Here is a 57,671-nt window from a genome sequence, read left to right as displayed (position 1 = left end):
GTGTCATCTCTCGCAGTGCTCGCGCCGGTGCCTCTGGCACCCACGGCACGAGAAGGTCGCGCAAATTACGATCTGCCACCTGTACCCTCTTTCTGATTAATTACAAAATCGTTTTTATCTCCCGTAGGGAGCGCATCCGGTTCAACATTCATGGTGCGCAGAACGCCCCCCATGATTGCCCCGAAGACTGGCGCTGACACGGCACCACCATAATACTTACCCGCCTGCGGATCGTTTATCACCACTACCAGCGCAAAACGCGGGTTACTGGCGGGAGCGACACCGGCGGTATAAGCAATGTATTTGTTGATATAACGGCCATCGGGGCCGACTTTTTTTGCCGTTCCCGTTTTAATGGCAATACGATAGCCTTTGATTGCAGCCTTCACACCGCCCCCACCCGGCAGGGCGACACTTTCCATCATGTGTACCACTGTACGCACGGTTGCCTCAGAGAACACGCGTTCCCCTGGTACCGGAGGGTCAACTTTCGTAATGGAAAGCGGCCGATAAATACCGAAACTGCCAATGGTTGCGTAGACTCGCGCTAACTGTAACGGTGTTACCATTAGCCCGTAGCCGAAAGAAAAGGTGGCCCTCTCTATGTCAGACCACCGTTGTTTTGTTGGAAATAAGCCACTGCGTTCTCCGACCAACCCCAAATTGGTCGATTTCCCCAGCCCAAAACGTGAGTAAGTATCTACTAACGCTGAGGACGGCATCGCTAACGCCAGCCGGGATACACCAACGTTACTCGACTTCTGCAGAATCCCCGTTACGGTCAGTTCGCTGTAACGGCCAACATCTTTAATTTCATGACCATTGATGTAGTAAGGAACCGTGTTAAGCACACTGTTTTCCTGTACTACGCCTCGTTGTAAGGCTGTCATCACCACCATGGGTTTTACCGTTGACCCAGGCTCAAAAACGTCAGTAATCGTGCGGTTACGCATGACATCTTTGGGTGTACCAGTCAGGTTGTTCGGGTTATAGGATGGACTGTTTGCCATTGCCAAAACTTCACCTGTGTTGACATCCACCAGTACCGCGCTACCTGATTCAGCTTTATTGAACGCGACAGCATTATTCAGTTCACGATAAACCAGTGCCTGCAGGCGCTCATCAATGCTTAAAGCCAGGTTATGAGCGGCCTGGCTGTCAGTAGATGAAATGTCTTCAATCACGCGACCATAGCGGTCTTTACGCACCACGCGCTCGCCTGGCTGCCCGGTAAGCCATTTATCGAAGCTTTTTTCAATCCCTTCAATGCCCTGGCTGTCAATGTTCGTGAAACCTATTAAGTGAGCAGTCACTTCGCCCGAGGGATAATAACGGCGGGATTCTTCCCGCAGATGAATGCCTGGAAGTTTCAACTTTTTGATGTAGTCGGCAATATCGGGGTTGACCTGACGGGCCAGATAAATAAAACGGCCTCGGGGGTTTGCGTTAACCCGCGAAGCCATTTGGTCGAGCGGCATTTTTAATGCATCAGCAAGCGCTTTCCAGCGTGAATCCAGAGTAACACCACCCGCGTCATGTAACTCTTTCGGATCTGCCCAAATCGCTTTTACTGGCACACTGACTGCCAGCGGGCGGCCTTCGCGGTCTGTGATCATGCCACGAGACGTGGAGACTTCCTGTACACGCAGGGAACGCATGTCCCCCTGGCGCACCAACATATCGGGATTGACCACCTGTAACCACGCTACACGACCTAACAGAAAAGCGAGAGCCAGCAGAATGCAGCCACAAAGCAACGCAAAACGCCAACTTACAAAGTTGGCTTGTTCTTCCTGACGTTTCGATTTAAGCGATTTATTCGCTGCCTTCATCGTTGCTGGTCCTTTATTGCTGCACTACGATATTTTCTTGTGAAGGATCAACATGCTGCATTTTAAGCTTATCAGTTGCGATACGCTCAACACGGCTGTGATCAGCGAGTGCGTTCTCTTCCAGGATGAGATTTCGCCATTCTATATCCAGCGCATCACGTTCAACCACCAGTTGCTCGCGTTGCGCAGTCAGTAAACGGGTATAGTGCACAGTAGTAACGACCATCACCGCCGACACCACAATCGCGACAAACAAAATCAGCGGCAGTTTCCCAAAGCGCAGAATATCTCCGCCGATGATTCCCGGCAGAGAGTGACGCTCATTACCGCCAAGCGTCGTCATTTTGCTTAAGGTCTCTGTCACGCGATTAATCATTCGCGCTCCTTTGAGCAATACGCAGTACAGAGCTGCGAGCCCGCGGGTTGTCAGCCACTTCATTCTCTCCTGGCATTAGTTTTCCTAACGCTTTAAGTTGCCTGCCGCCCAAAGCACGCAGTTGCGCTTCAGTCATTGGCAACCCTGCTGGTACTTGCGGCCCACGGCTTTGCTCACGCATAAACCGTTTAACCAGCCTGTCTTCAAGTGAATGGAAACTAATCACAGATAAGCGCCCAGCTGGCGCTAAAACCGTTACGGCACCTTTCAATGCTTGTTCTATTTCTTCGAGTTCACTATTTACCCAAATGCGCACGGCCTGAAACGTCCGGGTAGCTGGATGTTTAAATTTGTCTTTCACCGGTGTTGCCGCAGCAACGACTTCAGCCAACTCTTTAGTACGTGTCATCGGCGCTTCTTTATTGCGCTCAACAATTGCTCTGGCAATACGCTTTGCAAAGCGCTCTTCGCCATAGGTTTTCAGTACCCAGGCAATATCCTGTTCTTCTGCGCCCAGCAGCCATTCAGCCGCCGACTGGCCTCGCGTTGGATCCATACGCATATCCAGTGGCCCGTCGCGCATAAACGAAAACCCCCTCTCAGGGTCATCAAGTTGTGGAGAAGATACGCCAAGATCAAGCAGGATCCCGTCTATTTTACCGGTAAGCCCCAGTTCTTCGACATAATCAGCAAGGTGAGAAAACGGGCCATGAACAATGGAAAAGCGTTCGTCATTGATCTGGCTGGCGGCTGCGATCGCCTGAGGATCCCGGTCGATAGCCAGCAACCGTCCTTCTGCCCCTAACTTAGACAGAATAAGACGAGAGTGCCCTCCGCGGCCGAAGGTGCCATCAATGTAGATGCCATCCTGACGAATGTTTAACCCATTTACCGCTTCGTCAAGCAGCACTGTTGTGTGTTTATAACTTTCCATCATTTAGAGAGACAAATCCTGCAGTCTTTCGGACAATGTGCCTGACGAAGACCGCTCAGCGTCAATGTCCTCCTTAACTTGTTGATACCAGGTTGCTTCATCCCACAGTTCAAACTTATTGAACTGCCCAACCAGCATCACTTCTTTTGTGAGCCCGGCATGCTGGCGCAGTACCGGCGCTAACAGTAATCTTCCTGCACTATCCATCTGGCATTCACTGGCGTGCCCCAACAGTAAGCGTTGCACCCGCCTTTCGTCAGGATTCATACCGGACAAACGCGCCAGTTTCTGCTCAATAACTTCCCATTCAGGCAGGGTATAGAGCAGCAGACATGGGTTATGGATATCAATGGTGCAAACCATCTGCCCTGTAGCCAGTTCGAGCAGTTTTTCGCGATAGCGGGTCGGGACGGATAATCGCCCTTTGCTATCGAGATTAACTACCGTCGCACCACGGAACATATCGAGTTGCCCCTTAAATTACCTTTTTCACCACTTTGTTCCACAAATTCCCACCACAAGGAGTTTACGGAGCAGAGGAAAAGCTTGTCAAGCCAGCACCAGTGCCGACCAGACGAAACATTTCGCCAAAAACAGTGAATAAAGAGGATATGGAGTAAAAGGCTGTAACGGTGACACGAAATAACGTTATGAATATTTGTAAAAAAAGTGATGAATATACATGCAGAACGTTAACACCAACAAATACAACCAAATTGCAAATAAACTATTCAGTTTGCGACCTGGGCGGCATTTTACGGCAAACAGAGGGAGGTTAACAGCAGGAGTTAAGTGGTACAGGATAAAAAAACATCCCCCTGAAACAGCATAAAAATGCTGATGGAATAATCCTATACATTCAGCGAGCAAAACAGCTGTAACAAATTAATACAATATCAATATTCGGATTGTTCCAAATCGGGCTGGAAAAATGAATAACAAAAAGCAGAACTAAGAGTTTTCTTATAATAACAGCAGCCAGGTATGGCTGCTGTTATTTTGATTAGTAGCGGCTAAGGCTGCCGCGGCGATAGAGATTACGGCGAATACGCGTTAAACCCGGCTTGGGCTTACGTGGTTCATCCAGACTCGCCAGCACCAACTCCAACACACGCTCAGCCACATCACGATGGCGCTGTGCAACAGCCAGTACCGGGCATTGCAGAAAATCCAGTAGTTCGTTATCGCCAAATGTGGCAATTGCGAGATCTGAAGGGAGCTTTCCTTCACGGCGCAACGTCACATCCATCACGCCCTGCAGGAGCGCAAATGAAGTCGTGAACAACGCTTCCGGCATGTCATGGGTTTCCAGCCATTTTTCAAATAGTTGTGCGGCATTATCGCGCTCATAGCTATCAGCATACAGGAAATCGACCTGGCGAGAGTCATCCGCCCATGCAATACGAAACCCTTGTTCGCGCAAGAAGCTGACAGAGAGTTCCGGTAGAGCGCCCAGATAAAGCACTTTATTGGCCGGAAACTTACGTAATTCACGCGCCAGCATTTCGGCATCATCCTGATCGGCACCGACAACGCTGGTGAAGTGTTCTCTATCCAGAGCTCTGTCCAGGGCCACAATAGGGAAATCGCTGTTTACCCAACGCTGGTAAAAAGGGTGTTCTGGCGGTAAAGAGGTTGAAACGATAATGGCATCAACTTGCCGTTGCAGTAAGTGCTCAATACAACGCATTTCGTTATCAGGTTGATCTTCTGAGCAAGCGATAAGTAATTGATAACCACGCTGACGCGCCTGGCGTTCAAGATAATTGGCAATGCGCGTATAACTGGTATTTTCCAGGTCAGGAATCACCAGGCCAATAGAACGAGTTCGCCCCGCCCGCAAACCTGCCGCAACCGCATTAGGGTGGTAATTATATTCCCTGACCACTGCCATCACTTTCTCAACGGTTTTTTCGCTCACCCGATACTGACGAGCCTTACCATTGATGACATAGCTTGCAGTGGTACGCGACACACCCGCAAGGCGTGCAATTTCGTCCAGTTTCACTCTTGCCCCTTAACGATTTAGATACTTCAACACCCTGAAACCTGAATAACATGGGTGATACCTCACCACCAGCAATCCGCACAGAACAACCGAACCGGCATCAGTGAGTGTACTTGCCAGACAGCCTGATACGGCAATATCACACCGAATTCAGGGTTATAGATTAATCCTGTTAAGGTTGCGCGCACAATAATAACACCTTTAATTGTTTTTCTGGCTCACATTACTGTGTTAAAAAAAAGAAAAACCCGGCACTTGCGCCGGGTTACAGTGACAATACCAGCCACTTAGCGCATGATTTTATCACCGCGCGATAAGCCCACTACACCGGAGCGCACAACCTCAACGATTTTTGCCACATCACGAATAGTGGCAAGGAATGCGTCCAGCTTATCACTGGTACCGGCAAGCTGGACGGTGTACAACGACGGCGTGACATCAATAATTTGCCCACGAAAGATTTCTGTACTGCGCTTCACCTCTTCGCGCCCGTAGCCTGTCGCCTGCACTTTCACCAGCATAATTTCTCGTTCAACGCATGGCCCCTGGCTCAATTCGTTGACCCGCAAAACATCGATAAGTTTGTGCAATTGCTTTTCAATTTGCTCAAGAACTTTTTCATCACCAACCGTTTGAATGGTCATGCGTGACAATGTCGGGTCTTCTGTTGGCGCGACCGTCAGGCTTTCGATGTTATAGCCACGTTGGGAAAATAACCCAATAACGCGCGACAGTGCGCCGGATTCATTTTCAAGTAATACCGATATGATGCGGCGCATAATCAGGTTCTCTCCGTTTTGCTCAACCACATTTCATCCATGCCACCACCGCGGATCTGCATTGGGTAAACGTGTTCTGTTCCATCGACGGAAACATCGACAAAGACTAACCGGCCTTGTTGTACATGCTCCAGAGCCACCTGAAGTTGACTGGTCAGTTCTTCGGGTTTGGTTATCTGAATACCAATATGTCCATAAGCTTCTGCCAGACGAACAAAGTCAGGCAAAGATGCCATATAAGACTGGGAATGGCGGCCCGAATAAATCATATCCTGCCACTGTTTAACCATACCCAGAAAGCGGTTGTTCAGGTTGACTACCAATACCGGCAAATTGTATTGCAGCGCAGTAGACAGCTCCTGAATATTCATCTGGATGCTGCCATCCCCCGTAATACACACTACGGTTTCATCAGGCAAAGCCATCTTCACCCCCAGGGCAGCGGGTAAACCAAACCCCATAGTTCCCAGCCCACCGGAGTTAATCCAGCGACGTGGTTTATCGAAGGTGTAATACAAAGCGGCAAACATCTGGTGCTGACCAACGTCAGAGGTGACATACGCCTCTCCCCGGGTCAGTTGGTAAACAGCTTCAATCACCGCCTGTGGTTTGATGGCATCGCTGGCTTTGTCATATTCCAGGCAGTGTCTCGCCCGCCAGAGTTCAATCTGCTGCCACCAGTCACGGATATCGTCCAGTGGCTGACTTTGCTTTTCCGCCCCGCTCAGTTCAATCATTTGTTGCAGAACAACTTTCGCATCACCAACAATAGGGATATCTGCTGGTACTGTTTTTGAAATAGAGGCCGGGTCAATATCAATATGCAACACGGTGGCATTAGGGCAATACTTTTCCAGGTTGTTGGTGGTTCGGTCATCAAAACGCACCCCAACCGCGAAAATCACATCAGCATTATGCATTGTCATATTAGCTTCATAGGTACCATGCATACCCAACATACCCAACGCCTGGCGATGCGTGCCCGGAAATGCCCCCAGCCCCATCAAAGATGAAACAACCGGCACATTTAAGTTTTCAGCCAGGGTTTTAATTTCGTCAGAGCAACCCGCGGTGATCGCGCCACCGCCGATATAAAAGACCGGTTTTTTCGCCGCTAACAGCGTATGCAGAGCACGCTTGATCTGCCCTTTGTGCCCCTGGGTTGTTGGGTTATAGGAACGCATACTGACGCTGTCCGGCCACACATAAGGCAACTTTTTAGCCGGATTAAGAATATCTTTCGGTAAATCCACTACCACTGGACCGGGGCGACCAGAGGCGGCCAGCCAGAATGCTTTTTTCAGAATCCCAGGAATATCTTCTGTTTGTTTAACCAGGAAGCTGTGTTTGACTACAGGGCGAGAGATCCCCACCATATCGCATTCCTGAAAGGCATCGTAACCTATTAGTGAGCTCGCTACCTGACCAGAAAGCACCACTAAAGGGATAGAATCCATGTATGCGGTGGCAATACCTGTAATTGCATTTGTCGCACCAGGTCCGGAAGTGACCAGAACCACCCCCACCTCGCCTGTCGCTCTCGCCAGACCATCAGCCATGTGTACCGCAGCCTGCTCATGGCGAACCAGTACATGCTCAATTCCACCAACGGTATGCAGTGCATCATAGATATCCAACACTGCTCCACCAGGGTAGCCAAATACTTGCTTCACGCCCTGATCGATAAGCGATCGGACAAGCATCTCGGCTCCAGACAACATCTCCATGGTTTGCCTCCAGGCTGTGGTTAACGCCACGACGCCAGAATTCATTTCTGTTCGTCATTGGGTGCAGCACACTGCACCTATAAAAATTATTATCAGACTTTCTAAAATAACTGGAGAAAATTGAGCAGGCAAATACCCATTCATCATCGAACCCGCAACCCAACATTGATAATTCACCATAAAGTAACGCACCAATGGTTTATTACTCTATCCATAAGCTGGCGTTATGAGTAATTATGTTAACAATAGAATGATAAAAAAAATGTTAACGCAGCGGGTGATTTAGCACGATAAAAGCAAAGCACAGTAATACTCTTCTTTCTTATTTCAGGGTTTTTGGCAAATTCTGGTTAATGTATCCAGCATCCAGCGGAACCCTGGATCATCCAGATTAGTTGTGTAACCTGTTAAATAACAAGCGCGTTTTTTTACCGGTAAAGGAAGTGTTAAGTGAATTACCTCTGGACCGTTATGCCAGCGCCGGGTAATCCAGGTTGGCATAATAGCAACCAGATTCGTTCGGGACACCACCTCAAGCAGGCTAAACAGGCACTGACCCTGGTGGACAATTGCACTGCGTTTGAGCGGCGTGTCATACCAAATAGCACTGAAGGAACCGCTATTTTTTAAAGAGACCACAGCGTGCCTTGCGCGATAAAAAGCGGATTCCGTCATCAACGATAAATTCTGGCCCCATGTCTTCTTTGCCACACAAACCATTTCATCCTCAAATAACAACTGGTTAAAAATGTTTTCCCCTGTGACGGGTTCGTAACTAATCGTGAAATCAACATGGTTGCCGTCCTGGGTATAGCTGCTTTCGCTGGAGCGAACATTCAACCGAATACCGGGAGCATGATGACAAATGTACTGATAAATCTTTGTGAAAAACAAAGTGTCGAGTGGGCTTTGCAGCACCAAAGTAAATGTCCGTGAACTTTTAAAAGGCTCGAAATGCGCTGGGGGAAATACGTTATGAATCAAAAAGAGTGCCTGGCGAAACTCAGCCTCCAGTTGGAAAGCCCTGAGGGTGGGCTCAATCCCCCGCCCCTGGCGCACAAACAATGGGTCACCAAAGGTCTTCTTCAGCTTTGAGATTGCATTACTCACCGCAGGTTGCGACATTCCTAAAACCTGCGCTGCTTTGGTAATATTGCGGCGTTGCATAACAGCCGAAAAAATGGGAATTAAATTCAGATCAAGCTTATCTTTTAACCGAATATTAATATCTTCCTCGGACCGTCGCTTAATGATAATTTTTTCTGGCATTGTTCACTCCATGAATTAATGTTTACGCTTTATGACAAAAGCCGGACCATCATCTGTCTCCCTCTGACTGTGCCCCGTTTCCTTCATTCATTAACATTACTCAACAGCACAGGCATGTTGTTCGCCGGGTGACTAATCATTTATCACCGAACAAATTGCACGAAATTCCCGTGCATTAAACCACCAGGAAAAAATATAAACTATCATGAGAAACGTGACTTTTAGCACAACCATATACAACATCAGGTAAAAAGCAGAATTATCACCCAGGAAATTCCTTAATACCTTTCATCAATCAAGCGTTCTTCTGAGACAAAAAGTTGACATGGCGTTTTATATCGGTTACCACTTAATGCATTCGATTACGGAGGTTTGATCACATGACACGTTTCGCTCGTCTACTAGTTCTACTACTTCTCGCAGATACTGTGCGCGGTAGACTGGTGGGCGCTGCTTAAGGTTAATCAAGCCCCATAAGAAACTAAACCCGCGCCAATGCGCGGGTTTTTTTATATCCGGCGTAATGGCGAAATAAATCAGACAGGATGGAATCAATGAACCAGCAAGTCGTTATTTTCGATACAACTTTACGTGACGGTGAACAGGCGTTACAGGCCAGTCTGAGTGTAAAAGAAAAGCTGCAAATCGCCTTCGCTCTGGAGCGTATGGGCATCGATGTAATGGAAGTTGGTTTTCCCGTTTCTTCACCGGGTGATTTTGAGTCAGTTCAGACCATTGCCCGTAGCATCAAAAACAGCAGAGTATGTGGTCTGGCTCGCTGTGTTGAAAAAGATATTGATGTTGCGGCAGAAGCGCTGAAAGTGGCAGAGGCCTTCCGTATTCACACGTTCATTGCCACTTCGCCAATGCATATCGCTACCAAGCTGCGCAGCACTCTGGATGAAGTGATTGAACGCGCGGTATATATGGTCAAACGGGCGCGTAATTATACCGATGACGTGGAATTTTCTTGTGAAGATGCCGGACGTACCCCAATTGACGACCTGGCGCGCGTTGTAGAAGCGGCCATCAACGCCGGAGCCCGCACGATTAATATTCCTGATACCGTTGGCTACACGCTGCCCCATGAATTCGGCAATATCATCAGCTCACTGTACGAGCGCGTACCAAATATTGATAAAGCGATTATTTCCGTACATACCCATGACGACCTGGGCCTGGCCGTAGGTAATGCAATGGCCGCTGTCCATGCGGGAGCCCGTCAGGTTGAAGGCACCATTAATGGTATTGGTGAACGTGCCGGTAACTGTGCGCTGGAAGAAGTCATTATGGCTATCAAAGTACGCCAAAAAATGCTCGACCTGCACACCAACATTAACCATCAGGAAATCTGGCGTACCAGCCAGACCGTCAGCCAGCTGTGTAACATGCCAGTTCCAGCGAATAAAGCAGTGGTTGGCGCAAATGCTTTCGCGCACTCTTCCGGCATCCACCAGGATGGTGTATTGAAGAACCGCGAAAACTACGAAATCATGACGCCAGAATCCATTGGCCTGAACCAAATCCAGTTAAACCTGACTTCACGCTCAGGGCGTGCGGCAGTAAAACACCGCATGGAAGAAATGGGTTACAAGGAAACAGATTACAACCTGGATAACCTGTACTCCGCCTTCCTGAAACTGGCAGATAAAAAAGGCCAGGTATTTGATTACGACCTGGAAGCGCTGGCATTTATCAATAAACAACAAGAAGAGCCCGAACACTTCCGTCTGGATTACTTTAGTGTCCAGTCTGGCTCCCGTGTGATGGCTACCGCTTCGGTCAAATTATTTTGTGGTGAAGAAGAAAAAGCAGAAGCCGCGACAGGTAACGGTCCGGTCGATGCCGTCTACCAGGCAATCAACCGCATTTCTGAATACGACATTGAACTGGTGAAATATCAGTTAAGTGCCAAAGGTCAGGGTAAAGACGCGCTGGGCCAGGTAGATATTGTCGTTAACCATAATGGCCGTCGTTTCCACGGTGTGGGCCTCGCGACAGATATTGTCGAATCTTCTGCCAAAGCGATGGTTCATGTGCTGAACAGCATCTGGCGCGCCGGTGAAGTCGAAAAAGAATTGCAACGCAAAGCACAAAATAAAGAACACAACCAGGAAACCATGTGACATGTCAAAGAATCATCATATTGCAGTTTTACCCGGAGATGGTATTGGCCCTGAGGTCATGGCTCAGGCAATGAAGGTACTGGAAGCTGTCCGCCATCGTTTTGATTTACAGATTACCACCAGTGAATATGATGTCGGCGGCGCGGCGATTGACCGCCACGGCACCCCGCTCCCTACAGCAACAATTGAAGGTTGCGAACAGGCTGATGCTGTTTTATTTGGTTCAGTTGGTGGGCCGAAATGGGAACATCTGCCCCCTGCGGAACAACCTGAACGTGGCGCATTATTGCCCTTACGTAAACACTTCAAATTATTCAGCAACCTGCGTCCGGCTAAATTATACGCCGGGCTGGAAAGTTTTTGTCCGCTGCGTGAAGACATTGCGCAAAAAGGCTTTGATATCCTGTGTGTGCGTGAACTAACTGGCGGCATCTACTTTGGTCAGCCAAAAGGCCGTGAAGGTAGCGGTGTTCATGAAAAAGCATTTGATACCGAAGTGTATTATCGCTTTGAAATTGAGCGCATTGCCCGTATTGCTTTTGAATCTGCACGCAAACGCCGCGGTATTGTCACCTCTATTGATAAGGCTAACGTGCTGCAAACCTCAGTCATGTGGCGTGAAATCGTGACTGAAATTGCACAGTCTTACCCGGATGTGAAGCTGTCGCATATGTATATCGATAACGCCACCATGCAGTTAATCAAAGACCCGGCACAATTCGATGTATTGCTGTGCTCAAACCTGTTTGGCGACATTCTGTCTGACGAGTGTGCCATGATAACCGGGTCTATGGGTATGCTGCCTTCCGCCAGTCTGAATGAAGAAGGATTTGGTTTATACGAACCCGCAGGGGGTTCTGCGCCTGACATCGCTGGCAAAAATATCGCCAACCCAATTGCTCAGATCCTCTCGTTGTCATTACTGCTCCGCTACAGCCTGGATGCAAATGATGCAGCAACAGCAATTGAAAATGCGGTCAATCGTGTTCTGGAAGAAGGTTTCCGCACAGCAGACCTGGCACGGGATACTATTGCGCTGGGTACCGATGAAATGGGCGATAAAATTGCCCACTATGTAGCCCAGGGGGTGTAATCATGGCAAAAACGTTATATCAAAAGTTATTCGATGCACACATCGTTTACGAAGCCCAGGGTGAAACCCCATTACTGTATATTGACCGTCACCTGGTGCATGAAGTCACGTCACCACAAGCTTTTGATGGTCTGCGCGCCCATGGGCGCCAGGTGCGCCAGCCGGGTAAGACATTTGCCACGATGGATCACAACGTCTCCACTCAAACTAAAGACATCAACGCCAGTGGCGAAATGGCCCGCATTCAGATGCAGGAGTTGATGAAAAACTGTAAAGAGTTTGGCGTGGAACTGTACGACCTGAATCATGCATTCCAGGGGATTGTCCATGTTATGGGCCCAGAGCAAGGGATTACACTGCCCGGGATGACGATTGTTTGCGGCGATTCCCACACAGCTACCCACGGCGCATTTGGTGCACTGGCGTTTGGTATTGGTACCTCAGAAGTTGAGCATGTTCTGGCGACACAAACGCTGAAACAAGGCCGCGCCAAAACCATGAAAATTGAAGTAACCGGCCAGGCGGCTCCAGGTATTACCGCGAAAGATATTGTTCTGGCGATTATTGGCAAAACTGGCAGTGCTGGTGGCACCGGTCACGTTGTTGAATTTTGTGGCGCAGCCATTGAAGCCTTAAGCATGGAAGGCCGTATGACACTGTGTAACATGGCGATTGAAATGGGTGCCAAAGCCGGGCTGGTTGCGCCGGATGACACCACCTTCAATTATGTTAAAGGCCGCCAGTTTGCTCCCACAGAAAAAGACTGGGATGCCGCAGTAGCCTGGTGGCGCACCCTGAAAACCGACGACGGTGCGCAATTTGACACCATAGTGACCCTGGATGCAGCGGAAATCGCACCTCAGGTTACCTGGGGTACCAACCCAGGTCAGGTCATTTCTATTACCGATAACATCCCGGCGCCAGAAAGCTTTTCTGACCCGGTCGAGCGAGCGTCCGCCGAAAAAGCGCTGGCTTATATGGGGCTGAAGTCTGGCATACCTCTGACTGAAGTCGCTATTGATAAAGTCTTTATCGGCTCATGCACTAATTCACGTATCGAAGACCTGCGCGCTGCCGCAGCAGTTGCACAAGGCCATAAAGTGGCTCCGGGTGTGGTTGCCATGGTTGTGCCAGGCTCTGGCCCGGTTAAAGCGCAGGCTGAAGCCGAAGGTCTGGACAAAATCTTCCTTGAAGCCGGTTTTGAATGGCGCTTACCTGGCTGCTCAATGTGCCTGGCAATGAACAATGACCGCCTGAATCCCGGCGAACGTTGTGCATCCACCAGTAACCGTAACTTTGAAGGTCGCCAGGGACGCGGTGGGCGTACTCACCTGGTTAGCCCGGCAATGGCTGCAGCGGCAGCCATTGCCGGTCACTTTGCTGATATCCGCACACTGAAATAAGGGGAAAACCATGGCTGAGAAATTTGTTTGTCACACAGGCATTGTGGTCCCGTTAGACGCGGCAAATGTCGATACCGATGCAATTATTCCCAAACAATTTTTGCAGAAGGTAACCCGCACCGGCTTTGGTGCACACCTGTTTAATGACTGGCGCTTTCTGGATGATAAAGGCCAGGAGCCCAACCCGGACTTTGTGCTGAACAAACCGGTTTATAAGGGCGCGTCTATTCTGCTGGCTCGTGAGAACTTTGGTTGCGGCTCGTCCCGTGAACATGCGCCCTGGGCACTGACCGATTACGGCTTCAAAGTTGTTATTGCCCCGAGCTTCGCCGATATCTTTTATGGCAACTCATTCAACAACCAACTGTTGCCCGTTGCCCTGAGTGAGCAGGATGTCGATACCCTGTTCACCATGGTGCAGGAAAACCCGGGCATGACATTCACAGTGGATTTGGAAGCGCAAACTGTTCAGGCGGGTGATAAAACCTGGTCATTCAGCATTGATGGTTTCCGCCGTCATTGCATGCTGAACGGGCTGGACAGCATTGGCCTGACGTTACAGCATGAAGATGCTATCGCGGCTTACGAAACTAACCAGCCTGCGTTTATGCGTTAAGCCTTACAGGTATAAACAGTAATACAGGCAATGGCTCCTGATGGTTGATGGTGCCATTGCCTGCCTGTAACCCGGCACAACCGCTCACACATCTTTTACCCGGCAGGTCAGTCCCAGGGCCAGAATACTCAACACCAGAATACCCCAGTAGACACTCCCGTGGCCAAACTGCTGCGCCAGTGAACCCTGTAATACCCCTGCGAGGATCACACCGGTAGAAATACTGTTAGTGAACAGGGTAGTGGCGGACCCCGCTTTCCCGGGCATCAGATCCTGAAACCAGAGCATACCGATACCTGCCACAATCCCGATAAAAATCGCGTTAAACAGTTGCAATACAATCAAAGCATTACGTGTAGGGAACAGCAATAACCCGCCATAGAATACCACCCCGGCAGCAACAGCGAGCACCATCATCCGGCGTTTACCAATACGCTTTACAACCATGCCAGCAAGGATCATTGCCGGTATTTCAAGACCCGCTGCCGTCCCCATTAATGCACCAGCCAGTGCTTCGGGCAACCCAAGAACACTGGTTATCCATAACGGCATGTCAATGATATACATCGTGTTGCAGGTCCACATCAGCATAGAAGCTATAAATAACCGCCGCACATTGGGTTTTTTCCAGCCACTGACGGCCGCAACGGCCTGGTTCTCCGGGCCAAATACCCGGGGGACAGAAGGCAGGCAAAATGTCACCAGTAATGCTCCAACAACAAAAATACCCGCGGCAGATAAAAACATGGTGGTAAAACCAAATTTCAACGCCAGCATAAATGATAACGGCGGGCCTATCACCCAGGCCAGTGAAAGCTGGGCACGCATAATAGAACTAAACATCACTACTTCTCTGGCTGAGTTATCCGCGTATTCGCGCGCCAGAGCAAAAATTTGTGGCATGGTGGTATTGGCCAGCGCGGCAAGAAAGACACCAAGGGTTATCAGCGTGAGGTAATGGCGATTGAAGGCGAAAACCAGACTGTTGGCGACGGCCATCAGACAACAGAAAATAATGAGTTTACGGCGATCGCCCGTCCGGTCTGAACGTTTTGCCAGAATCATGCTGACCGCAATACCTGCCACAGCATTGACTGTGTAAAACAGGCCGACCCAGAATGAGGTCACCCCTACTTCTTTGCTCAGAAACAAACTTAGTGTGGGTGCCTGCAGCGCGCCTGCCACCCCCAGCATGAACGCGACAGCCATAAACGCCAGTAATACCGAGTTTAAATGCCTTCCCTGCGTAATCAGCCAATGCATCTCATAGGTCCTTTTATTATTTCCTGTGAACAAAACGCCCATAGCCGGGTAGATTTTAAACGAAAAAAACCAGCAGCACGATTGCCGCTGGTTGGTTAAAAGCACCAATACTCAGTCACACTTGATGAGAACGATGATGTCTGTGCCAAACACAAGGATACGAACACTGCCACTGCATGAGTTCATCAAGCATCTGCACACGCTGTTGAGGGTCAAGGCAGGCCAGCCATGAACCAGAAACACGCCGTGTTGCAGTAAAAAAAGCCAAATAAAACTGCTCTGCAAAGGAACGCTTCATAAGTCACCTCGCTTTCATCACGAAACAGTATTGGCGTAATATAGGGAAAGATAAATTGATGAGTTTTCGTCCGGAGTTCCTCTTTTATGGCATCAACACGCTTGCAGCAGCAGTTCATCCGGTTATGGCAATGTTGTGACGGCCAGCCTCAGTCCACAACGCTGCATGATCTTTCCACCCTGCTCAATTGCTCGCGGCGCCATATGCGTACTCTGCTCAATGCCATGCAGGCAAAAGGCTGGCTGACATGGGAAGCAGAGGCCGGGCGCGGCAAACGTTCACAGCTGGCATTTATCTATACGGGTTTATCTCTTCAGCAACAGCGGGCGGAAGACTTACTGGAGCAGGACAGGGTTGACCAACTGGTACAAATCGTTGGCGATAAAGATGAAGTCAAAAAGATGTTGCTCTCACACCTGGGGCGCAGCTTCCGCCAGGGGCGCCATATTCTGCGGGTTCTTTATTATCGCCCACTGCTGAATTTATTACCCGGCACACCACTGCGCCGTTCCGAAACTCATATTGTGCGGCAAATATTCAATGGGCTGACGCGAATAAATGAGGAAAATGGGGAACTGGAAGCAGACATTGCTCACCACTGGCAGCAATTATCACCTTGCCACTGGCGCTTTTTTTTACGTCCCGGAGTACATTTTCACCACGGGCGTGAACTCGAAATGGCCGATGTACTGTATTCGCTGAACCGGGTTAACCAGCAACCTTTGTATGAGCATATTGCCCGTATATCCTCGCCGACCAACTGGACGCTGGATATCATACTTCACGAGCCTGATAACTGGCTGCCCTGGTTGATGGCGGGGGTTTCCGCGATGATTTTGCCCCGGGAATGGGAGTCATTGCCGCATTTTTCCACTCATCCAACAGGAACCGGGCCTTATTCTGTTACACGCAATAATACCAGCCAGCTCAGTATTCAGGCATTTGATGACTATTTTGGCTTCCGCGCGCTGATTGATGAAGTCAATATTTGGGTGTTGCCCGAAATCGGTGAAGACATGAGCTGTGGTGTATTTCTCGAAGATGGCAGCCAGAGTGAAAAAGCCGAAGAAAGCCGCCTGGAAGAAGGCTGCTATTACCTGTTGTTTGACCAGCGCTCAAAACATGGCGCAAACCCGCATGTAAGGGCATGGCTGAGCCAGGTGCTTTCACCCGTAAATATTCTGGCCGACAGCGGCCCTCAATATCATCGCCTGTGGTTTCCAGCCTGGGGTTTACTGCCCCGCTGGCACCACACTCCAGCCAACACGGAGTGTGGCAAACCAGAAGGCCTGACCAGCCTTACGCTCACATTTTATGCCGACCACATAGAACACCGCACACTGAGCGACATTATCAGTAAACGCCTGGCACAACACGGCATCCACCTGGTGATACAGGAAATCAGCTATAACGACTGGTTTAATGGCGATGTGCACAGCGATATTTGGCTTAACAGCGCCAATTTCACACTGCCGCTGGATTACTCGGTCTTTGCTCATCTGTACGAAATTCCCCTGCTGAGCAAAGGGTTGGGTATCGCCATGAAAGAAGCCCACCAGCAATGGCGCACAGGCGAGCTGAATGCGGCCCGGTGGGCACGCCAGTGTGTCGAACAACAACATATACTGCCACTGATTCACCACTGGCTCACTATTCAGGGGCAGCGCAGCATGCGGGGGTTGCGGATGAATACGCTGGGGTGGTTCGACTTCAAATCCGCCTGGTTTGCGCCACCAGAAAACTAACCCAACATGTTCTTTAATAATGCCAGGCAAATCATTACAATGAGCCGTTCTCAACGGGGTGCCCTGGATACCAGGCGCTGAGATAATACCCGTCGAACCTGATCCGGATAACGCCGGCGAAGGGATTTGAGGCCGTTCTCAAAATCCTTTGCCACCCTTTTTCAGGAGTGCAAAGTGTTAAAAAAATTACTGGCTCTACTGGTACTGGCCGCTGCGCCTGTCCTCGCTAAACCTACTCTCACCGTTTATACCTACGACTCATTTTCTGCTGACTGGGGCCCTGGCCCGGCAATCAAGAAAGCCTTTGAAGCACAATGCGGTTGCGATCTGAAATATGTTGCGCTGGAAGACGGCGTATCACTGCTCAACCGCGTGCGTATGGAAGGGAAAAAAAGCAAAGCAGACATTGTCCTGGGTCTTGATAATAACCTGATAACTGCCGCCCGTCACACCGGGCTGTTTGCCAAAGCAGATATCACCCTGCCTCCGTTGGCCTTACCTGGCGGCTGGTCAGACGATACATTTATCCCTTTTGATTATGGTTATTTTGCATTTGTCTACGACAAGAACAAACTGCACAACCCACCACACAGCCTGAAAGAACTGGTTGAAAGCCCACAGCAGTGGAAAGTGATTTATGAAGACCCACGAACCAGTACACCTGGCCTGGGGCTGTTGCTGTGGATGCAAAAGGTCTACGGCGACAAGGCACCGGAAGCCTGGCAAAAACTGGCTAAAAAGACAGTGACAGTAACCAAAGGCTGGAGTGAAGCTTATGGGCTATTCCTCAAGGGTGAGAGCGACCTGGTTCTGAGTTACACCACATCACCGGCGTATCACATTATTGAAGAGAAAAAAGATAATTATGCGGCCGCAGGTTTCAGCGAAGGGCAGTATATGCAGGTGGAAGTCGCTGCCCGCCTTGCCAACAGTCCGCACCCGGAACTGGCGAAGCAGTTTATGCAGTTTATGGTTTCTGATGCGTTCCAAAAAACAATCCCCACTGGCAACTGGATGTATCCGGTAAGCCATGTAGCGGTTCCGGAAGCCTTTAATCAACTGGTTAAACCCACCACCAGCCTGGTGTTTACGCCTGAACAGGTAGAACAAAACCGGGCAGCATGGATTAGCCAATGGCAGCAAGCCGTCAGCCATTAATTCCGGGCTGGTTATGGCCCGGCCTGATAGCCGCCGGAGCGATTTGCATTGTCGCTCTGGCGGCTTTTGGCGCTTTATGGCTACATGCGCCACAGACAGACTACAGCGCACTGCTACACGACCCATGGTTGTGGCATGTGGTGAGGTTTTCGTTCTTCCAGGCTTCTTTGTCTGCCTTGCTGTCTGTTCTCCCTGCAATATTACTGGCGCGAGCACTCTACCGTCGTCGTTTCCCAGGCCGGCAACTCTTACTGCGTTTATGTGCCATGACACTGGTTTTGCCCGTCCTGGTAGCCGTCTTTGGGATTCTGAGTGTATATGGCCGCGAAGGCTGGTTAAGCACTGTTTTTGAATTGTCAGGTCTGAAGTGGTCATTCACGCCTTATGGGCTGCAGGGTATTTTGCTGGCCCATGTCTTTTTTAATCTGCCTTTAGCCACGCGTTTGCTGCTCCAGTCTTTGGAAAATATCCCTGTTGAACAGCGGCTACTTGCCGCACAACTGAATATGCGCGGCTGGTACTTTTTCCGCCTGGTAGAGTGGCCCTGGATGCAACGCCAGATATTTCCAGCAGGCGCACTCATCTTTATGCTGTGTTTCGCCAGTTTTGCCACGGTACTGGCATTGGGTGGCGGCCCACAAGCTACAACCATTGAGCTGGCTATTTACCAGGCACTGAGTTTTGATTTTGATCCCGCCAAAGCCGCCTGCCTGGCACTGATCCAGATGTTGTGCTGTTTTGGCCTTGTCTTATTGAGCCAAAAAATGACTCAGGCTTTTTCTCCCGGAGAGAGCCAGAATGCAACCTGGCGGGATCCACAGGACAACCTGGCAGCCCGGGTACTGGATAGCGCGGTGATCATTCTGGCATTACTGCTACTGTTGCCACCGCTTATGGCCGTTATTGCAGACGGGCTGGTCAACAACCCGATGGTTATTTTTCATCAGCCAGCGTTGTGGTCTGCGCTACTCACCTCGGTTCGCATTGCCTGTGCGGCAGGCATTGTGTGCTTATGCCTGACCACAATGCTGCTGTGGAGCAGCCGGGAGCTCCGTTTGCGTCAGCATCAACGCCCGGCACAAGCCATGGAGCTGAGTGGCTTACTGATTCTCGCCATGCCCGGAATCGTGCTGGCTACAGGTTTTTTCTTACTATTAAACAGCACAACCGGGTTACCTGAACGGGCTGATGGTATTGTGATTTTTACTAATGCATTGATGGCAATCCCCTATGCCATGAAAGTGCTGGAAAGCCCATTTTATGATATTGCCAGCCGATATAACCGGCTCTGCCAGCACCTGGATATCAGGGGTATTAACCGCCTTCGTTGGGTGGAATTACGGGCACTGAAACGCCCCTGTGCTCAGGCCCTGGCTTTTGCCTGCGTATTATCACTGGGGGATTTTGGTGTTGTCGCTTTGTTTGGCAGTGACGATTTTCGCACCCTGCCTTTTTACCTCTACCAACAAATAGGGGCCTACCGGAGTAATGATGGTGCGGTTACCGCTATGCTGATGCTGTTACTCTGCTTCTTGCTGTTCACTTTGATAGAGAATACCGCTAAACACCATGCTAACACTCACTGACGTCACCTGGATTTACCAGCACCTGCCTATGCGTTTTAACGTAACACTGGCTGCGGGAGAACGCGTTGCCGTGCTGGGCCCCAGCGGGGCCGGGAAAAGTACGTTATTGAGTCTGATTGCTGGTTTTCTCAGACCAGACAGTGGCACTATCACCCTTAACCAGCAAAACCATACCCGGACGCCGCCAGCGCACCGCCCGGTCTCTATGCTGTTTCAGGACAACAACTTATTCAGCCACCTCACCATCCGGCAAAATATTGGCCTGGGGCTGCACCCGGGAATGAAACTCACAACAGCACAAAAAACAGCACTGGAAGAGATTGCCCACAAAATGGCAATTAGTGATCTACTGGACCGACTGCCAGCGCAATTATCTGGCGGGCAACGCCAGCGCGCTGCTCTGGCCCGTTGTTTGTTGCGTGCTCAGCCAGTTCTGCTGCTGGATGAACCTTTCTCTGCTCTGGATCCGGCATTGCGCCAGGAAATGCTGGCGCTGGTGGAATCAGTTTGTGAGAGCCAGAAAATCACGCTGATGATGGTTTCACATAACCTGGATGATGCTGCACGCATTACACCACGCAGCCTGGTAGTGGCTGATGGCCGAATTGTCTGGGATGGGCCAACTCAGTCGCTGAGCGACGGTTCGTCTCCTGCCGCCGGGTTACTTGGGATTTCCCAAAACTAGCCGAAAATAACCTGGTGCAAGATGCGGGCATAAACCGGCATCAGGGGGTGGCGAACCAACAGAAACACCAGTGCCAGGCAGCAAACCGATGCCAGGGGAGCAAGCCACATTAACCGCTCCCGCGGTAACCGGCCTTCAGGGATCTCGCCAGATGGTTTACGCTCACTGCGCCATAAACGCCAGTTCAGCCATAATGCAAGCCAGGTTACAACCGCTGCAACCAGCAATAACCACTGAAAATGCCCAGTATTCTCACCTGTGGGAATATCAATTGCCGCTCCTGCCAGGATACCCGGCAGAAAATAAACTGGCGGCCAGAACAGGCACCCGGGAATATTGGCTCTGGCAAAACGGGAAACAGGCAACCCCAGCATACCAGCAAGCATCGGCACCAGAGGGCGTGTTGGCCCCACAAAACGGCCAATTAAGATAGTTACAGTGCTATGCCGGTGTAATGCCATCTCTGTTTTATCCACCAGCGTTTTATATTTTTTCAGAAATGACCAGTTACGCAGGGGCCGTTTAAAGCGCCAGCCAATCCAGAATGAGACCCAGTCCCCGGCCAGGCAACCAATAATCCCCACACCCCACGCCCACCAGAACGGCAAGTTACCACTGCCGATTAGCGCGCCAAGTGCCGCCATAAAGACCGTACCAGGCAGCAACAATCCAACCAGAGCAAGAGATTCAAAAAAAGCGACCATCAGCACAATGACCAGTGCGAAGGTAAGTGAATGGGCTATCAGCTGTTCAACAAAGGCGTACATAAAATGTCCGTCAGACTTACGAACAGCGATTTTGCGGGGCAGGCAGCATTAGGTCAAGATTCCTGCCCCGAGAAACATTAAGAGGTTGTAACAAAGACGGCTTACCCACTCACTTATTGCTCGTAACCGGCACGAAACTCACTGGGGCTGGCGCCTGTGCATTTTTTAAATACACGCGAAAAATAGAGCTGGTCCTCAAACCCGACATTACGCCCGACACTGGCGATAGGCATACGTGTAGTACTGAGCAACAATTTCGCCTGGCTGATACGCTGATCCTCCCGCCAGCTCAGCACACTCACCCCCAATTGCTGGCGGAACAAATGTGACAGCCGGGAGGGAGAAAGGCACACATGCTGCGCCACACCGGCAATATCAAACTGGCTGTCGGACAAGTGGTCGCTGATATACTGACAGGCTTCACGCACCCGGTTATCCAGAGGTGGATTCATTGATTCACTGATAGCCGCCATGCGCTTCAACAATAATTGTTCCAGCAAATTTATCGCCAGTAGTTCGGCATAACGCCCCTGAGACTGACCCGCATCAATCACCTGCTGAATCAGAGAAGAGAACGCTTCAATATGTTGTTCATCTGGCCGGTAAAAACCGGTATGCGCAAAAATTGTCGGCCAGTTCAGCCACTCAAGCCAGTATGCCCGGGGACGGAAGTAGACCCATTGATGGTACCAGGCACTGCAATCAGGGTGGCGACCATAGTGGTGAATTTCTCCCGGCGGAAACAACAACATATCCCCCGGTTTGCAAATAAACTGCTGATGGTTGTTATTGATAACGCCTTCACCTTTGACGGTCAGGTTCAGGATAAAACCCTTCATACCTAATGGACGGTCAATAAAGAAATCCAGCGGCCCCCCAGACTCTATAGGGGTTAACCCGGCAACCAGATGCGCGTTAAATGAATACCCTGGCAGCAGGGGATCATTTTGTGTTTCAGCCATACCGAATTTGACTCCTGCGTAAGAGTTGAGAAACCATTTGTCCATATTCACTGTTCTACTACAGAACAGTAAACCTATGAAACCATAAAGAAAGCACTGAACAGCCAAAAACCGCTTCGGATCAACTATTACCCGAATAAACCTTAATTAACAACTCATTTAGCAGATAACCAAAGTGTCTATAAGCATGGCAGAAATATCCACATCAAATTTTTGCGTGCGGTCACAATTTGAAGACTAATAGCATTTTTATCCATAAGATCAGCGAATACACCCTGACTGTTTTTAGCTACGAAAACTAATGTTCTGGATATGTTTTTTACAGATCCACGGAGTATTAAAAATGGCTATAGCGCTGGGACTCGATTTTGGTAGCGATTCAGTTCGTGCACTGGCAGTCGATACCGTCACAGGCAGCGAGCTGGCAACCAGTGTGGAGTGGTATCCACGTTGGCAGGAAGGGCGCTATTGCAATGCCCCGGAAAACCAGTTCCGCCATCACCCTCTTGATTACATTGAATCAATGGAGAAAGCGTTAAAAACCGTGCTGGCCAATTTATCTTCTGAACAGCGGGACTCCGTTGTCGGAATTGGCGTTGACAGCACGGGCTCAACACCCGCGCCGATTGATAAAGACGGTAACGTTCTGGCGTTGAACCCTGAATTTGCTGAAAACCCCAACGCCATGTTCGTGCTCTGGAAAGACCACACGGCTGTTGAAGAGGCTGAAGCTATCACACGGCTTTGCCATGCACCGAGCCATAAGGATTACTCACGCTACATTGGTGGGATTTATTCCAGTGAATGGTTCTGGGCCAAAATACTGCATGTAACTCGTGCGGATCAGAGCGTCGCCAAAGCAGCCGCCTCATGGATTGAGTTATGCGACTGGATCCCTGCTTTACTTTCCGATACCACCAGGCCTGAGGCTATTCGTCGTGGCCGCTGCAGCGCCGGGCACAAATCCTTGTGGCATGAAAGCTGGGGCGGGTTGCCTCCTGCCAGTTTCTTCGATGAGCTGGATCCCATCATCAATCAACACCTGCCTCACCCACTATTTACTGATACCTGGACTGCCGATATTCCTGTTGGCACGTTATCTGCCCAATGGGCTGAACGCCTGGGGTTACCACAAACCGTAGTGATTTCCGGTGGCGCGTTTGACTGCCATATGGGGGCGGTAGGAGCAGGGGCACAGGCCAATACACTGGTGAAAGTTATCGGGACCTCTACCTGCGACATTCTGATTGCTGACAAGCCCACTGTAGGTGACCGGGCAGTCAAAGGCATTTGTGGTCAGGTAGATGGCAGCGTGGTGCCGCACTTTATTGGCCTGGAAGCCGGGCAGTCTGCATTTGGCGATATTTATGCCTGGTTTGGCCGGGTGCTGGGCTGGCCACTGGATCAATTAGCTGCGCAACATCCTGAATTAAAAGACACCTTACAGACCAGTAAAAAACAATTACTCCCCGCACTGACTGAAGCCTGGGCAAAAGACCCGGCACTTGATCACCTCCCGGTAGTGCTCGACTGGTTTAATGGCCGCCGAACCCCCAATGCCAACCAGCGACTGAAAGGTGTCATTACTGACCTGAACCTGGGTACTGATGCTCCGGCGCTGTTTGGAGGCCTTATTGCAGCCACGGCATTTGGTGCCCGCGCAATTATGGAGTGCTTTACAGAACAAGGTATTCCGGTTAATGGCGTAATGGCGCTGGGCGGTATTGCCCGTAAAAACCCTGTCATTATGCAAGTTTGCTGCGATGTGCTTAACCGCCCACTGCAAATCGTTGCTTCAGACCAGTGTTGCGCTCTGGGTGCAGCTATCTTCGCGGCCGTTGCCGCAGGCGTACACAGCGATATTCCGGCCGCGCAACAAGCCATGGCCAGCAATGTTGAAAAAACCCTGCAGCCAAAACCAGTCAGCGCAGAGCGCTTTGAACAGTTATATCAACGCTACCTGGCCTGGGCCTCCAGCGCAGAACAGCACTATCTCCCCTCTGTAACGGCGTCATCGTCTGCCAAGAAGACAGATGCAACCGCCCTGACACATTAAGGACAGAATAATGAATATCTTTGAACAATATGAAGTGTGGTTTGTGATTGGTAGCCAGCATTTATATGGCCCGGAAACCTTACGTCAGGTTACCCAGCATGCAGAACATGTTGTCAACTCGCTGAACGCAGAGGCAAAGCTCCCTTGCAAACTGGTACTGAAACCGCTTGGCACCACACCAGATGAAATCACCTCAATTTGCCGTGAAGCGAATCACGACGAAAAATGCGCCGGGATGATGGTTTGGCTGCATACCTTCTCTCCAGCCAAAATGTGGATCAACGGACTGGCAATTCTGACCAAGCCATTACTGCAATTCCACACCCAGTTTAATGCGCAAATTCCGTGGGACACCATGGATATGGACTTCATGAACCTGAACCAGACCGCGCACGGCGGCCGTGAGTTTGGGTTCATCGGCGCGAGAATGCGCCAGCAACACAGTGTGGTAACGGGCCACTGGCAGGATGGTGAAGCCCATAAACGCATTGGCTCCTGGATGCGTCAGGCGGTATCCAAACAGAATACCCGTCATATCAAAGTGGCTCGTTTCGGTGACAACATGCGTGAAGTTGCGGTGACCGACGGCGACAAAGTTGCTGCACAAATCAAATTCGGCTTTTCCGTGAACTACTACGCGGTTGGCGATCTGGTGAGTGTGGTTAATGCAGTCAGCCAGGGAGATATCAATGCACTGGTTGATGAATATGAAAGCAGTTACCGCCTGAGTGCTGCGGCGCAAGTCAATGGCGATAAACGCCAAAACGTTATTGATGCTGCACGTATTGAACTGGGTTTGAAGCGCTTCCTGGAACAAGGTGGATTCCACGCGTTTACCACAACATTTGAAGATCTCTACGGCCTGAAACAACTGCCCGGTCTGGCAGTTCAACGTCTGATGCAGCAAGGCTACGGCTTTGCTGGTGAAGGCGACTGGAAAACCGCCGCCCTGCTTCGCATTATGAAAGTGATGTCAACCGGTCTGCAGGGCGGCACCTCATTTATGGAAGATTACACTTACAACTTTGAGCCCGGTAACGATATGGTGCTTGGCTCACACATGTTGGAAGTCTGCCCTTCCATTGCCACCGAAGAAAAACCACTTCTGGATGTACAGCACCTGGGGATTGGCGGTAAAGAAGATCCGGCCCGCCTGATTTTCTCAACCAAAACAGGCCCGGCCATCAACGCCAGTCTGATAGACATGGGCGACCGTTTCCGCCTGCTGGTTAACTGTGTTGATGCGGTTGAAGCACCTCACGCGCTGCCAAAACTGCCGGTTGCCAATGCACTCTGGAAAGCACAGCCAGACCTGAACACAGCCTCTGAAGCCTGGATTCTGGCTGGCGGCGCTCACCACACCGTTTTCAGTCAGGCACTTAACCTGGACGATATGCGCCAGTTTGCAGAAATGCACGATATTGAACTGGCTGTAATTGATAACGATACACGTCTTCCTGCCTTTAAAGATGCGCTGCGCTGGAACGAAATGTATTACAGCTTTAAACGGTAGTAACAGGGGAACTTTGGCCAGCCTCAGGGTTGGCCCTTCTTTTCTCTGGAGGATAACAATGCTTGAAGAATTAAAACGTCAGGTACTTGAAGCCAACCTGGCTTTGCCTGAACACAATCTGGTTACCCTGACATGGGGTAATGTCAGTGCGGTTGACCGCGAAGCCGGTGTTTTTATTATTAAGCCCTCAGGGGTGGATTACACCGTGATGAAAGCTGAAGATATGGTGGTCGTGAGTCTGGAAACTGGCGAAGTAGTTGAAGGAAATAAGAAACCTTCCTCAGATACCCCAACTCACCGCATCCTGTATCAGCAATTCCCTGATATTGGCGGTATCGTTCATACCCACTCACGCCATGCCACTATTTGGGCACAAGCTGGCCAAAGCATTCCGGCGACAGGCACCACTCATGCGGACTATTTTTACGGTTCAATCCCCTGCACCCGTAAAATGACCGACGACGAAATCAATAGTGACTATGAGTGGCAAACTGGCGAGGTTATTGTGGATACCTTCCGTCAACACGGTACCGACCCAAACCAGATGCCAGGTGTACTGGTGCACTCCCATGGGCCTTTCGCCTGGGGTAAAAATGCGCTGGATGCCGTACACAACGCCATTGTGATGGAAGAGGTTGCGTATATGGGCATTTTTTGCCGCCAGTTGGCCCCACAATTACCCGATATGCAGCAAACTCTGCTCGATAAACATTACCTGCGCAAGCATGGGGCCAGGGCGTATTACGGCCAGTAATCACGCTGCCTGCCAGAAACACTGTACATAAATGCAGTGACACTACGGTTTTCAGGGTATACTGAAAACCGTTTATTACGAGGGAAACCTGAGTGTCACAGGCAAGAGCCGGTTTTGTTCTGACCCGGCACTGGCGGGATACCCCGCAAGGTACAGAGATTGAATTTTGGCTGGCAACTGATGCCGGGCCGGTCTGTGCCCGGCTCCCCCACCAGCAATCAACTGCCTTCATTCCAGAATCACAGAGGGCGCGCGCTCAGGCACTGCTGGGCAATGAATCACATCTGCGCTGGGCATCACTGCCGTTAAAGGATTTCCACCACCAGCCCGTGTGTGCGCTCTATTGCCAACAATACCGGCAGTTATTACGCATTGAAAAAGTGCTGCGCGAAGCCGGTATTACAGTCTATGAAGCGGATATTCGCCCCCCCGAACGTTACCTGATGGAACGTTTCATTACCGCGCCAGTCTGGGTTGATGGTGAACACCAGCCACAGCGAATTCACCAGGCAAAAATGAAGCCGCACCCCGATTACCGCCCAAATTTACGCTGGGTTTCTCTGGATATCGAAACTAACCGGCATGGCGAGCTTTACTGCATTGGTCTTGAAGGCTGTGGGCTACGCCAGGTATTTATGCTGGGCAACCCACCAGAGCCCCTTGCCCCAACTGATTTTCAACTGACCTTTATTCCTGACAGAGCCGGCCTTATTCACAGTCTGAATCAGTGGATTGCTGAGCATGATCCGGATGTCATTATCGGCTGGAATGTGATTCAGTTCGATTTACGTATCTTGCAAAAACAGGCGGATAAATACGGCGTTCGTCTGCTACCAGGCAGGGAACAGCGTGAAATTGAGTGGCGTGAACATGGCTATAACCAGGGGTATTTTTTCGCACAAATTCCCGGCCGCCTGGTGGTTGACGGTATTGAAGCTCTGAAATCCGCTTTCTGGAGTTTTCCCTCTTTTTCACTTGAATCAGTTGCCCAGGAGTTACTGGGGGAAGGTAAAGACATTGACGATCCCTGGGATCGCATGGCAGAAATAGACCGGCGGTTCCAGCAGGATAAAGTGGCGCTGGCACAATACAATTTAAAAGATTGCGAGCTGGTCACCCGTATTTTCAGGCACACCGACATCATGCCGTTTTTACTGGAACGCGCGGCGGTTAATGGTCTGCAGGCAGACAGGCATGGCGCATCTGTTGCTGCGTTTTGCCATCTCTACTTTCCACGTATGCACCGGGCCGGTTATGTTGCGCCTAACCTGGGGGAAATTCCGCCTCAGGCGAGCCCCGGCGGGTATGTTATGGACTCCAGGCCTGGCCTGTATGACTCGGTGCTGGTTCTGGATTTTAAAAGCCTGTACCCGTCAATTATTCGCACATTTCTTATCGACCCGGTTGGGCTGGTGGAAGGCCAGTTGCATTCTGATGAACAGCATGCGGTTGAAGGGTTTCTTGGTGCCTGGTTTTCCCGTGAAAAACATTGCCTGCCTGAAATCGTCAGCCAAATATGGCAAGGCAGGGAGCGAGCCAAACAGCAAAAAAATGCCCCGTTGTCGCAGGCGTTAAAAATCCTGATGAATGCATTTTATGGTGTACTGGGTACTTCCGCCTGCCGATTTTTTAACCCCCAACTGGCTTCATCGATTACGATGCGTGGCCATGCCATTATGCGTCAGACCAGAGAACTCATTGAATCACAAGGTTTTGATGTAATTTATGGCGATACAGATTCTACCTTCGTCTGGCTGAAACAAGCGCACAGCGAAGAGGCAGCTGATGCAGCTGGCAGGCGCCTGGTCAGTCTGGTCAATCAGTGGTGGCGTGATCACCTGCGTGAAACGCAACAATTGGAGAGTGTGCTGGAACTGGAATACGAAACCCATTACAGCCGTTTTCTGATGCCCACAATTCGCGGTGCCGAGACGGGGAGTAAAAAACGTTATGCAGGCCTGGTTATACGCGAAGGTAAACAGCAACTGGTGTTTAAAGGGCTGGAAACCGTACGCACAGACTGGACTCCCCTTGCACAAACCTTCCAGAAAAATCTCTATCAACGTGTTTTTCTGCACGAGCCTTATGAAGATTATATTCGCGAGACTATTGCCCGCCTGATGGCTGGCGAACTGGATGACCAACTGGTATACCGTAAGCGGCTGCGTCGGCCACTGGATGATTACCAGAGGAATATTCCTCCTCATGCCAGAGCCGCACGGCTTGCTAACGAATTTGACCGCCGCGCCGGGCGGCCTCCGCGCTATAATGGGCGAGGCACAGTGAAATATGTCTGGACATTACAAGGACCAGAGCCCGCCGGGCTTGCGCAATCGCCACTGGACTATGAACACTACCTTACCCGGCAGCTACAACCTATTGCCGAAGGAATTTTACCTTTCCTTGGTAAGGAGTTTGCTACACTGTTAACGGGGCAACTTGGGTTATTTTGACAGGTGACGAATGCGTTGCCATCCATTACCATAGCGCCCTTTCCGGGTCATATCCCACAACTCATAACCGAATTCTTCAACGTGCCGCCGCCCTGTGCCGTCGGCTGTAATGCTATTGCCTGCAACTTTTAGATATACAACAGAGCCGAATATTTATGCCTTTTACACTTGGTCAGCGCTGGATCAGCGATACGGAAAGCGAACTGGGACTGGGAACAGTAGTAGCAATTGATGCCCGCATGGTGACATTATTGTTCCCGGCAACCGGAGAAAATCGTCTGTATGCCAGGAATGACTCCCCCATCACCCGCGTGATGTTTAACCCTGGGGATACCATTACCAGCCATGAGGGCTGGCAGTTAAAAGTGGATGAAGTCAAGGAAGAGAATGGATTACTCGCCTACCTGGGTACCCGTGAAGACACTCAGGAAAGTGGCGTCATACTGCGTGAAGTACTGCTGGACAGTAAACTGGTGTTCAGTAAACCACAGGATCGCCTGTTTGCCGGCCAAATTGACCGCATGGACCGTTTTGCACTGCGCTTTCGTGCCAGGAAATACCAGAGCGAGCAATACCGCATGCCCTGGAGTGGCCTGCGTGGTATGCGCACCAGCCTGATACCACATCAGTTACATATTGCCAACGACGTAGGTCGTCGCCATGCCCCCCGCGTGTTACTTGCCGATGAAGTCGGTCTGGGGAAAACCATTGAAGCCGGTATGATAATTCACCAGCAATTGCTGAGTGGCGCTGCTGAACGTGTGTTGATCATTGTCCCGGAAACCCTGCAACATCAGTGGCTGGTGGAAATGCTGCGCCGCTTTAACCTGCGGTTTGCGTTGTTTGACGATGAGCGATACGCAGAAGCGCAACACGACAGCGAGAACCCGTTTTATACCGAACAACTGATTATTTGCTCACTGGACTTTGTGCGCCGCAACAAGCAGCGTCTGGAAAACCTGTGCGAAGCCGAGTGGGATTTAATGGTGGTGGATGAAGCTCACCATTTGGTATGGAGCGAAGAAGCCCCAAGCCGCGAATACCAGGTAATTGAGCAACTGGCTGAACGCGTACCAGGCGTATTGTTGTTAACTGCAACCCCAGAGCAGCTTGGCATGCAAAGCCATTTTGCCCGCCTGCGCCTGTTGGACCCAAGCCGTTTTCATGATTACGAAGCATTTGTTGCCGAGCAAAATAACTTCCGCCCGGTTGCCGATGCCGTTTCCCTGTTGCTGGAAGGTAACCATCTGAGTGATGAAAGCCTCAATACGCTGAGCGAGCTGATTGGTGAACAGGATATCGAACCGCTACTGAAAGCGGCTAATAGTGGTGGCGAAAGCAGTGAAGCAGCCCGCCAGGAACTGGTTTCCATGCTGACAGACCGCCATGGTACCAGCCGGGTGCTGTTCCGTAACACCCGCAGCAGTGTGAAAGGCTTTCCACAGCGTGAACTCCATACTATTCGTCTGCCATTACCCACTCAGTATCAAACGGCTATAAAAGTCTCTGGCATTATGAGTGCGCGTAAAACGGCGGAAGAACGTGCGCGCGACATGCTCTACCCGGAACAGATTTACCAGGAATTTGAAGGTGACAACGGCACCTGGTGGAACTTTGATCCGCGTGTTGACTGGCTGATGGGATACCTCACCAGCCATCGCTCACAAAAAGTTCTGGTTATTTGCGCCAAAGCAGCGACAGCACTGCAACTGGAGCAGGTGTTACGTGAACGTGAAGGGATCCGCGCAGCCGTCTTCCATGAAGGTATGTCAATTATTGAACGTGACCGCGCAGCCGCCTGGTTTGCTGAGGAAGATACCGGCGCACAGGTGCTGTTATGCTCGGAAATTGGTTCTGAAGGGCGTAACTTCCAGTTTGCCAGCAACATGGTGATGTTTGACCTGCCATTTAACCCTGATTTACTTGAACAGCGCATCGGGCGTCTGGATCGTATTGGCCAGGCACACGACATCCAGATTCACGTCCCATATCTGGAAAATACCGCGCAATCCATTCTGGTCCGCTGGTATCACGAAGGGCTGGATGCTTTTGAACATACCTGCCCAACTGGCCGCGCCATTTACGATGACGTCTGTGAATCACTGATTGGCTACCTGGCAGCACCCGAAAACGAAGAAGGCTTTGCTGAGCTGATTCACCGCTGCCGCACCCAGCATGACGCACTGAAAACCCAGTTAGAACAGGGCCGTGACCGCCTGCTGGAGATTCACTCCAACGGTGGCGAAAAAGCCCAGGCGCTGGCCAATGAAATCGCCGAACAGGATGATGATACTGCGCTGGTGAATTTTGCCATGAACCTGTTCGACATTATTGGCATCAACCAGGATGACAAAGGCGATAACATGATTATCCTGACGCCATCTGACCATATGCTGGTACCAGATTTCCCGGGCTTGCCTGAAGATGGCTGCACGATTACCTTCAGCCGCGATGTCGCGCTTTCCCGTGAAGATGCCCAGTTCATTACCTGGGAACATCCTTTAATTCGTAATGGACTCGATCTGATTCTGTCGGGCGATACCGGTAGTTGCGCGCTTTCCTTGCTCAAAAACAAGGCGCTGCCCGTTGGCACATTGCTGGTCGAAATGGTGTATGTCGTTGAAGCCAAAGCACCCAGACAACTTCAGTTGCAGCGTTTCCTGCCACCGACCCCAGTACGTATGCTGCTGGACAAAAATGGCACCAACCTGGCAGCGCAGGTGGAATTCGAAAGCTTTAACCGCCAGTTAAGCGCAGTGAACCGCCACACCAGCAGCAAGCTTATCAATGCCGTCCAGCAGGATGTACACGGGATTTTGCAGCATGGCGAAGAGCAAGTAGGGAAAGCGGCACAGGCGTTAATCGATGCGGCGAGAAAAGAGGCTGACGATAAACTGTCTGCCGAGTTATCACGCCTTGAGGCGTTGAAAGCCATTAACCCCAATATTCGCGACGACGAACTGAGTGCCATTGAAGATAACCGCCAGCAAGTACTGGAGAGTTTGTCCGAAGCCTCATGGCGGCTCGACGCGCTGCGCCTGATTGTGGTCACGCACCAGTAAGGAAATGACAACGATGCTGGAGTTTTACTCTCCGCCGCAAGACCCGTGGCTGGTCATTCTGTATCAGGATGAGCATATTATGGTGGTGAACAAGCCATCCGGGCTGCTTTCCGTACCCGGACGGCTGGAAGAACACAAAGACAGCGTAATGACACGGATTCAGCGCGATTATCCCACTGCCGAATCTGTTCACCGGCTCGATATGGCCACCAGCGGTGTTATCGCTGTGGCGTTAACCAAATCGGCGGAGCGTGAACTCAAGCGTCAGTTTCGGGAACGTGAGCCAAAGAAACAGTATGTGGCCCGAATTTGGGGGCATCCGGAGAAAGCGGAAGGCATCGTTGATTTACCACTGATTTGTGACTGGCCTAACCGCCCCAAACAAAAAGTCTGCTTTGAAACGGGTAAACCCGCACAAACTGAATATGAAGTAGTGGAGTATGCGCCAGATATGACGGCCAGAGTGATTCTGCGCCCCATTACCGGGCGCTCGCACCAGTTGCGTGTTCATATGCAGGCGCTGGGGCACCCGATTCTGGGTGATAAGTTTTATGCCACGCCCGAAGCCCGGGCAATGGCGACGCGCTTATTGTTACACGCAGAATCGCTGACCATTACACACCCGGCTTTTGGCAACAGCATGACATTCCGGGCGCTTGCAGACTTCTGACCCACAGCCCGGTTAACCACCGGGCTGAGTCTGATGACAAACCTCATGTCCGCACAGAACCAGAGGGTGTCACCCGATAAAAAACCAGGAAAATCAATTCATTGATTTTCGCCCGCTAACTAAAAAGAAGGAAAAACCACGCTTTTTCCTTCTTTTTCATCAATCTGAGCCCGGTAAACTACCGGGCTGTTTCACTTCTGTAATAGCTGGGAAATCGCCAGGTTAGCGAAATCCTTTTTCTTTTTTGATCAAATCATAAGCCTGCTGAATTTCCTGGGCTTTCTGTTTAGCCATTTGCATCATCTGCTTCGGCAGCCCTTTCGCCACCAGCTTGTCCGGATGGTGTTCACTCATCAACTTACGGTACGCCCGCTTGATTGTTGTCGCATCATCAGATGATTTCACCCCGAGGACATTGCATGCATCCTGCAAAGTCGGCCCACGTTGCGTTTGCTGGTAGCCGCCCTGCTGCCCGGAAGAAGAGTGCTGATACCCGCCACCAAATTGTGCCCCGCCCTGCATCATGCGCAAAAACTGGTCAAACTGTAGCCGGGAGATCCCCAGTTCTTCAGCAATTACATACAGAACATCGCGCTCTTTCGGGTGCAACGAGCCATCGGCAAAAGCAGCCTGAATCTGAATTTCCAGAAACATCCGAATCAGGTCAAAACGACCAAAACATACGCTGCGCAGTTGTGTCATTTTATCACGCAGCGGGTAAGAGGCACCTTTACCGACGCGAAATGCATGCTGAGCAGCCACCCGCGAGTCACCATGCAATTGCATCCGCTCCATTAATTGTGACGCAACATGGATATCTGCTTCCGTTACACGTCCTTTGGCCTTGGTCAAATGCCCCATCACCTCAAACGTGGTGTTGAAGAACATCGACTGCCGCTGTTGTTGACTGGTAAACCAGGCAGAGCGCATGCGCATGCGGTCAAATAAGTGACCAATCAGCAAACCGCCAATTGCGCCCCAAAACCCGCCGCCGAAGATAATTCCCAGCGCAATGCCAATCACTTTTCCCCAATACTGCATATACTCCCCAAATGGTCATGCTGTCAGACCGAAATTCATTTATCATACCTGTCATTCATAACTGAGCCTAATAACAGGCGTGTAAACAGGCTGGATTAACACTGGCACTATGATAACGACTACGTTAGTCTCTCTCCGTTTGCCTACGCTTAGTCCCTGATGACAGAACAACGAAAAACACGTATGAAAAAACGTATTCCCACCTTGCTGGCAACCCTTATCGGTTCGGCTTTGTACAGCCAACAAGGATTTACCGCCGATCTCGCATCACAGTGCATGCTGGGTGTGCCCAGTTATAATCGCCCGTTGGTTCAGGGCGATACTAATGATCTGCCCGTAACAATCAATGCCGATCATGCAAAAGGTAATTATCCTGACAACGCGACTTTCACCGGAAATGTTGACATTGCACAGGGTAACAGCCGCCTGCAATCTGACGAAGTACAACTTCATCAAAAACAGGTAGAAGGTCAAACTACACCGGTCAGGACTGTCGATGCACTGGGTAATGTGCACTATGATGACAATCAGATCATCCTGAAAGGTCCGAAAGCGTGGTCTAACCTCAACACTAAAGACACAAATGTCTGGGATGGCGATTATCAAATGGTCGGGCGGCAGGGCCGTGGTACAGCCGACCTGATGAAACAGCGTGACAATAATCGCTATACCATTCTGGAAAATGGCACCTTCACCTCTTGTCTGCCAGGCTCCAATACCTGGAGCATTCAAGGCAGTGAAGTCATCCAGGACCGCCAGGAACAGGTTGCTGAAATTTGGAACGCCCGCTTTAAACTGGGCCCGGTGCCGGTATTTTACAGCCCGTATCTGCAACTGCCTATTGGCGATAAACGCCGTTCGGGTTTCCTTATCCCAAATGCGAAATATAGCTCCACCAACGGGTTTGAGTTTTCACTCCCCTATTACTGGAATATTGCCCCTAACTTTGATGCCACCATCACGCCGCATTACATGGATAAGCGTGGCAATATCCAGTGGCAGAATGAATTTCGTTATTTAACACAAGCCGGGGCTGGGCTGGTCGAATTTGACTACCTGCCATCCGATAGCGTTTACCAGAATGAATACCCCAGTGAAAATAACAAGCACCGCTGGTTATTCTACTGGAAACACTCCGGTGTGCTGGACCAGGTGTGGCGCTTTAACGTCGATTACACCAAAGTGAGCGACCCGCATTACTTTAACAACTTTGATTCAAAATATGGTTCCAGTACGGATGGTTACGCCACGCAAAAATTCAGCGTGGGTTACGCAGTACAGAACTTTGATGCCACATTATCAACAAAACAGTTCCAGGTCTTCGACACAGCCAGTAGTAACTCTTACCGTGCGGAGCCACAGTTAGACCTTAACTTCTACCAAAATGACGTTGGGCCGTTCGATACCCATCTGTATGCCCAGGCGGTGAAGTTCACCAACGTGAACAGCAACTACCCGGAAGCGACACGCCTGCATATTGAACCGACTATCAACCTGCCGTTGTCCAATAACTGGGGAAGTCTTAATACCGAAGCGAAACTACTGGCGACTCACTACCAGCAGACCAATCTTGATGAATACCGCACTTATGCTAATAACAGTGCGACATCTCTGGCACTCAAAGACAATGTTAACCGGGTAATGCCGCAGTTTAAGGTTGACGGGAAAATGGTTTTCGAGCGGGATATGGACTGGAGCCAGGGGTATACCCAGACACTGGAACCACGCGCACAGTATCTGTACGTTCCTTATCGCGATCAAAGCCATATCTACAACTACGATTCCGCTTTCCTGCAATCTGACTATACGGGTCTGTTCCGCGACCGGACTTATGGTGGTCTGGACCGCATCGCGTCAGCAAACCAGGTGTCGACTGGTGTCACAACCCGTATTTATGATGAAAATTCAGTGGAACGTTTTAACGCTTCTGTTGGTCAAATCTACTATTTCACCCGTTCCCGTACTGGCGATGACAACATCAACTGGGAAAATAATGACCACCAGACTGGGGCGGTTGTCTGGGCCGGTGACTCCTACTGGCGTATTTCAAATCGTTGGGGATTACGGGGGGGCGTAGAGTATGATACCCGTATGGAAAACGTAGCGACCGGGAGCAGTTCACTGGAATACCGCCAGGATGCTGACCGGATGGTACAGTTTACTTACCGCTACGCCAGCCCGGAATATATTCAGGCAACACTGCCAGCTTACTCAACCAGCGAGCAGTATGAAAACGGGATTTCTCAGGTGGGAATGGCTGCAAGTTGGCCAATCGTTGATCGCTGGTCTGTTGTCGGTGCGTACTACTACGATACCAAAGCAAACCAACCAGCTGACCAAATGCTGGCTTTGCAATATAACTCCTGCTGCTACGCAATTCGCGTTGGCTATGAAAGGAAAATTAATGGTTGGCAGAACAACCAAAGTAAGTATGACAACGTGATTGGTTTCAACATTGAATTGCGTGGGCTGAGTTCTAACTATGGCCTTGGCACGCATCAAATGTTGCGCTCCAACATTCTGCCGTATCAAAGCTCACTGTAGTCTTGATTGATTTGAAACATAATCCGCATTGCGGTTAATCAGAAATGGAAAACCTATGATGAACTGGAGAACGCTGCTTCCTGGTATCGCGCTGGCCCTGTTGGTGAATACCGGTTTTGCAGCTCCACAAGTTGTTGATAAAGTGGTGGCTGTTGTCAATAACGGCGTAGTACTGGAAAGTGATGTTGACGGGCTGATGAAGTCCGTAAAAATGAACGCAGGTGAAGCCGGGCAACAACTTCCTGACGACAACACCCTTCGCCACCAGATCCTCGAAAGACTCATCATGGATCAGATAGTGCTGCAGATGGGCCAGAAAATGGGCATTAAAATCAGCGATGAGCAATTGGATCAGGCCATTGCTAATATTGCCCAGCAAAACCATATGACGATGGACCAACTGCGTAGCCGTCTGGCCTATGACGGCATGAACTACAACACATACCGTGCGCAGATCCGTAAAGAAATGCTTATTTCTGAAGTGCGTAATAACGAAGTACGCCGTCGTATCACTATCCTGCCTCAGGAAGTGGATGCACTGGCAAAACAAATAGGCAACCAGAATGATGCCAGCACTGAACTTAATCTGAGCCAGATCCTGATCCCATTATCTGAAAACCCAACCGCCGAGCAAGTCAGCCAGGCACAAAGCCAGGCTGAAGATATTATCAGTCAGGCGCGTAACGGCGCCGACTTTGCCAAACTGGCAATTACCTATTCCGCCGATCAGCAGGCACTGAAAGGTGGGCAAATGGGCTGGGGGCGTATTCAGGAACTCCCCTCGATTTTTGCTCAGGCACTCAGCACCGCGAAGAAAGGCGATATTATTGGCCCGATTCGTTCCGGTGTGGGTTTCCACATCCTGAAAGTGAACGATATCCGTGGGCAGTCCCAGAATATTTCTGTCACGGAAGTCCATGCGCGCCATATTTTGATTAAAACTTCGCCTATCATGAGCGATGCGCAGGCGCGTGCAAAACTGGAACAAATTGCTGCAGATATCCGTAGCGGGAAAACAACCTTTGCCGCGGCTGCACGGGCGAACTCTGATGATCCTGGTTCAGCAAACCAGGGTGGCGACCTGGGCTGGTCCTCTCCTGACGCTTACGACCCGGCTTTCCGCGATGCTTTGATGCACCTGCAAAAAGGGCAAATTAGCCAGCCAGTCCACTCTTCTTTTGGCTGGCACCTGATTGAACTTCTGGATACCCGTCGTGTGGATAAAACTGATGAAGCACAAAAAGACAGGGCCTATCGTATGCTGTTCAACCGTAAGTTCTCAGAAGAAGCGGCAACCTGGATGCAGGAACAACGCGCCAGCGCGTATGTGAAAATCCTGGATAATTAATCTGGATATTTAAGTGAAAATAGCACGAGTAGTGATCACTCCCGGCGAGCCTGCCGGGATTGGCCCTGATTTAGTTGCCGAACTGGCGCAACGGGCCTGGCCAGTTGAACTGGTTGTTTGCGCAGACCCTGAACTGTTATTGTCCCGGGCTCGGGCACTGAACCTGCCGCTGGTACTACGCAATTATCAGGCTAATGAAGCGCCACTGCCCCAACAAGCTGGTTCACTGACTTGTTTGCCTGTTTCCTTGCATACACCGTCTCTTCCCGGACACCTTGCTAAAGACAATGGCCCTTATGTCACTGAAACACTCGCCCGGGCGGCGCAAGGGTGCATTGAGGGTGAGTTTTCAGCACTGGTAACCGGCCCGGTGCATAAAGGCGTTATCAATGACGCGGGCATTCCTTTCACTGGTCATACAGAATTCTTCCAGATGCAGGCAGGCTGTGAAAAAGTGGTCATGATGCTGGCGACAGAATCATTACGTGTCGCACTGGCGACCACCCACTTGCCGCTCAAAGCCGTCAGCGATGCCATTACGGCTGACTCACTCCACCAGGTTATTGCTATTTTGCACCATGACCTGCGTACCAAATTCGGTATCGCTCAGCCACGTATTCTGGTGTGTGGGCTCAATCCTCACGCTGGTGAAGGTGGGCATATGGGCACTGAAGAAATAGAAACCATTGCACCTGTGCTTGATGGCCTGCGTGCACAAGGCATGAAACTGGAAGGCCCACTCCCCGCAGACACACTTTTTCAGCCTAAGTACCTCGATAATGCAGATGCTGTCCTGGCTATGTATCACGATCAGGGTCTGCCCGTGCTAAAATATCAGGGATTTGGCCGTGCGGTGAATATCACCCTGGGCTTACCTTTTATTCGCACATCTGTTGATCACGGCACCGCGCTGGACCTGGCCGGTACCGGGAAAGCAGATGTCGGCAGTTTTATCACGGCGCTTAATCTCGCCATTACCATGATTACAAAGAGTCAATGAATAATCGCGTCCATCAGGGGCATTTAGCCCGTAAACGTTTTGGGCAAAACTTCCTCAATGATCAATTTATTATTGAAAGTATTGTTTCTGCCATCAATCCACAAAAAGGCCAGGCACTGGTCGAAATCGGCCCTGGTTTGGGCGCTCTGACAGAGCCCGTTGGTGAACGGCTGGATGCACTGACTGTTGTTGAGCTGGACAGGGATCTTGCTGCCCGTCTGCAAACACACCCTTTCCTTGCGCCAAAACTAACCATTTACCAGCAAGACGCTATGACGATGGACTTTGCTGAACTGGCTAAAAAACAAGGACAGGCGTTACGTGTATTCGGCAACCTGCCATATAACATTTCTACGCCGCTTATGTTCCACCTGTTTAGCTATACTGATGCCATTGCTGACATGCACTTTATGCTGCAAAAAGAAGTAGTCAACCGCCTGGTTGCAGGCCCTGGCACGAAAGCGTATGGTCGGTTAAGTGTAATGGCGCAATATTACTGCAAGGTTATTCCGGTGCTCGAAGTACCACCAGGCGCATTCACACCACCACCTAAGGTGGATTCCGCCGTGGTCAGGCTGGTTCCGCATGCAACATTGCCCCATCCAGTCAAGGCACTGAATATCCTGAACCGGATTACTACCGCAGCCTTCAACCAAAGAAGGAAAACATTGCGCAACAGCTTAGGCAATTTGTTCTCGCCAGAGACATTGGCTGAACTGGGTGTGGATTCCGCGCTGCGGGCTGAAAATGTCTCCGTTGCCCAATATTGCCAGATGGCTAATTTTTTAGCTGAAAATCCCCCATCGCAGGAGAGTTAAGCTATGACAGCATCGCCCCGTGTTTGTGTGCAGGTACAGAGTGTTTATGTCGAATCGCAATCATCCCCGGAAGATGAGCGCTTTGTTTTTGCATATACCGTTACCATCCGCAATTTGGGGCGAGAGCCTGTGCAATTGCTTGGCCGTTATTGGTTAATCACTAACGGTCATGGGCGCGAAACCGAAGTGCAGGGCGAAGGTGTTGTTGGTGAACAACCGCATATTGACCCAGGCAGTGAATACCAGTACACCAGCGGTGCTGTTATCGAAACCCCTTTAGGCACGATGGAAGGACATTATGAAATGATTGATGCCAATGGTAATGCTTTCCGCCTTGCTATTCCTGTTTTCCGCCTGGCCGTTCCAACTCTGATACATTAAGCGCCTATGTCCACATACATAATTGGTGATGTTCACGGCTGTTATGATGAGCTGATAGCCTTACTCAACCAGGTGAACTTCAGGCCAGAAGCCGATACGTTGTGGTTGACGGGGGATCTGGTTGCCCGTGGTCCGAAGTCTTTAGAGGTTTTGCGCTACGTCCGTAATCTGGGCGACAGTGTGCGCATTGTGCTCGGTAATCACGACTTGCATTTATTGGCAGTCTACGCCGGTATCAGCCGCAATAAGCCCAAAGACCTGGTCACTCCGCTACTGGAAGCGCCTGATGCAGATGCCCTGATTAACTGGCTTCGCCGCCAGCCATTGCTTCAGGTGGATGAAACCAAACAACTGGTTATGGCACATGCAGGCATTACTCCTCAATGGGATTTAGCTACCGCAATCGCCTGTGCCGGCGAGGTATCTGCAGTGTTGTCCAGTGACAGCTACCCTTTGTTCCTTGATGCCATGTATGGTGATATGCCTAATAACTGGTCGCCACAGCTTACTGGGTTGGCGCGACTGCGCTTTTCAACCAATGCACTGACCAGAATGCGTTATTGTTTTGCCAATGGGCAACTGGATATGTACTGCAAAGATGCGCCCGGCAATGCGCCTTCCCTGCTAAAGCCCTGGTTTTTATTACCCGGGCCGGTACGGGAAGAATACAGTATCGCTTTCGGCCACTGGGCATCACTGGAAGGGCAAGGTACACCAGAAGGCGTGTATGCGCTGGATACTGGCTGTTGCTGGGGTGGGGCATTAACCTGCCTGCGCTGGGAAGATAAAACCTGGTTCCATCAGGCCTCACTACGCCCGGAAATTTCCGACGAGAAATAGACGAGAAATCATAGCAACGCCTGTTTGAGCAAAACGACAGGCGTTGGTTAATTTGCCATAACAACCACTCGGTGAATGGTGTTAATTCCGCTCCAGTATCTCAAAACAGTAACTGTGGCTGTTCTTGTCGTCAGCATCGTGAAACTCACTGAATACCGACTGCCATTCATCCGTTTCATATTCAGGGAAGTGCGTATCGCCCTCCACTTCAGCATCAATATGAGTCAGATACAGGCGATGAGCCATTGGCAGAAACTGCTGGTAAACATGCCCGCCACCAATCACCATCACTTCAGGATCTTCAGCACACAGCGCAAGCGCTTCTTCTACTGAACTTACCCAAAGTACACGGTCATCATTACCCGGAGTACGGCTGAGAACAATGTTCTTGCGCCCGGGCAATGGTCTGCCAATAGACTCCCAGGTTAACCGCCCCATAATAACTGGTTTATTCAATGTATTGCGTTTAAACCACGCCAGATCAGCGGGCAAGTTCCACGGCATGGCATTTTCCATCCCAATAACGCGGTCCACAGCCAGCGCAGCAATCAAACTAATCATGCAGTGCATCCTGAATATTCAAAATTGTCGCCACTATACGGAAAGCCGGGTATTTCGTCACCAGGAGACCCGTGCAAAAAAGCAGAAATATTTTCCCCCTGAGCGGTATCCCACAATCCGCTCTGAAGTGTTGCCGGGACTGCATACTGGTGGCAGAAAGCCACAAGAGGGCTACCCTTTTTGTTCAGAGGAAGATATAGTGCAGCCGCTATTTTTTACCAGGATACTTCCATGCTTGAAACCACACTGTTTGTGATAACCATTGCCGCTCTTGGTATGCTTTCTCCTGGCCCCGACTTTTTCCTGGTTATCAAAAATGCCGCCCGCTACCCACGTAAAGCAGCACTAATGACCGCACTCGGCGTGATTTGTGGTGTGGTTACACATATGACTTATTGTGTCGCCGGTCTGGCCGTAGTCATCACGACAACACCCTGGCTGTTTGGCTTACTGAAATACGCAGGTGCTGCATACCTTATCTGGGTTGGCCTTCAGGCACTGTTTTCTCGTGGCGGCAGCAAAATGGATTTGAACCAGTTAACACCGCAAAGTACCACACTGCGTAAGGCATTTATTCAGGGGTATCTGTGTAACCTGCTCAACCCCAAAGCGACGTTATTCTTTCTCGCCATGTTTACCCAGGTATTAAATGTACACTCAGGGTTGGGTGAGAAACTGTGGTATGCCGGTATCATTGTGGGATTGACGGTTATCTGGTGGCCACTACTGGTGCTACTAATCCAAAGCGCCCCAGTGCGCAGTGGGCTGGCGAAGGCTCAGAAAGTGGTTGATAAACTGCTCGGCGGCATGCTGCTGGTTCTGGGTATAAAAGTTGCGCTAAGCTGACATCATTCCCCTCTGTGCCACTAAGGGGAATGCCTGTTACCCTGTTATTTCTCGCTGAGCTTATCCGGGGTGCCCTGCAAGTTGCTGCCATGCTTACCCTGATCTGTTCCCTGCCAGCCGTGCCGCTGCATCAAATCCAGTTGATTGCGATCTTGCTCAATACTGTCACTCAACATAGCACTGGCTCGCCGCTGTGCCGCGACCCTTGCCTGCATGTCATCACTCGCTGATACCATTTCTTCTACCATTCGGTTATTAAAACGCCGGAAATGATCTGCTCGTTCCCGGGCTTCATAACGGCCGACTCCCAGCGCTTCAAGCGCATGGCGGCCAACCAGAATGGCACTTTCAAATGTTTCACGTTCGGCCTGTACACCATTCTGACGCAAGTGAATGTAATGCTCCAGGTCACGCGCTCTGGCAATAATATGCAAATCAGGAAAGTGTTCATGGACCATTCCTGTCAATTGCAGGCTGACATCCGGGTCATCAATAGCATTAATCAGTACCGATGCTTTTTCAGCACCCGCAGAGCGTAATAAATCTTCCCGCGTGGCATCACCATAAAATACCTGTGTGCCAAACTTACGCAAAATCTCAATATGGTCGGGGTCATGGTCGAGAACCACTACCGGCACACCACTTGCCAGCAATAAACGTCCGGCGATTTGCCCAAAACGCCCAAACCCGGCAATAATGACACTGGGATGCTGATCATCAATTACATCAGCTTCCTGCTCACTACCGGTTTCAGCACATTCCAGCCGGTTCAGCAAGACCAGCAACAAAGGTGTTGCAGCCATAGATAACGCGACAGCGAGTGTTAATGAACGCGCCCAACTTTCATCAAGCACCCGGGCACTTTGTGCGGCAGAAAATACCACAAAAGCAAACTCACTCCCCTGCCCCAGCAACACCGCGAACCAGCGCCATTGCCGACGAGGAACCTGCAGTGGACGGGCAACCAGCCACAATACCAGCGCCTTTATCAGTAAAAAGCCCACCAGCAAAAGTAAGATGCGCAGGGGATAATGTGCCAGAGTACCGAAATCTACCGACATCCCAACGCCAATAAAAAATAGCCCCAGCAATAACCCCTTAAAAGGCTCGATATCACTTTCCAGCGCATGGCGGTATTCCGAACTGGCAAGTAAAACCCCGGCAAGAAATGCGCCCATTGCCATCGAAAGACCGGCTTCTTCAAGTAACACACCAAACCCAAAGACCAGAAATAATGCCATGGCACTGAAGACTTCCCGCAAGCCTGATCGGGCTACAAAACGTAGTAATGGCCGTGTAACGTAACGCCCTAACACGACAACCAGTGCAAGAGCGGCAACCACCTTAGCCGCTGAAATCAAAAATGCGCCCAGTGTGGTGGATGCGCCACTGTTCGCCAGCAATGGAATCATGGCAACCAGTGGGATAGCGGCAATATCCTGAAAAAGCAGCACAGCAAATGCACTCCGCCCCATAGGGGAAAGCGCCAGATTACGTTCATTCATTGCCTGCATGGCAATTGCCGTGGAGGACAATGCCAGTGTCAGACCAGTCAGTACCGCCACCTGCCAGCTTAATCCAAGTACGAAACAAAACGCCGCAAGGCACAACCCACAAGCCAGCATTTGCAATGCCCCGCCACCAAACACCGGGGTTCGTAAGGTCCACAGCCGGCGGGGATCCAACTCCAGACCAATCACAAACAGCATCAGCACCACCCCTATTTCTGCAAAAGCAATAATGGTGTGTGCATCAGTGACCAGGCGTAATCCCCAGGGGCCGATAAGGCAACCGGCAATCAGATAACCCAGCACAGAGCCAAGCCCCAGGCGCACAGCCAGAGGCACGATAAACGCCGCCGCCCCAAGAAAAATCAGGACTTGTATCAGGTTATGACTATCCATTGAATGACTCCTGCCAGGCCAGCAAACGCTGCCGGTATAACTCCGCATGCTGAGACAGCGTTTCATCATCGCAAATAAACGTGCTGTGCATGACATAAGGTTCCAGCCACGACAAACCACAATAGAGTGCAGTTGCCTGAACGGGTTGCGCCAGAACCTCAAACCCCGGATGGTCTCCCAGGCTAAAGTGGTGCTCTCCACCTCCGGTCGTCACCGCCCAGAGCATAGATTTACCATGCAGAGCAGACCCATTCCGCCCATAAGCCCAGCCATGAGACAGTACTTTATCTATCCATAGTTTCATCAGAGGAGGCATGCTGTACCACTGCATAGGGTGCTGCCAGATGATAAGGTCAGCCCTGCTTAATGCCTGTTGCTCCGCTACGACATCAATATTGAAATCCGGGTACAGCTCATAGAGTGAACGCACTTCAACCCCTTTTAAATCAGCTACATGTGCCAGCATTGCTTTATTCGCATGGGAAATATGGGGATAAGGATGTGCATAAATAATCAAAATCATAGGCTTCAGCTTGTGTATTCCTTAACGGCACCAGTAAGCATTGTAGCCTGAATACAGCTGTATAAAGACAGAGAGAGCTTGATGATAAGGTACAAATAAATTGATGGGACAAAAAAGCCCGCAGAAGCGGGCTTTCAGGATTACGCTGGCAAACCAGGGTTATTTATTAATTTGCGCGTGCATTTCCTGCACAGAAATTACTTTCTCTTTAGCATCAGCGTTGAGGGCCATTGCTGTCGCAAAACCGCCATTCAGTGTGGTGTCGTAGTGCACTTTATATTGCAGTGCGCTGCGACGAATGAGTTTGGAGTCTTCAATAGCCTGACGCCCCGCAGTGGTGTTAATGATGTAGGTATATTCGCCATTCTTGATGCGGTCCTGAATATGCGGACGACCTTCATGCACCTTATTCACCAGACGCGGGTTTATTCCCGCCTCACCCAACACAATGGCAGTACCGTGTGTTGCATCCAGTTCAAAGCCCTGTTTCTGCAATTTGGCCGCCAGGTCAACCACACGTTCTTTATCGCCTTCGCGCACAGAAAGCAGTGCCCGCCCAGACTTCTGCATATTGGAGTTACTGCCCAGTTGTGCTTTAGCAAAGGCTTCAGCAAACGTGCGCCCAACCCCCATAACTTCACCGGTAGAACGCATTTCTGGCCCCAACAGCGGGTCAACACCCGGGAATTTGTTGAACGGCAGAACCACTTCTTTAACGGAGTAGTAAGGTGGAATCACTTCTTTGGTATAACCCTGCTCAACCAGTGATTTACCGGTCATCACGCGCGCGGCGACTTTCGCCAGTGAAACACCCGTCGCTTTCGAGACAAACGGTACTGTTCGCGCTGCCCGAGGGTTCACTTCAATCAGGTAAACTTCGTTATCTTTGACTGCGAACTGGACGTTCATCAGGCCGCGAACCTGCAATTCGAAAGCCAGTTTTTGGACCTGCTGGCGCATTACATCCTGAATTTCTTTACTCAGAGTGTAAGCAGGCAGCGAGCAGGCAGAGTCACCAGAATGAACCCCGGCCTGTTCGATATGTTCCATGATACCGCCGATTAATACCGTTTCACCGTCACAGATAGCGTCAACATCCACCTCGACAGCGTCATCCAGGAAGTGGTCAAGCAACACTGGTGCATCATTAGAGACACTCACTGCTGTAGCAAAGTAACGGCGCAAGTCTGTCTCGTCGTAGACGATTTCCATTGCACGGCCACCGAGTACATAAGACGGACGTACAACCAACGGGTAGCCAATCTGTACGGCTTTTTCCACAGCCTGCTCAATGGCGGTTACTGTCGCATTTGCTGGCTGTTTCAGTTTCAGGCGCTCAACGGCATGCTGGAAACGCTCACGGTCTTCTGCACGGTCAATCGCATCCGGGCTGGTACCAATCACAGGTACACCCGCAGCCTCAAGGTCACGAGCCAGTTTCAACGGAGTCTGGCCGCCATACTGAACAATGACACCTTTCGGTTTTTCGATACGCACGATTTCCAGAACATCTTCCAAAGTAACTGGTTCAAAGTAGAGACGGTCTGAGGTGTCATAATCGGTTGATACTGTTTCCGGGTTACAGTTCACCATAATGGTTTCATAACCATCTTCGCGCAGCGCAAGTGATGCATGCACACAGCAGTAGTCGAACTCAATCCCCTGGCCGATACGGTTTGGCCCACCGCCCAGTACCATGATTTTATCGCGATCCTGATGCGGGTTAGACTCACACTCTTCATCGTAGGTTGAGTACATATACGCCGTATCGGTGGCAAACTCTGCCGCACAGGTATCAACACGTTTGTACACCGGATGTAAGCCGTATTGCTCACGCAGCTTACGAATTTCGCCTTCGCGCACACCAGCCAGTTTCGCCAGGCGTGCATCAGCAAAGCCTTTACGTTTTAACTGGTGCAGGAAATCTGCATCCAGGCCATTGATGCCCACATCCGCAACCTGTTCTTCCAGGCGCACCAGCTCTTCAATTTGCACCAGGAACCAGCGGTCAATGTTAGTCAGGTTGAAGACACCATCAACAGACAAACCCGCACGGAAAGCATCCGCGATATACCAAATACGATCTGCCCCGGCATCTTTCAGTTCACGGCGAATTTTAGTCAGTGCTTCGGGGTCGTCGAGGCTAACTTTGGGATCAAAGCCTGTCGCGCCCACTTCCAGTCCACGCAGTGCTTTTTGCAGTGATTCCTGTTGTGTGCGGCCAATTGCCATCACTTCACCCACGGACTTCATTTGTGTGGTCAGGCGGTCATTCGCGCCTGCGAATTTTTCGAAGTTAAAGCGAGGAATTTTAGTGACGACATAGTCGATGGATGGCTCAAAGGAAGCTGGCGTGCGACCTCCAGTGATATCATTCATCAACTCATCCAGGGTGTAACCCACAGCCAGTTTGGCAGCCACTTTGGCAATCGGGAAACCGGTCGCTTTAGAAGCCAGCGCTGAAGAGCGGGAAACACGCGGGTTCATTTCAATAACAATCAGACGCCCGTTTTTTGGGTTTACGGAAAACTGCACGTTGGAACCGCCAGTTTCAACACCAATCTCACGCAGCACCGCCATCGAAGCGTTACGCATGATTTGGTATTCTTTATCCGTCAGCGTTTGAGCCGGAGCAACGGTAATGGAATCCCCGGTATGAATCCCCATGGCATCGAAGTTTTCGATTGAGCAGACAATAATGCAGTTATCATTTTTGTCTCGCACCACTTCCATTTCATACTCTTTCCAGCCAATCAGTGATTCATCAATCAGCAGTTCACGGGTTGGGGAAAGGTCCAGACCACGCTGGCAAATCTCTTCAAACTCTTCGCGGTTATAAGCGATACCGCCACCAGTGCCACCCATGGTAAAAGAAGGTCGAATAATGCAGGGGTAACCCACATCCGCAGCGACAGCCAGTGCTTCTTCCATGGTATGAGCAATACCAGAACGCGCAGTTTCCAGGCCAATTTTCTTCATCGCTTTATCAAAGCGCTGGCGGTCTTCCGCTTTATCAATGGCATCGGCGGTTGCACCAATCATGGTGACACCAAACTCTTCCAGCACGCCCTGGCGTTCCAGTTCCAGAGCACAGTTCAGTGCAGTCTGCCCGCCCATGGTCGGCAATACGGCATCCGGACGCTCTTTTTCAATAATTTTGCGAACCACTTCCCAGTGAATAGGCTCAATGTATGTTGCATCGGCCATATCCGGGTCGGTCATGATAGTCGCCGGGTTTGAGTTAACCAGAACCACCCGGTAGCCTTCTTCGCGCAGCGCTTTACACGCCTGTGCGCCGGAATAATCGAATTCGCAAGCCTGGCCAATCACAATCGGACCAGCGCCAAGAATCAGGATGCTTTTAATATCTGTACGTTTTGGCATGGTTTCAGGCTCCTGATTATTTCGCTTCTGAACGGTATTGCTTAATCAAATCGATAAAGTGGTCAAACAGCGGTGCCGCATCGTGAGGCCCCGGGCTGGCTTCAGGGTGCCCCTGGAAGCTGAAAGCCGGTTTATCTGTGCGGTGAATCCCCTGAAGCGTGCCATCGAATAAAGATTTGTGAGTGACACGTAAATGACCTGGCAGGCTCGCCTCGTCAACAGCGAAGCCATGGTTCTGAGCGGTAATCATCACTCTGTCATGTTCGATATCTTTTACCGGGTGGTTACCGCCATGGTGCCCGAATTTCATTTTTACGGTTTTAGCGCCGCTTGCCAGAGCCAGTAACTGGTGCCCCAGGCAGATACCAAAGACCGGAATATCGGTAGTCAGGAATTGCTCAATGGCGCGAATAGCGTAATCACAAGGTGCCGGGTCACCCGGGCCATTGGACAGGAAAATACCATCCGGATTCAGTTTCAGTACGTCATCTGCCGAAGTTTGAGCCGGTACAACTGTAATGCGGCAACCACGGTCAACTAACATGCGCAGAATATTGCGTTTTACACCGAAATCGTATGCAACAACATGGAAGGGCAATTCACTGTCTTGTGCCGCTTCAGGCAGGCCATTAGCCAAAGACCAGGAGCCTTGCGTCCAGTTCCAGGCTTCTTTAGCTGTGACTTCTTTTGCCAGATCCATACCACTCAGGCCCGGGAACGCTTTCGCTTTCTCGAGCGCCAGTGCCGCATCAGGGTTGTCACCCGTAATGATGCAGCCGTTCTGCGCGCCTTTCTCACGTAACAAACGCGTCAGTTTACGCGTGTCGATATCAGCAATCGCGACAATGTTGTGACGCTTCAGATAAGACGACAGGTCTTCTGTATCCCGGAAGTTGCTGGCAATTAATGGCAGGTCGCGAATCACTAACCCTTGCGCGTGTACTTGTGATGACTCTTCGTCGGCTTCGTTAGTACCAACGTTACCAATATGAGGATAAGTAAGAGTGACAATTTGGCGAGAGTAGGAAGGATCAGTGAGGATTTCTTGATAACCGGTCATTGAAGTATTGAAAACGACTTCCCCAACGGCCTGTCCTGTAGCCCCAATGGCCCGACCGTGGAATTGGGTTCCGTCTTCCAGAACCAACAGCGCTGACTTAATCAAAACGTCCTCCAGGGAATAAAAAATCAGTATATTTGCATATTAATTCATAAATAGCGTATGAATCAACGCAAAAACGCCTGTCTGGCGAATTTTTGGCAAACGGCGGCATTCTAAAGACAACATTGTCAAAAGTCCAGCGAGAGGGGTGTTTTTCTTTTCATTTTAGCCAATCTGAACAATAAGACCCACATTCAGCTCAAAACAAGTAATAAAGCTGACGTAAAAAACCAAAATTTTCAGATTTAACTGTAAAAAATGAAAGCGCACCATGAAAAAGTGGACCACATGGTCAAAATTATCAGCAGGAAGAGAAAAAAGGGATGAAAAGTTAAAGTTTAATCCACTACATCAATAAAAATAAATAAACAACCAAAAAAAACAAAAATAAAAAGGGCAACAAAAATATTGCCCTGCCAATCAAAAAGTTAAGATTGCAATAACCACATCACGATTGGGTAATAAAACTATAAATCATTTAAATTAAGCACATCCCGCATATCATAAAGGCCATTTTTCTTGCCTTTTAGCCATAATGAAGCACGAACAGCGCCATTAGCAAATGTCATGCGGCTGGACGCTTTATGGGTAACTTCAAGGCGTTCACCGATATCAGCAAACATCGCAGTATGTTCCCCAACGATATCCCCTGCCCGCACTGTGGCAAAACCAATAGTTCCTGCAACACGTTCACCGGTATAGCCTTCCCGGCTGTACACTGCACAATCTTTCAGGTCTTTACCCAAAGCACTGGCAATTGACTCACCCATTGCCAGTGCGGTACCGGAAGGGGCATCAACTTTATGACGGTGGTGGGCTTCAACAATCTCAATGTCGGTGTAATCACCCATTACTGTTGCGGCCTTTTCCAGCAATTTCAGCATCACATTCACACCAATACTGAAATTGGCTGCAAAAACAACAGGAACAGACGCACTGGCGTCTTTAATGGCCTGTTTCCCTGCATCATCAAAGCCTGTGGTGCCTATCACCATGCCTTTGCCGTGATCACGGCAAAATGCCAAATGTGCCAGCGTGCCTTCCGGACGGGTAAAATCGATCAGCACGTCAAAGTCATTTGCAATACTGTCCAGCGAGTCCTGAACAGTGATACCGGAATGCCCGACACCCGCAACTTCCCCCGCATCACTACCCACAAGGGAAGACCCACTGCGCTCCAGAGCCGCGCCCAGCACCACACCGCTTATTTGCTGAACCGCCTGGATTAACTGGCGGCCCATACGGCCACCGGCGCCTACGATTGCGACGCGAATTTGTACTTCTTCCATATTGAGGCTCTTGTTGAAATGCATAAAAACGTTCTCAGGTTAACCAGACTGCCTGCAGGCTGCCAGCCGAAAACACCTATAATTAGAAATTTATGACAAACGCGCCGGAATATCAGTAAAAGCCATTATGTCCACACAGAATAAGTGGCTAAGGATTATCTGTATTCAGGCCTGTTCATTAAGGTGCCAGAGCCAGTGTTTCTTCAACCCAGTGCCGGAACCCATCCACATCAATGTCCATTGCAACCCGTACATTGGCTGGCCGGTTAAAGCGGTTTTCCAAATCAACCACTGTTGCCCCGGCAGTGAGCGTCCCCTGTGTTTCCACACCGACATAACAATCGACCAGTTGAAAAAGCTCAGGATGAACAAGCCAGGCAATAGCACACAAATCATGCATCCTTAACCCGGTAGCAAGGCTGCCGCTGCGGTAATGGCTGAACAGTGAGTGCAGCATTTTCCCAGTCTTACTTTGTGTTTTAAGCCGTGCCATATAGTCTGGCGTGAGAACCGCACGATTAGTGACATCCAGACCACACATCACAATTTCAATACCACTTTCCATCACCTGAGCAGCAGCTTCCGGGTCGATAGCAATATTGAACTCAGCATTCGGAGTAAAGTTGCCGCGCCCTGCTGAGCCACCCATCATGACAATACGTGAAATATTGGTTTTACAGTCGGGATAATGCGCCAGCAATAGCGCAACATTGGTCAGTGGCCCAATGGTCACCAGAGTGACTGGCCGCGAGCTTTCCTGAAGACATTCAGCCATCGCCATAAAAGCCGGACGAATTAAAGGGGACTGTCGGGGAGGCGCAAAGGCATAACCATCCATGCCGCTTTCCCCATGAATATGGGCAGCATCAGCCTGTGGACGGCATAATGGGCGACGGGCTCCCTGGGCAACGGGAATGTCTTCATTCCAGAACTCCAGGAGTTGCAGGGCATTACGAGTGGTTTGCGTCACACCAACATTGCCTGCCACCGTTGTAATAAGTTTGAGGTCAATATGCGGGCTAAAGATAGCAGCAGCCAGTGCGACCGCGTCGTCAATTCCCGGATCTGTATCCAGAATAACCGGAATGGTTTGCATACCAGCTCCTTTGCAGGGTGTATAAAAAATGCCAGATGGTTAACATCATCTGGCATTCTGCAAATCCTGGCAACCGCAGCGTTATTTCACTTCACGCACATCCAGCCGCAATTCTTTGGGGACTTCAAAAACAATATTTTCTTCGCGGCCTGTTAGTTCAACAGCCGCTTCCCCACCCAACGCTTTCAGACGTTGAAGAACATTTTGTACCAGAATATCTGGCGCTGAAGCACCGGCAGTCACCCCAACGCAGGACACTCCTTTCACCCAGGCTTCCTGGATATCTCCGGCGTCATCAATCAGGTAGGCCTGCTTGCCCATACGCCGCGCCAGCTCAGCAAGGCGGTTAGAGTTTGACGAGTTTTTTGACCCGACAACCAGAACGACATCAGCTTCCAGTGCGAGTGAGCGAACAGCCTCCTGCCGGTTGGTCGTGGCGTAACAAATATCGTCTTTGCGCGGACCAACAATTTCCGGGAACCGGATACGCAGTGCGTCAATCACATCCGACGTATCATCGACAGATAACGTCGTTTGCGTCATAAAGGAGAGCCGGCCCGGAGCTTTTACTTCCAGCGCCATAACGTCTTCAGGAGACTCAACCAAATACATACCACCTTGCGGATTACTGTACTGGCCCATTGTCCCTTCAACTTCCGGATGCCCGGCATGGCCGATTAGAATCGCTTCTTCCCCACGACGGCTTGCCCGTGCTACTTCCATATGCACTTTAGTGACTAACGGGCAGGTTGCATCAAATACTGTCAGCTCGCGGTTTTTAGCTTCATTTCTGACCGCCTGAGAAACACCATGAGCGGAAAATATCAAAATTGAACCATCGGGCACTTCACTGATTTGCTCGATAAACACAGCACCGCGCTCACGCAGGCTGTCAACCACATAGCGGTTGTGCACCACTTCGTGGCGCACGTAGATTGGCGCGCCATAGATTTCCAGCGCGTTTTCAACAATGCTGATCGCACGGTCAACCCCGGCACAAAAACCACGAGGATTAGCCAACAGAATCCGCATTCATAGCCTCCTGTTGAGGATTAATCGCTAATACATCAATCGTAAAATTAACGGTTTGACCAGCCAGAGGATGATTGAAATCCACCGTCACGGAGTCTCCATTCACTTCACGAATGATGCCCGGCATTTCATTTCCGTCCATACCAGTAAAGGCGATAATCATCCCAACCTCCGGCTCTCCAGCATCAACAAATTCCCGACGGGAAAAATATTGGATCAAGTCAGGATTAGCCGGGCCAAACCCGGCTTCTGGTGCCAGAGAAAAGGCTTTGTTATCCCCAACAGACAGCCCGAGAAGTTGTTCTTCCAGTGCAGGAGATAAGGATCCGTCACCCAAACGGAATAACGCAGGTTTACCGCCGTCTTTGGTTGACTCAGCCAGGGAGCCATCTTCCAGTGTCAGTGTAAAATGCACCAGAACAGCACTGTCATGTTGAACAACATCAGTCATGAGCTCTCCTTCTGATTCGCGTTTTTCCCTTGTACGAAGAAACCTTCCAGTACTATGAGCGCGGCACCAATGCAAATACCGGCATCCGCAATGTTGAAGGTGGCAAAATGCCAGTCGCCAACATAGAAGTCGATCATATCCACCACAAACCCGTGCCAGACACGATCGAACAAATTACCCAGCGCCCCGCCAATAATTAATGCATAGGCAATGTTAGTCAGTTTCTGTGAGGCCTTAGCACGATACATAAGTACCGCCAGAACCACACAAATGCCAATAGCAATACCAGCAAAAAACCAACGTTGCCAACCGCCTTTATCCGCCAGGAAGCTGAATGCCGCTCCAGGATTATGTGCATAATGCAGGTTTAAGAAAGGGATCAACGGGCGCGTTTCAAACAACTGGAAGTTATCCATGATCCACTGTTTAAACCCCAGATCCACCACTAAAAGCAGGAGCGCCAGCCAAAGCCAGCGCAGACCTGTTGAACATACTGGTTTACTCATCAGGCAAACTTACGTTGCTCGCCGTCGCCGGCGACGTTGCTGACACAGCGGCCGCAGAGTTCTGCGTGTTCCGCCACCTTGCCCACATCCGACGTGTAATGCCAGCAACGCGGGCACTTATCACCATCAGCTTTGTGGAGCGCAACTTTCAGCCCTTTAAGCAGTTCACTCTGCTGAGCATCTTCTGTTGCTGCTGCATAATCGGCAACCTGGGCACCTGAGGTCAACAGGACGAATCGTAATTCATCGCCCAGACTTGTCAGTTTGCCTGCCAGTTCGCTGTCAGAGTACAGCGTGACAGCGGCTTCCAGAGAACCACCAACACGTTTTTCCGCACGCGCCTGCTCAATCACCTTGTTCACTTCACCACGAACTTTCAGCAATGTATCCCAGAAGGCATCATTCATCGGCTCATTTTCAGCAAGCCCAAACAGCCCCTGATACCACTCACCAGTAAACACATATTTCTCGTGTTCACCTGGCAAATAGCCCCAGACTTCATCTGCGGTGAAAGAGAGGATTGGTGCCATCCAGCGCACCAGAGCCTGAGCAATATGGTAAAGCGCAGTCTGGCAGCTACGACGCGCCACGCTGTCGGGCTTAGCCGTGTACTGACGGTCCTTAATAATATCCAGGTAGAAAGACCCCATCTCAATGGAGCAGAAACGCATCAGGCGTTGTACCACTTCATGGAAATCATAGGATTCATATGCTGCGATGATGTCAGCCTGTGCCGCCTGGGCACAACCTACCGCCCAACGATCCAGCACCACCATATCTTCAGGCTGAACCATATCTTTAGCCGGATCAAACCCGTTCAGGTTTGCCAACAAAAAGCGAGCAGTGTTACGAATACGGCGATATGCGTCCGCGGCACGTTTGAGGATCTCATCAGAAACCGCCATCTCGCCGGTGTAATCTGTAGAAGCCACCCAGAGACGCAGAATGTCTGCACCCAGTTTATTCATGACGTCCTGCGGGCTGACGGTGTTACCGATAGATTTGGACATTTTGCGCCCTTGCCCATCAACGGTGAACCCGTGGGTTAACACCTGGCGATAGGGTGCTTTGCCCTTCATTGCCACACCAATCATCATGGAAGACATAAACCAGCCACGATGCTGGTCAGAGCCTTCCAGGTACATATCAGCACTGTGCCCCCCAAACTCAGGACGGGCATCAACCACGGAATAACTGGTTGATCCAGAATCGAACCACACATCCAGGGTATCCGGCACTTTGACATAGTCATCGGCTTCATCACCCATGATGTCGCGCGGGTCTAAATCCCACCAGGCCTGAATACCACCTTTTTCAACACGCTGCGCAACTGCTTCAATCAGCTCTTCAGTGCGTGGGTGCAGCTCTTCTGTGTGTTTATGTACGAATAAAGCCATCGGTACGCCCCAGGTACGCTGGCGGGAAATACACCAGTCCGGGCGGTTCGCAACCATTGATTCAATACGTGCTTTACCCCATGCCGGAACCCAACCGCTCAGGTGCTCTTTTTCCAGCCCTTCCTGCTCAATACGGTCGATTTCTTTCAGGGATTTAATACGCAGCCCTTGTTTATCCATGCTGATAAACCACTGCGGTGTTGCACGGAAAATAATGGGTGTCTTATGGCGCCAGCAATGCGGGTAACTATGCAGCATCTTCTCAACATGCAGCAATGCGCCTTTATCACGCAGCAGATTAACCACCAGGTCATTGGCCTTGAATACCTGCACGCCATCCAGACCAGGGTAAGTACCCGGCAGATAGCAGCCATCCGGCCCAACCGGGTTGGCGATTTCCAGACCATATTTCTGGCTGATGACATAGTCATCAGGGCCATGCCCGCCTGCGGTGTGAACGGCACCGGTACCCGCATCCAGAGTGACGTGTTCACCCATGATGGCGGGAACATCAAAGCCCATGAAAGGATGCGTAAAACGCAACAGTTCCAGTGCTGCGCCTTTTGCGGTGCCCAACACGCGCCATTCAGTAATGCCAGCACGTTTCATGACACTTTCAACCAGCTCGGTTGCCAGAATCATAGCCCGGTCTTCAGTTTGCACCAATGCATACTCAAATTCAGGGTGCAGGGAAATTGCCCGGTTAGCAGGTAAAGTCCACGGGGTGGTGGTCCAGATAACCAGAGCGGCAGGGCCTGTCACTTGCGCGACAGAGAAAGCCGCTTTAACGGCATCGGTATCGACAGCGTTAAACGCAACATCAATGGATGGCGAAGTTTTGTCGTAATACTCGACTTCGGCTTCAGCCAGGGCTGAGCGGCAATCCACACACCAGTGAACCGGCTTGGCCCCTTTAAGCAAATGACCGTTGCCAATGATTTTACCCAGAGCCCGAATAATATTGGCTTCAGTGTCATAATTCATCGTCAGGTACGGGTGTTGCCAGTCACCCAGCACCCCCAGACGAATAAAGTCTTCACGCTGGCCGTTAACCTGCTCAGTGGCATACTTGCGGCACTCAGCACGAAACTCGCCAGCAGACACTTTTTCGCCCGGTTTGCCAACCAGTTGTTCAACTTTCAGTTCGATAGGCAAACCGTGGCAGTCCCAGCCCGGTACATAAGGGGAATCATAACCAGATAACCCTTTGGATTTAACAATAATATCTTTGAGAATCTTGTTTACAGCGTGACCAATATGAATGCTACCGTTCGCATATGGAGGGCCATCATGCAAAATGAACGTTTTTTTGCCTTTTTTCGCATTACGGATGAGACCATACAGACCGTCATCAGTCCAACGCGCCAGCATGCCCGGTTCGCGTTTTGCAAGATCACCGCGCATCGGGAACCCTGTTTCCGGCAAATTCAGGGTAGATTTATAGTCACTCATTAGATTTTCTATTCCGTCTTCGGTTTGATTAATAACCCGCTCTGGGATTACGCCGGTGCTCAGAAACTCACCGCCACCGGGGCCTCGCGTCTGTCATACGCGCCCCTGTTATTCAACATTCAGCCCTAACAATACCCGGGCCGTACTTTCATCTTTTGCGATTTGCGTTTTCAGTGCGTCAAGTGATGCAAATCGCTGTTCATTGCGAATTTTATGACGTAACACAACATCAATATGGCGCCCGTACAAATTCATATTGGTATCCAGCAGGTGCACTTCCAACTGCTGGCGCACCCCTGAAACCGTGGGGCGTGTGCCAATGTTCGCCACACCAGGGACAGGAGAGTCTCCTAACCCGTTAACTTCTACAGCAAACACACCTTTAACCGGTGAGACCTGGCGGCGCAATGGTAAATTAGCCGTGGGAAAACCAATCGTTCTGCCCAATTCATCACCATGCACAACACGGCCGGAAATAACAAAGGGATGTCCCAGCAGTTTTTCTGCCTGGGCAAGGTCATCTTCTTTTAAGGCCTGGCGCACAGAAGTGCTGCTGATGCGTAACCCGTCATGGCAATAGGTTTGTGCACTGGTGACATCGAACCCATACTCTTTACCTGCCTGCTGTAATAACAGGAAATCACCCTGGCGACCAGCACCAAAGCGGAAATCATCCCCTACCGCCAGTAATTTGACACCGAGCCGGTCAACCAGCAAATCAGCAATAAATTGCTGCGCTGTCAGTGCGGCAAAACGCCTGTCAAAGCGGACACACAGGACATAATCCACTGCACTGTCAGCCAGATAGCGTAACTTTTCACGCAAACGCGTTAACCGCGCAGGCGCACTTTCACCGGCAAATAACTCAAGCGGTTGCGGTTCAAAGATCATCACGACAACCGGTAGTTGACGTTTTGCCCCTTCCGCACACAACCCTTGCAGTAAAGCCTGGTGACCACGA

At 50.5% G+C, this 57,671-nt stretch carries 47 protein-coding genes and 1 riboswitch (2 of these 48 cut by a window edge); of the genes, 21 read left to right on the top strand and 26 right to left on the bottom strand.

Annotated features, from left to right (window positions below):
• The 9 genes from murE to leuO all read right to left on the bottom strand — a co-directional run.
• Window positions 1–79 carry the start of a UDP-N-acetylmuramoyl-L-alanyl-D-glutamate--2,6-diaminopimelate ligase gene (gene murE / locus A9B99_RS14985; protein WP_064598802.1) on the bottom strand. The gene continues 1,409 nt to the left of window position 1, outside the view, so 79 of the gene's 1,488 nt are visible here — the first part of the coding sequence; the start codon lies at window positions 77–79; the stop codon falls past the left edge of the window.
• The gene (locus A9B99_RS14980) at window positions 66–1,832 is read right to left on the bottom strand and encodes a peptidoglycan glycosyltransferase FtsI (RefSeq protein WP_064598801.1); all 1,767 of its coding nucleotides are present in this window, start codon (window positions 1,830–1,832) and stop codon (window positions 66–68) included. Before A9B99_RS14980 ends, murE begins: the two co-directional genes overlap by 14 nt.
• A gap of 13 nt (window positions 1,833–1,845) precedes the next feature.
• A complete protein-coding gene (gene ftsL, locus A9B99_RS14975) occupies window positions 1,846–2,208 on the bottom strand; it encodes a cell division protein FtsL (RefSeq protein ID WP_064598798.1) in 363 nt (120 codons plus the stop codon).
• Window positions 2,201–3,145 (bottom strand): 16S rRNA (cytosine(1402)-N(4))-methyltransferase RsmH, encoded by a 945-nt coding sequence (gene rsmH, locus A9B99_RS14970; protein WP_064598796.1) that lies wholly within the window; start codon window positions 3,143–3,145, stop codon window positions 2,201–2,203. Before rsmH ends, ftsL begins: the two co-directional genes overlap by 8 nt.
• Window positions 3,146–3,604, bottom strand: a complete 459-nt coding sequence (gene mraZ, locus A9B99_RS14965; RefSeq protein ID WP_064598794.1) for a division/cell wall cluster transcriptional repressor MraZ — start codon at window positions 3,602–3,604, stop codon at window positions 3,146–3,148.
• A gap of 541 nt (window positions 3,605–4,145) precedes the next feature.
• Window positions 4,146–5,150, bottom strand: a complete 1,005-nt coding sequence (gene cra / locus A9B99_RS14960; RefSeq protein WP_064598792.1) for a catabolite repressor/activator — start codon at window positions 5,148–5,150, stop codon at window positions 4,146–4,148.
• 287 nt (window positions 5,151–5,437) lie between these two features.
• Complete coding sequence (gene ilvN / locus A9B99_RS14955) at window positions 5,438–5,929, bottom strand: acetolactate synthase small subunit (protein ID WP_064598790.1); 492 nt, start codon at window positions 5,927–5,929, stop codon at window positions 5,438–5,440.
• A gap of 2 nt (window positions 5,930–5,931) precedes the next feature.
• Window positions 5,932–7,656, bottom strand: a complete 1,725-nt coding sequence (gene ilvI / locus A9B99_RS14950) for an acetolactate synthase 3 large subunit (protein WP_064598788.1) — start codon at window positions 7,654–7,656, stop codon at window positions 5,932–5,934.
• A 327-nt stretch (window positions 7,657–7,983) separates the two neighbouring features.
• Window positions 7,984–8,925 (bottom strand): transcriptional regulator LeuO, encoded by a 942-nt coding sequence (gene leuO / locus A9B99_RS14945; RefSeq protein ID WP_064598787.1) that lies wholly within the window; start codon window positions 8,923–8,925, stop codon window positions 7,984–7,986.
• Between the two features lie 554 nt (window positions 8,926–9,479).
• On the opposite strand from leuO, the gene leuA reads away from it, so the two are divergent.
• Genes leuA through leuD form a run of 4 tightly spaced genes read left to right on the top strand, consistent with a single transcriptional unit; the run spans window position 9,480 to window position 14,163 of the window.
• Window positions 9,480–11,051, top strand: coding sequence for a 2-isopropylmalate synthase (gene leuA / locus A9B99_RS14940; protein ID WP_064598786.1), 1,572 nt, complete (start codon window positions 9,480–9,482; stop codon window positions 11,049–11,051).
• Between the two features lies 1 nt (window position 11,052).
• Complete coding sequence (gene leuB, locus A9B99_RS14935; RefSeq protein WP_064598785.1) at window positions 11,053–12,144, top strand: 3-isopropylmalate dehydrogenase; 1,092 nt, start codon at window positions 11,053–11,055, stop codon at window positions 12,142–12,144.
• A 2-nt stretch (window positions 12,145–12,146) separates the two neighbouring features.
• Complete coding sequence (gene leuC / locus A9B99_RS14930; RefSeq protein WP_064598783.1) at window positions 12,147–13,547, top strand: 3-isopropylmalate dehydratase large subunit; 1,401 nt, start codon at window positions 12,147–12,149, stop codon at window positions 13,545–13,547.
• 10 nt (window positions 13,548–13,557) lie between these two features.
• A complete protein-coding gene (gene leuD, locus A9B99_RS14925; RefSeq protein WP_064598781.1) occupies window positions 13,558–14,163 on the top strand; it encodes a 3-isopropylmalate dehydratase small subunit in 606 nt (201 codons plus the stop codon).
• 84 nt (window positions 14,164–14,247) lie between these two features.
• On the opposite strand, the gene A9B99_RS14920 is transcribed toward leuD, so the two are convergent.
• Both A9B99_RS14920 and sgrT read right to left on the bottom strand, forming a co-directional pair.
• Complete coding sequence (locus A9B99_RS14920) at window positions 14,248–15,426, bottom strand: MFS transporter (protein ID WP_064598779.1); 1,179 nt, start codon at window positions 15,424–15,426, stop codon at window positions 14,248–14,250.
• 115 nt (window positions 15,427–15,541) lie between these two features.
• Window positions 15,542–15,724 (bottom strand): glucose uptake inhibitor SgrT, encoded by a 183-nt coding sequence (sgrT, locus tag A9B99_RS14915; RefSeq protein WP_064598777.1) that lies wholly within the window; start codon window positions 15,722–15,724, stop codon window positions 15,542–15,544.
• 86 nt (window positions 15,725–15,810) lie between these two features.
• On the opposite strand from sgrT, the gene sgrR reads away from it, so the two are divergent.
• From sgrR to thiQ, 4 genes are all read left to right on the top strand, one after another.
• Window positions 15,811–17,469 carry an HTH-type transcriptional regulator SgrR gene (gene sgrR, locus A9B99_RS14910; RefSeq protein ID WP_064598775.1) on the top strand — a complete coding sequence of 553 codons (1,659 nt, stop codon included), beginning with the start codon at window positions 15,811–15,813 and terminating at the stop codon, window positions 17,467–17,469.
• A 44-nt stretch (window positions 17,470–17,513) separates the two neighbouring features.
• Window positions 17,514–17,612, top strand: a riboswitch (TPP riboswitch).
• A 31-nt stretch (window positions 17,613–17,643) separates the two neighbouring features.
• Window positions 17,644–18,627 carry a thiamine ABC transporter substrate binding subunit gene (gene thiB / locus A9B99_RS14905; RefSeq protein WP_064598773.1) on the top strand — a complete coding sequence of 328 codons (984 nt, stop codon included), beginning with the start codon at window positions 17,644–17,646 and terminating at the stop codon, window positions 18,625–18,627.
• Entirely contained in the window at window positions 18,603–20,213 is a 1,611-nt protein-coding gene (gene thiP / locus A9B99_RS14900) for a thiamine/thiamine pyrophosphate ABC transporter permease ThiP (RefSeq protein WP_064598771.1), read from the top strand. Before thiB ends, thiP begins: the two co-directional genes overlap by 25 nt.
• Window positions 20,197–20,898 (top strand): thiamine ABC transporter ATP-binding protein ThiQ, encoded by a 702-nt coding sequence (gene thiQ / locus A9B99_RS14895; RefSeq protein ID WP_064598769.1) that lies wholly within the window; start codon window positions 20,197–20,199, stop codon window positions 20,896–20,898. The genes thiP and thiQ overlap by 17 nt, the downstream gene beginning before the upstream one ends.
• On the opposite strand, the gene A9B99_RS14890 is transcribed toward thiQ, so the two are convergent.
• A complete protein-coding gene (locus A9B99_RS14890) occupies window positions 20,895–21,665 on the bottom strand; it encodes a DedA family protein (protein ID WP_064598767.1) in 771 nt (256 codons plus the stop codon). The genes thiQ and A9B99_RS14890 overlap by 4 nt on opposite strands.
• Window positions 21,666–21,778: 113 nt before the next feature.
• A complete protein-coding gene (gene araC, locus A9B99_RS14885) occupies window positions 21,779–22,627 on the bottom strand; it encodes an arabinose operon transcriptional regulator AraC (protein WP_036106883.1) in 849 nt (282 codons plus the stop codon).
• Between the two features lie 343 nt (window positions 22,628–22,970).
• Between araC and araB the strand changes: the two genes are divergently transcribed.
• The 6 genes from araB (at window position 22,971) to rluA (ending at window position 33,135) form a co-directional block, all read left to right on the top strand.
• A complete protein-coding gene (gene araB, locus A9B99_RS14880; RefSeq protein WP_064598765.1) occupies window positions 22,971–24,683 on the top strand; it encodes a ribulokinase in 1,713 nt (570 codons plus the stop codon).
• 10 nt (window positions 24,684–24,693) lie between these two features.
• Window positions 24,694–26,196 carry an L-arabinose isomerase gene (araA, locus tag A9B99_RS14875; RefSeq protein WP_064598763.1) on the top strand — a complete coding sequence of 501 codons (1,503 nt, stop codon included), beginning with the start codon at window positions 24,694–24,696 and terminating at the stop codon, window positions 26,194–26,196.
• 58 nt (window positions 26,197–26,254) lie between these two features.
• Entirely contained in the window at window positions 26,255–26,950 is a 696-nt protein-coding gene (gene araD, locus A9B99_RS14870) for an L-ribulose-5-phosphate 4-epimerase (RefSeq protein ID WP_064598761.1), read from the top strand.
• 92 nt (window positions 26,951–27,042) lie between these two features.
• Window positions 27,043–29,403, top strand: a complete 2,361-nt coding sequence (gene polB, locus A9B99_RS14865; RefSeq protein ID WP_064598759.1) for a DNA polymerase II — start codon at window positions 27,043–27,045, stop codon at window positions 29,401–29,403.
• A gap of 155 nt (window positions 29,404–29,558) precedes the next feature.
• Window positions 29,559–32,465 (top strand): RNA polymerase-associated protein RapA, encoded by a 2,907-nt coding sequence (gene rapA, locus A9B99_RS14860; protein WP_064598757.1) that lies wholly within the window; start codon window positions 29,559–29,561, stop codon window positions 32,463–32,465.
• Between the two features lie 13 nt (window positions 32,466–32,478).
• Window positions 32,479–33,135, top strand: coding sequence for a bifunctional tRNA pseudouridine(32) synthase/23S rRNA pseudouridine(746) synthase RluA (gene rluA / locus A9B99_RS14855; protein ID WP_064598754.1), 657 nt, complete (start codon window positions 32,479–32,481; stop codon window positions 33,133–33,135).
• Window positions 33,136–33,357: 222 nt separating this feature from the next.
• On the opposite strand, the gene djlA is transcribed toward rluA, so the two are convergent.
• Window positions 33,358–34,176, bottom strand: a complete 819-nt coding sequence (djlA, locus tag A9B99_RS14850) for a co-chaperone DjlA (RefSeq protein ID WP_064598752.1) — start codon at window positions 34,174–34,176, stop codon at window positions 33,358–33,360.
• Between the two features lie 183 nt (window positions 34,177–34,359).
• Here djlA and lptD point away from each other — a divergent pair, with 183 nt between their 5' ends.
• Genes lptD through apaH form a run of 6 tightly spaced genes read left to right on the top strand, consistent with a single transcriptional unit; the run spans window position 34,360 to window position 41,107 of the window.
• Window positions 34,360–36,720 carry an LPS assembly protein LptD gene (lptD, locus tag A9B99_RS14845; RefSeq protein ID WP_064598750.1) on the top strand — a complete coding sequence of 787 codons (2,361 nt, stop codon included), beginning with the start codon at window positions 34,360–34,362 and terminating at the stop codon, window positions 36,718–36,720.
• Window positions 36,721–36,757: 37 nt separating this feature from the next.
• Window positions 36,758–38,068, top strand: a complete 1,311-nt coding sequence (gene surA / locus A9B99_RS14840; protein WP_269448073.1) for a peptidylprolyl isomerase SurA — start codon at window positions 36,758–36,760, stop codon at window positions 38,066–38,068.
• Between the two features lie 13 nt (window positions 38,069–38,081).
• Entirely contained in the window at window positions 38,082–39,068 is a 987-nt protein-coding gene (pdxA, locus tag A9B99_RS14835) for a 4-hydroxythreonine-4-phosphate dehydrogenase PdxA (RefSeq protein ID WP_064598746.1), read from the top strand.
• Window positions 39,065–39,886: a 16S rRNA (adenine(1518)-N(6)/adenine(1519)-N(6))-dimethyltransferase RsmA gene (gene rsmA, locus A9B99_RS14830; RefSeq protein WP_064598744.1), complete on the top strand. Its 822-nt coding sequence runs from the start codon at window positions 39,065–39,067 to the stop codon at window positions 39,884–39,886. Before pdxA ends, rsmA begins: the two co-directional genes overlap by 4 nt.
• A 3-nt stretch (window positions 39,887–39,889) precedes the next feature.
• Window positions 39,890–40,267: a Co2+/Mg2+ efflux protein ApaG gene (apaG, locus tag A9B99_RS14825; RefSeq protein WP_036106296.1), complete on the top strand. Its 378-nt coding sequence runs from the start codon at window positions 39,890–39,892 to the stop codon at window positions 40,265–40,267.
• A gap of 6 nt (window positions 40,268–40,273) precedes the next feature.
• A complete protein-coding gene (gene apaH / locus A9B99_RS14820; RefSeq protein ID WP_064598742.1) occupies window positions 40,274–41,107 on the top strand; it encodes a bis(5'-nucleosyl)-tetraphosphatase (symmetrical) ApaH in 834 nt (277 codons plus the stop codon).
• Window positions 41,108–41,188: 81 nt separating this feature from the next.
• Here apaH and folA read toward each other — a convergent pair whose 3' ends face one another.
• The gene (folA, locus tag A9B99_RS14815; protein WP_064598740.1) at window positions 41,189–41,668 is read right to left on the bottom strand and encodes a type 3 dihydrofolate reductase; all 480 of its coding nucleotides are present in this window, start codon (window positions 41,666–41,668) and stop codon (window positions 41,189–41,191) included.
• A gap of 231 nt (window positions 41,669–41,899) precedes the next feature.
• Between folA and A9B99_RS14810 the strand changes: the two genes are divergently transcribed.
• Window positions 41,900–42,514, top strand: coding sequence for a LysE family transporter (locus tag A9B99_RS14810; protein ID WP_064598738.1), 615 nt, complete (start codon window positions 41,900–41,902; stop codon window positions 42,512–42,514).
• A 44-nt stretch (window positions 42,515–42,558) separates the two neighbouring features.
• On the opposite strand, the gene kefC is transcribed toward A9B99_RS14810, so the two are convergent.
• From kefC to ribF, 11 genes are all read right to left on the bottom strand, one after another.
• Window positions 42,559–44,418 (bottom strand): glutathione-regulated potassium-efflux system protein KefC, encoded by a 1,860-nt coding sequence (gene kefC / locus A9B99_RS14805; RefSeq protein ID WP_064598736.1) that lies wholly within the window; start codon window positions 44,416–44,418, stop codon window positions 42,559–42,561.
• A complete protein-coding gene (gene kefF, locus A9B99_RS14800; protein ID WP_064598735.1) occupies window positions 44,411–44,941 on the bottom strand; it encodes a glutathione-regulated potassium-efflux system oxidoreductase KefF in 531 nt (176 codons plus the stop codon). The genes kefC and kefF overlap by 8 nt, the downstream gene beginning before the upstream one ends.
• Window positions 44,942–45,100: 159 nt before the next feature.
• Window positions 45,101–48,325, bottom strand: a complete 3,225-nt coding sequence (carB, locus tag A9B99_RS14795; protein WP_064598734.1) for a carbamoyl-phosphate synthase large subunit — start codon at window positions 48,323–48,325, stop codon at window positions 45,101–45,103.
• A 16-nt stretch (window positions 48,326–48,341) separates the two neighbouring features.
• A complete protein-coding gene (gene carA, locus A9B99_RS14790; RefSeq protein ID WP_064598733.1) occupies window positions 48,342–49,490 on the bottom strand; it encodes a glutamine-hydrolyzing carbamoyl-phosphate synthase small subunit in 1,149 nt (382 codons plus the stop codon).
• A 464-nt stretch (window positions 49,491–49,954) separates the two neighbouring features.
• Complete coding sequence (gene dapB / locus A9B99_RS14785; protein ID WP_064599010.1) at window positions 49,955–50,776, bottom strand: 4-hydroxy-tetrahydrodipicolinate reductase; 822 nt, start codon at window positions 50,774–50,776, stop codon at window positions 49,955–49,957.
• Window positions 50,777–50,954: 178 nt separating this feature from the next.
• Entirely contained in the window at window positions 50,955–51,872 is a 918-nt protein-coding gene (rihC, locus tag A9B99_RS14780; protein WP_064598731.1) for a ribonucleoside hydrolase RihC, read from the bottom strand.
• A gap of 81 nt (window positions 51,873–51,953) precedes the next feature.
• Complete coding sequence (ispH, locus tag A9B99_RS14775) at window positions 51,954–52,904, bottom strand: 4-hydroxy-3-methylbut-2-enyl diphosphate reductase (protein WP_064598728.1); 951 nt, start codon at window positions 52,902–52,904, stop codon at window positions 51,954–51,956.
• Entirely contained in the window at window positions 52,885–53,355 is a 471-nt protein-coding gene (gene fkpB, locus A9B99_RS14770; protein WP_064598726.1) for an FKBP-type peptidyl-prolyl cis-trans isomerase, read from the bottom strand. The genes ispH and fkpB overlap by 20 nt, the downstream gene beginning before the upstream one ends.
• Entirely contained in the window at window positions 53,352–53,861 is a 510-nt protein-coding gene (gene lspA / locus A9B99_RS14765; RefSeq protein WP_064598724.1) for a signal peptidase II, read from the bottom strand. The genes fkpB and lspA overlap by 4 nt, the downstream gene beginning before the upstream one ends.
• Entirely contained in the window at window positions 53,861–56,710 is a 2,850-nt protein-coding gene (gene ileS, locus A9B99_RS14760) for an isoleucine--tRNA ligase (RefSeq protein ID WP_064598721.1), read from the bottom strand. The genes lspA and ileS overlap by 1 nt, the downstream gene beginning before the upstream one ends.
• 108 nt (window positions 56,711–56,818) lie before the next feature.
• Window positions 56,819–57,671: the 3' portion of a bifunctional riboflavin kinase/FAD synthetase gene (gene ribF / locus A9B99_RS14755; RefSeq protein ID WP_064598720.1), read on the bottom strand. Its footprint extends 83 nt past the window's final position; 853 of the gene's 936 nt are visible here — the last part of the coding sequence; the start codon falls outside the window, past its right edge — the gene reads right to left on this strand; its stop codon occupies window positions 56,819–56,821.

The organism is Mangrovibacter phragmitis (genome assembly GCF_001655675.1).
GTDB classification, from domain to species: Bacteria; Pseudomonadota; Gammaproteobacteria; order Enterobacterales; family Enterobacteriaceae; genus Mangrovibacter; species Mangrovibacter phragmitis.
The sequence above is the reverse complement of the archived record's forward strand: the minus strand, read 5'-3'. Positions and strand labels throughout refer to the sequence as shown.

What these genes read in the sequence shown, in the direction of transcription:
- ispH (WP_064598728.1), bottom strand. Translation starts at nt 52,904, where the DNA reads ATGCGGATTCTGTTGGCTAATCCTCGTGGTTTTTGTGCCGGGGTTGAC.
- rluA (WP_064598754.1), top strand. Translation starts at nt 32,479, where the DNA reads ATGCTGGAGTTTTACTCTCCGCCGCAAGACCCGTGGCTGGTCATTCTG.
- ftsL (WP_064598798.1), bottom strand. Translation starts at nt 2,208, where the DNA reads ATGATTAATCGCGTGACAGAGACCTTAAGCAAAATGACGACGCTTGGC.
- araD (WP_064598761.1), top strand. Translation starts at nt 26,255, where the DNA reads ATGCTTGAAGAATTAAAACGTCAGGTACTTGAAGCCAACCTGGCTTTG.
- fkpB (WP_064598726.1), bottom strand. Translation starts at nt 53,355, where the DNA reads ATGACTGATGTTGTTCAACATGACAGTGCTGTTCTGGTGCATTTTACA.
- lptD (WP_064598750.1), top strand. Translation starts at nt 34,360, where the DNA reads ATGAAAAAACGTATTCCCACCTTGCTGGCAACCCTTATCGGTTCGGCT.
- ilvI (WP_064598788.1), bottom strand. Translation starts at nt 7,656, where the DNA reads ATGGAGATGTTGTCTGGAGCCGAGATGCTTGTCCGATCGCTTATCGAT.
- carB (WP_064598734.1), bottom strand. Translation starts at nt 48,325, where the DNA reads ATGCCAAAACGTACAGATATTAAAAGCATCCTGATTCTTGGCGCTGGT.
- kefF (WP_064598735.1), bottom strand. Translation starts at nt 44,941, where the DNA reads ATGATTTTGATTATTTATGCACATCCTTATCCCCATATTTCCCATGCG.
- araA (WP_064598763.1), top strand. Translation starts at nt 24,694, where the DNA reads ATGAATATCTTTGAACAATATGAAGTGTGGTTTGTGATTGGTAGCCAG.
- araC (WP_036106883.1), bottom strand. Translation starts at nt 22,627, where the DNA reads ATGGCTGAAACACAAAATGATCCCCTGCTGCCAGGGTATTCATTTAAC.
- rsmA (WP_064598744.1), top strand. Translation starts at nt 39,065, where the DNA reads ATGAATAATCGCGTCCATCAGGGGCATTTAGCCCGTAAACGTTTTGGG.
- thiP (WP_064598771.1), top strand. Translation starts at nt 18,603, where the DNA reads ATGGCAGCAAGCCGTCAGCCATTAATTCCGGGCTGGTTATGGCCCGGC.
- ilvN (WP_064598790.1), bottom strand. Translation starts at nt 5,929, where the DNA reads ATGCGCCGCATCATATCGGTATTACTTGAAAATGAATCCGGCGCACTG.
- apaH (WP_064598742.1), top strand. Translation starts at nt 40,274, where the DNA reads ATGTCCACATACATAATTGGTGATGTTCACGGCTGTTATGATGAGCTG.
- A9B99_RS14890 (WP_064598767.1), bottom strand. Translation starts at nt 21,665, where the DNA reads ATGTACGCCTTTGTTGAACAGCTGATAGCCCATTCACTTACCTTCGCA.
- leuD (WP_064598781.1), top strand. Translation starts at nt 13,558, where the DNA reads ATGGCTGAGAAATTTGTTTGTCACACAGGCATTGTGGTCCCGTTAGAC.
- leuC (WP_064598783.1), top strand. Translation starts at nt 12,147, where the DNA reads ATGGCAAAAACGTTATATCAAAAGTTATTCGATGCACACATCGTTTAC.
- lspA (WP_064598724.1), bottom strand. Translation starts at nt 53,861, where the DNA reads ATGAGTAAACCAGTATGTTCAACAGGTCTGCGCTGGCTTTGGCTGGCG.
- rihC (WP_064598731.1), bottom strand. Translation starts at nt 51,872, where the DNA reads ATGCAAACCATTCCGGTTATTCTGGATACAGATCCGGGAATTGACGAC.
- araB (WP_064598765.1), top strand. Translation starts at nt 22,971, where the DNA reads ATGGCTATAGCGCTGGGACTCGATTTTGGTAGCGATTCAGTTCGTGCA.
- mraZ (WP_064598794.1), bottom strand. Translation starts at nt 3,604, where the DNA reads ATGTTCCGTGGTGCGACGGTAGTTAATCTCGATAGCAAAGGGCGATTA.
- ileS (WP_064598721.1), bottom strand. Translation starts at nt 56,710, where the DNA reads ATGAGTGACTATAAATCTACCCTGAATTTGCCGGAAACAGGGTTCCCG.
- leuO (WP_064598787.1), bottom strand. Translation starts at nt 8,925, where the DNA reads ATGCCAGAAAAAATTATCATTAAGCGACGGTCCGAGGAAGATATTAAT.
- leuB (WP_064598785.1), top strand. Translation starts at nt 11,053, where the DNA reads ATGTCAAAGAATCATCATATTGCAGTTTTACCCGGAGATGGTATTGGC.
- rsmH (WP_064598796.1), bottom strand. Translation starts at nt 3,145, where the DNA reads ATGATGGAAAGTTATAAACACACAACAGTGCTGCTTGACGAAGCGGTA.
- dapB (WP_064599010.1), bottom strand. Translation starts at nt 50,776, where the DNA reads ATGGAAGAAGTACAAATTCGCGTCGCAATCGTAGGCGCCGGTGGCCGT.
- rapA (WP_064598757.1), top strand. Translation starts at nt 29,559, where the DNA reads ATGCCTTTTACACTTGGTCAGCGCTGGATCAGCGATACGGAAAGCGAA.
- leuA (WP_064598786.1), top strand. Translation starts at nt 9,480, where the DNA reads ATGAACCAGCAAGTCGTTATTTTCGATACAACTTTACGTGACGGTGAA.
- sgrT (WP_064598777.1), bottom strand. Translation starts at nt 15,724, where the DNA reads ATGAAGCGTTCCTTTGCAGAGCAGTTTTATTTGGCTTTTTTTACTGCA.
- djlA (WP_064598752.1), bottom strand. Translation starts at nt 34,176, where the DNA reads ATGCAGTATTGGGGAAAAGTGATTGGCATTGCGCTGGGAATTATCTTC.
- thiQ (WP_064598769.1), top strand. Translation starts at nt 20,197, where the DNA reads ATGCTAACACTCACTGACGTCACCTGGATTTACCAGCACCTGCCTATG.
- sgrR (WP_064598775.1), top strand. Translation starts at nt 15,811, where the DNA reads ATGGCATCAACACGCTTGCAGCAGCAGTTCATCCGGTTATGGCAATGT.
- folA (WP_064598740.1), bottom strand. Translation starts at nt 41,668, where the DNA reads ATGATTAGTTTGATTGCTGCGCTGGCTGTGGACCGCGTTATTGGGATG.
- apaG (WP_036106296.1), top strand. Translation starts at nt 39,890, where the DNA reads ATGACAGCATCGCCCCGTGTTTGTGTGCAGGTACAGAGTGTTTATGTC.
- kefC (WP_064598736.1), bottom strand. Translation starts at nt 44,418, where the DNA reads ATGGATAGTCATAACCTGATACAAGTCCTGATTTTTCTTGGGGCGGCG.
- A9B99_RS14810 (WP_064598738.1), top strand. Translation starts at nt 41,900, where the DNA reads ATGCTTGAAACCACACTGTTTGTGATAACCATTGCCGCTCTTGGTATG.
- A9B99_RS14920 (WP_064598779.1), bottom strand. Translation starts at nt 15,426, where the DNA reads ATGCATTGGCTGATTACGCAGGGAAGGCATTTAAACTCGGTATTACTG.
- A9B99_RS14980 (WP_064598801.1), bottom strand. Translation starts at nt 1,832, where the DNA reads ATGAAGGCAGCGAATAAATCGCTTAAATCGAAACGTCAGGAAGAACAA.